The organism is Ruegeria sp. BB5, assembly GCF_056539405.1.
Map to the genome: position 1 here is coordinate 1 of NZ_JBQFUX010000005.1, position 55,759 is coordinate 55,759.

Below are 55,759 nucleotides of genomic sequence, written 5' to 3' on the forward strand. Positions count from 1 at the left end.
CGTCAGAAAATCTCAGAACAACCCGGTCACACTACAATTGATCCCCAAGATCAATCGCTTAACACACTCAACCCGTCAGAACCATAAAACAATGGGGTGAGAGCTAAAAATCCTGCTCCCTTAGCTCAGAAAAACCCCGCCGGAGCGGGGTAAATCAGGGAAAAAACACGCCAGAGCTTAATGCATGCAGCAGAAAGCGCCGTGCTTAACGTCTTTCATCATCGTGTCGAAATCCTTCCCGCGCATTTCAATCAAAGTTTGGTGGTCTCCAGCTTCGAACCAAACCCTGTCGAGGCCAGTGAGACTGTTGTCCACAACAGTCGGCAGATCATAGGCATCGCCCACAGGTGGTATCGCGCCAAGTGCGCAATCATCAAACAATTCGCGCATTTCGGATTCAGGAGCTAAACCAAGGCGCCGATCCATCATCGATTGCAGAGCAGTGAGGTCGACCTGATGGTTGCTGGGCAGCACTGCAAGTATGGGCCCCTCTTCCATGTGTATTAAGACGGATTTGGCAAGGTGGTCGCCGGGAACATGTGCCGCTTCTGCACATTCGCTTGCAGTAGCGGCATAGGGATGCGGGACAGTATCAAACGGAAGCCCCTGGGAGTCCAAATGGTGTTTCAGACGAGATGCAATAGTCATGGTGCCCTCCATTTCATAGAAGGCGTCCCGGACGCGAAGCGTGTCACGGTGCGCACCCAGGGCGCAATTTTGTGTATGAGCTCATATTGTGCGCCCAATCAGTCGATCCGGCAAGGGGGGTGCAGTCGCAATGATCAACCCTGATGTAGGCTGTTCAAGTATTAAAGAAGGTTGGGAGGGCTCTGCTTGCCTTGTTTGTTGCGGTGATGAGGTTGCCATGCATATCTAATACATGGCTCTTGGCGTCCTGATCGTATGAGACGACAATGCGTGTCAAAAAATTCTTGCAGCCTGCCCCTCGCTCTGCCCGACACGCCTTAATCGGGACGAGGAGCGGCGAGATTGTCGATTTACTTACAAACTTAGGGTCCGAAGCCTGATACTGAACCAGTCATGCCTGTTTAGATTTGACTAGTTTGAGCATTTATTTGGCTTCAAGCACCTTTCGCGCCACACGGAAGCATTCCAGAGCCTGGGGTACTCCGCAATAGATGCCGATCACGTGGATGATGGCCCTGATTTCCTCCTTCGAGACGCCATTGTTAATCGCGCCTTTGCAGTGGATTTCCCATTCGTGCATCTTCCCCAGCGCGCCGATCATCGACAGGTTCATCATCGATCGGGTCTTGGCGTCGATCACGCTGTCGCCCCAGCCAAAGCCCCAGCACCAGGCTGTCATGGCCTCCTGAAACGGGCGCGTAAAGTCATCCGCGGACGCCAGGTTCTTTTCTACATATTCGGCCCCGAGCGTGCCTTTGCGTTGTTCCAACCCTTTGAGGAACAGGTCTTCGTCGAAAATGTCTGCCATTTGGGGTCTCCGGTTCTTTAGCGCGTCAGACGATGTTTGTAGAGGTGATCATAATGCGGTTTCATCCGGCGATGCACCTGTTTGACCCGATCAGGCGCCTCTTCGATTGACACATATTTGCGAGGTTGCGGCGCCAATCCGGTCGAGTTCGCGAGATTGGCGTGAAACGACCCGCCATCCCACCAGCTATGTGCCGAAGGATCGCCACCGGCTTCCCAGGTCAAGGCGTCTTCGATAAAAGGAATGCCCACTGCGTCACAGTATTTCTCTGTCATTGCACGGGGGTCTTCCAGCAGATCATCGCTGTCAATCACAGGCGGAGGGGTGCCGGTCAGGGCGGTTAGCAAGTCGAATAAGGCGCGCTGTTCGGGGAAGCCAACCTCTCCTTCTGCGAAGTCTGGCCAGCGCTTGAACATCGAGGTGATCGTTTTGGCCGGGTCGCGGATCAGGAAGGAATGATTGAAGTGGGACAGGAACTCGGCATCCCACATATGGTTGATGTAGTGCGGAAAGTCCTTGATGAAGACCGGCGCATTTTCGGCTCGGGCTTTGATGCCCTGCCACACTTTCCCAAGCGTCAGGCCGGGCGTTGTGACATCCCCCGGTTTGAACCGGTGCCAAAGTGGGTCTTCTCCCTGATACCATGCCTCGCCGAAGGGTTCGTGCAGGCAATCCAGATCGCCGCGCTGGCGCATCATCCATTCAAAAGCCGTTGAAGTGGATCGGGGCACCGCCCAAAGCGCGAGTATTTTGTGCATGGGTTTCAGCCCTCTTTGATCTACAGGCTTTTCAGAAGCCGACCCAATGGTGTCGCGGGCCGCAAGTCAAGGGATCTGAAGATGCGCCAATAGAGCGCGATGTCGTGGCCGACTACAGGTTTACCCAAGGCGGCCTCCAGATCGTCTACCAAATGCAGGGGGCGTTGTGGCAGACCGTTCGGACCCGTGCGGAAATTGCACATGCCGTTGACAAGGATCGCATCGGCATTCGGGGCCTGCTCGGCAACGTATTCAAAGCTTTTGAGCGCCAGATCGCCTTCGAAGACCCAGCGATTGCTGTTCACATCATCTTGGCTGGCAAACCATCCCTGATCATGGAAATTGCCGGCATACAAAACATCGAACCCGGCTTCTTGAAGGAACCCGACTGTGCCTTGCCACCATTCCGGCCAATGGTAGGCAGCGTTCAACGCCACCTTCTCCACATTCATCTCTCGCAGCGCTTCGATCATGGCGTATCCTGCCATATGAAACTGCGTGCCGTATTTGTCGGACAGATCCGCGCAATGCTGTCGTACGCCTTCAACGCCCAGCCCGCAGGCATGCACCCAGTTTGACCCGACCTGACCGCACACATCGACGCCGTTTCGGGACATGCAGTGGACAAAATCCTCAAGCATCCCGAAATTCTGTTTTCGCTGATCCAGCCCATGCACATATTCTGGAACATGCAGCATCCAGCCATGTACCCCTACGGTGCCCGGGCTGATGCGCAGGAAATCGGATGGAGCCGCATCGAAGTCGAACGGAGGAGAGGTAAAGCCCACCTGATGCGGAAATAGCTTGTGCTCCGGTCGCCAGTCTTCGGGCATCAGCATGGGTGGATCACCTTGATCATCAGTCCACCGCCTCACGCATCCATTGTTGTAACCGGGCAATCGAGTGTTCCGACATCACACCGCATCTGGGGTCCAGCACCAGTGGACCAGGGCGATAGCCACGGGATTTCAGGCCCCGGTGAACGCTTTCGACCAGATGGATATCTTCTTCGACCGTGGTTTCGCGATCCTGCACGGCCAATTGACGGATCACCGCACTTTCCGACCCGCCTTCGGTATACCAGCCGCGCCAGACGGTGCAGTGATCGGCATCGACCGCGCGCCAGTGGTAAGTATTCAGCACATTGCCCGGGTAGCATTGGAATGAAAACATCGGCCACAGGAACCACGACTGATAATGACCTGCATGAGGCACCGACATGTCGATGGGATAGGTCATCTTGTCGAGGCTCTGGCATTCCGTCGTGTGGCGCAGCACGTAGCCGCCGCTTGGATCGGGTTGAATGTCATAGGTCTCGGGTTTGACCACGCCTTCGGCAAAGGTCGGGTGATTGGTTGGGCAGTGATAGCATTCCGAGTAATTCTCGATACTGACCTTCCAGTTGCAGTTCTCGGGTATCTCGACCCATTCCAGCGGTTCCAGATCGTCGATGTGAGGGACGAAGGCGCGGATTTCTTCGCGCACGCCGGGGTACCATTTATCCATTGGCGCGGCGTCATCGTCGAGATTGACGAAGATGAAGCCGTTGAACACTTCGGTCCGGACAGAGGTCAGGCAGATGGTGCTACGGTCAAAGCCGGGGACGGATTTGATGTTGGGCCCTGCGCGCAGCTGGCCGGACAATTCATATGTCCACGCGTGGTAGGGGCAGACGACGACGCGGGTGTTTCCGGCGCCGGTGACCATCTCGTGCGCTCGATGCTGACAAACGTTGTAAAAGGTGCGGATTTCTCCGTCGCGACCCCGAATGCAGAACAGGTTCTGCCCGGCAATCGTGAAGGCAAAGTAGTCCCCTGTTTCGCGGACTTGCGCCACGTGTCCGGCGAATTGCCAAGTTCGGGCCAGAAGGCCCTGCATCTCTTGCGTGAAAATCGCAGGGTCGGTGTAGTATCGCGCATCAAGCGAACGTGTCAGCGGGGCGTTCATTCGGGCTCCTCTGCGTAAAGGCCAAGCTGGTGCCTGCGTTGATGAAACCGTTCCACCCGCTCGACAATCTCATCGCTGGAAACCGCGATCACGAAGGACAGCAGCGTTTCCAACAAAGCGATGGTAGATACGGAGGACGGGAAGAATTGCGGCGTGTCAGCAGCGACGACAAAGCCATGCTGCGCGTTCAGGATTACTGGGCTGGCGGGGCTGTCGGACAGGCCGATGACAGTCAGGCCCTGCTGCCGCGCCAGTTTAATTGCGTCGATCACTTCGGTCCGGTAAGGGTGGCAGGTGATGGCGATCAGCACATCCTGTTCGTCGGCCCAGGCCAGATCGTCGACCGGGGTCGAGCCAGGGCGAGGGATGGCGTGAAATTGCTTCATGCCCGTAGAGGCCAGATAGGTAAAGTTGCGCGCGTTCGCGTTATTGACGCCAACGCCCAGCGTGAAGATTTGGCGACAATTCCAGATATCCTCGGCGGCGGCTTTCAGTCGGTCGGCGTCGATTCCGGCAAAGGTGTCTTCGATGTTGCGGATCGCGGCGCCGATCATATCGGCATAAAGGCCGCCCAGCTCACCCGACTTGCCAATGGTCTGCAACCAGCGCGCGCGATCGGGAAACGACACGGTGCCTTGGCGAATCGCGTCGCGAAATGGCGCGCGAAAATCCTCGTAACCTTCGAAGCCCACCTGCCGAGCCATCCGCACGAAGGTGTTGGGTTTCACATTGGCAGCCTCGGCAATCTCGCGCACGGTCGAAACCCCAACATCCGTGGGGTTTTCCAGCACGTAGCGCGCGGCTTTCTGTGCCTCGGGCGTCAGGGCGTCCCACTCTTCGGTGAGGCGGTCGAGAACGATTGATGATACATTTGTGTCATTCATGATTGACGATGGTACATTTGTGGAATTAGCCTGTCGAGCAGAAACGCGACTCGGGAAGAGGAAAAATCATGTCCGAGAAGAATCTGCCGTCACATGCCCGCGTGGTGATCGTGGGCGGAGGTGTCATGGGGGTCGGTCTGGCCTACCATCTGGCGCATGAAGGGTGGGGCGAGGATACTGTCCTGCTGGAAAAGGCTGAACTGACCAGCGGCAGCACCTGGCATGCGGCAGGGCAGATCACACATTCAACATCGAGCTTTGGGCTGGGCAAATGTGTGGACTACAACATCGGTTTGTATTCAGGTGCGCTTGAGGCAGAGACCGGCCAGCCGGTGACATGGCATGGCTGCGGATCGTTTCGACTGGCCTATACTGAGGATGAGATGGACTGGTTGCGCCACACCCTGTCCGTTGGTCGCTCGCTTGGGTTCAATATCGAATTAGTCGGCCCCGAAAAGGTGGCGGAGCTGCACCCGTTCTACAATCTCGACGGCGTGTTGGGCGCGCTGCATACGCCCGACGATGGCCATGTGGACCCGACAAACGTCACCATGGCGATGGCAACAGGCGCGCGTCTAAAGGGTGTGCGCATCTTCCGCAACTGCCGCGCCACCAACATTACGCAGGCTGGGAATGGGGAGTGGGTGATAGAGACCGAACAGGGCACCATAACTTGTGAGCATGTGGTGAACGCTGGCGGCACCTATGCCCGTCAGATGGGCGAATGGTCGGGGCTACAACTGCCCATGACTTCGATGACCCACCACTACTTCGTGACCGAACCGGTGCCGGAGTTCCAGAACCTGGACACCGAACTGCCGGTGATCCGCGACGATCGCAAAGTCTCGGGCTATATCCGGATGGAGCAGCAGCGCGGGCTGATCGGGATTTACGAAAAAGAGAACCCGAACTCGGTCTGGCATGATCATTGCCCCTGGGAATACGAAAACTGGTTGTTCGATGCGGACTACGACCGGGTGATGCCGTGGCTTGAAGAAAGCCTGAACCGGATGCCGATCTTTGCTGAACTGGGCATTCAACGCGACGTACATGGCGCGATTTCGCATCCCCCCGATGGCAACCCGTTGATCGGCCCTGCGCCGGGTGTTCGGAACTATTGGTGCTGTTGCGGAACGCAGATCGGCATCGGCTGGGGGCCAGGTCTGACCCGCGAGCTGGCGCGCTGGATGGTGCATGGGGCGGCCGATATCTCGATGCGCGAATTCGACCCGCGCCGGTTTGGGGCGTATGCCAACAAGGACTGGCAGGTGATCAAGGCTGAGGAAGATTACTGCCTGCGCCATGAAATCCCTTTCCCGCATTTCAATCGCCTGGAAGGTCGCCCGATCAAGCCGTCGCCGCTGTATGAACTGCTGAACTCCAAAGGCGCGGTGCATGAGGAGGTGTATGGTTTTGAGCGCCCCCGCTGGTTCGCACGGGACGGGGTCGAACAGCGCGATCACTATTCCTTCCGCCGCACACCGGCAGACGACATGGTCGCAGCTGAGGTCAAAGCGGTCCGCGAACGCGTCGGTATCATGGATGTCACCGCTTTCACCAAGGTCGAGGTCTCTGGCCCGGACGCCTATGCCCTGCTGGACCGGTTGACCGCCAACCGGATGCCGCAAAAGGTCGGTTCCATCACACTGACGCATATGCTGAACCGACGCGGGCGGATCGAATTGGAGACGACGATTGTCCGCATGGCCGAGGACCGCTTCTATCTGGTCTGTGCAGCTTTCTTTGAACAGCGCCTACTGGATCATCTGGCACACCAGTGCGCTGATGAGGATGTGCAGATCACCGCTCTGTCTGCCGACTGGTCGGCCTTGTCACTGAACGGTCCCCGGTCACGCGACGTACTGTCCCGCTGCACCGATGCCAATCTGACCAATGCTGGGTTCCCTTGGCTGTCGGCACAGGAGATCACCGTCGCAGGCCACAAGGTCTGGATCTTCCGCATGTCCTATGCCGGGGAACTCGGCTGGGAGCTGCACATGCCCAACGCCGCCTGCCTCGACGTCTATACCGCGCTCTGGACCGCTGGCGAACCTCATGGCATCGCCGACTATGGCAGCTTTGCCATGAACGTGATGCGGATGGAGAAGGGCTTCAAAGGTGCGAGTGAGTTGACCAACGAGGTCACTCTGGCCGAGGCTGATGTGCTGCGCTTTGCCCGTACGGACAAGGAGTATCTGGGCAAGGACAAGACCCTAAATTCTGATCTGCCCTGGATCTGCGCCTATCTTGAGATTGAACCCGACGGAGAGATCGACGGTCATGGCGGCGAAGCGGTCACGCTGGATGGCCGCGTCGTGGGCTCGACGGCTTCGGTGGCTTATGGCCATACGGTCAGTAAGATTCTGGCCTTTGCCTATATCAAGCCCGAAGCCGCAACCCCCGGCACCGCGTTGCAGGTCGTGATCCACGGCAAACCCCGCGTAGCCCGCGTGTTGGGTGAACCTGCCTATGACCCCGACAGCCTGCTGCCCCGTACCGACGCCATGCTGGAGACTGCACAATGAGCCTGCCCGATACAATGAAAGCTATGGTCACGATGGGCCATGGTGGCCTTGAACAAATGGTGTTGCATGAGGACTGGCCGCGCCCGGAACCCGCCGTGGGCGAGGTGCTGATCAAAGTTGCGGCCTGTGGTTTGAACAATACCGACGTGAACACACGCTCGGGTTGGTATTCCAAAACGGTGACGGATGCGACAACGGGTGGCGCGTTTGAAGAAGTGGGCGAAGATGACCCGACTTGGGGCGGCGCGCCAATCACGTTCCCGCGCATTCAGGGCGCCGATATCTGCGGTCAGATCGTGGCCGTCGGCGATGGTGTCGACAGCGCCCGAATTGGTGAACGCGTGATCACCGATGGCTGGCTGCGCGATCCGAACGATCCAGGCAACATGGACAAGACCGGATACTACGGGTCCGAGCGGGACGGCGGATTTGCCGAATACGCCACGACACTTGCGGTGAATGCGGTGCCGATCAAATCAGACCTCACGGATGCGGAGCTGGCGACGTTTTCCTGCTCGTATTCGACCGCCGAAGGCATGCTGACCCGCGCCAACGTGACCGACACCGACACCGTGTTGGTGCCCGGCGCCTCGGGTGGCGTTGGCGGGGCACTGGTGCAATTGGCCAAACGGCGCGGCGCGCGTGTGATCGCAATGGCGTCCGAGACCAAGCATGCAGACGTCGCCAAATTAGGCCCCGACGAGATTTTGCCCCGTGCGCCGGAAAACCTTCGCGTGGCTTTGGGTGCAGAAAAGATCACCGTAGTTGCCGATGTGGTCGGTGGCCCCTATTGGCCGAACCTGATCGACAGTCTGGAACGCGGCGGGCGCTATACGTGCTCGGGTGCGATCGCGGGGCCGATGGTCGAGTTTGATCTGCGAACATTCTACCTGCGGGATTTGACCTTCACAGGTTCGACCGTGATCGACCCTCAAGTCATGCAAAACCTCGTGAAATACATCGAGGCCGGAGAGCTCAAGCCTGCGTTGGCGGCTACCTTTCCACTGGAAGAATTGCGTGAGGCACAAGCGGCCTTTATCGCCAAACAACACACAGGCAACATCGTGGTGATCCCGTGACAATGGACGACGTTCTAGAGGCCGCCCGGCAGCTGCATCAATCCCACCCTGATCTTTCGGGTTTTGGTGCCTGGCCTGACGATCTTGTAGCGACAGGTTTGGAGCCAAACCAAATCCCGGCAGTAGAGTTGGTTCAGCAAACTGAATTCCCGACCGGCGACGCCACGCAATCCCTGTCCGATGCGATCAGGGCAACAGCACATCTGGCGCAATGGAAGCACACCTATACCGAAGAAGAGGTGGGGGCCGATTTCCTAAACCGCTTCGGCTATTATGAATTGTTCGGGCCAACCGGGCATTTCCACTCGACCCAATTGCGCGGCTACGTCGCCTATTGGGGGGCAGGTTTGAATTATGATTGGCACAGCCATCAGGCTGAGGAACTCTATTTGGTTGTCGGTGGCGGAGCAAGGTTTCGCATCGAAGGGAACGAAACCTATATCGGTCCCAACCAGACACGCCATCACCTCAGTTGGCAAAGCCATGCGATGACCACAATAGATGAGCCGATCCTGACCTTCGTTCTTTGGCGCGGCGAGGGAATGGGCGATTTGCCACGAATGGATGCCGCATGAAAATCACCCATGTGCGCGTGTTCCAGACCGGTCTGCCTTATGTGGGCGGTGCCTACGTTTGGGGGGCGGGCAACGCGATTGAAACCGCAACTGCGTCAGTCGTCGTCATCGACACAGATGCGGGTCTGCAGGGGTGCGGAGAATTCACACCTTGTGGTGAGAACTATATGGTTGCGCATTCCGAAGGCGTCGCCGCGCTGGCCCGGTTAGTTGCTCCGTCGCTGTTGGGCGAGGACCCGCGACAGGTGGGGCGCATCGAACAGCTTATGGATCATTTGATTCAGGGACATGGGTACGCAAAGGCTCCGTTTGATGCCGCGTGCTGGGACATTCTGGGGCAGGCTTGTGATCAACCGGTTTGGATGCTGCTGGGTGGTAAGCTGACCGACGGCGCGCCGATGTATCGCGTCGCGCCTCAGAAAGCGGTTGATGAGACGGTCGCCGAAATGAACCGGTACCGCGAGCAGGGGTACCGGCAGTTTCAGATTAAGGTCGGCAGCGACTGGGTCACGGATATTGACCGTATCCGGACGACACTGCCTTTGCTTCAACCTGGTGAAAAGGCGATGGCCGATGCCAATCAGGGCTGGCGCGTTGACAACGCGATCCGGGTGGCGCGCGCAACGCGCGATCTGGATTACATTCTGGAACAGCCCTGCCGCACCTATGAAGAATGCCAGCAGGTACGCCGCGTGGCCAAGCAACCTATGAAGCTGGATGAATGCCTGACTGGTATGCACATGGCGCAGCGCATCGTCGCGGATCGCGGGGCCGAGATCTGCTGTCTCAAAATCTCGAACCTTGGTGGGCTAAGCAAGGCGCGGCGGGTGCGGGACTATCTGGTCGAAAACCGCATTCCGGTGGTCAGCGAAGACACCTGGGGTGGGGAAATAGCCACCTCGGCTGTCGCCCATTTTGCTGCCTCGACCCCGTCCGACTACCTGCAAAACACAACCGACCTGATGAACTACAACACGCGTTCTACCGGAATCGGCGGACCAATGTCGCGGAATGGCAAGCTCTACGCCTCGGATGTACCAGGAATGGGTGTAGTGCCCGATTTCGAAAGCCTCGGTGCGCCTGTTGAGGAGTTTAGATTATGAGACCGCAAGCTGTTGCAACCCAGATGATCGATGACGCGCGTGTGCGGGTGACGCGCTTTGACTTTGCCCCCGACGCTGAAACTGGCTGGCACCGTCACGCGATGGATTACGTCATCATGGCTGTAACCGATTGCCAGATGCGGTTGGAGTTGCCCGATGGAACGGCCAACGAAGTGACGGTTCTCGCTGGAACCGCCTATCGCCGCGACGAAGGGGTGGAACATAACGTTATCAACGCTGGGGATACCCCCATGTCCTTTGTCGAGGTGGAGTTGAAATGAAAATCACCCGCCTTTCGGTCTATCACGTCGATTTGCCGTTAGAGCATCCCTATTGGCTGTCTGGTGGGCGGCTGAAATTCGACGTGCTGGATGCGACGCTGGTTAAGGTGGAAACTGATGCCGGACTGATCGGCTGGGGCGAGGGCACTCCTTGGGGTCACACCTATGTGCCTGCGCATGGGCCGGGCATTCGCGCGGGCATTCAAACCATGGCGCCGTTCATTCTGGGCCTTGATCCGCGACGAGTGCTGGATGTGGAACGGGCAATGGATACCGCGCTGCCCGGACATCTCTATGCCAAAAGCCCGATCGACATGGCGTGCTGGGACATCGCAGGTCAGGCGGCCGGCCTGCCGATTGCTGATCTGATGGGTGGGGGGTCGCGGACGCCGCGTCCTATTGCATCCTCGGTCGGGGCCAAGACTGTGGAAGAAACCCGTGAGGTCATGGAGCGGTATCGCAACCGCGGCTACGTTGCCCATTCGGTAAAGATCGGCGGTGACGTCGAACGTGACATTACTCGTGTGCGCGACGTGGAGAGCATTCGGCGACCGGGTGAGATCGTCCTATATGACGTCAACCGAGGCTGGACCCGGCAACAGGCCCTGCAAGTAATGAGTGCCTGCGAGGATCTGAACGTCATTTTTGAACAGCCCGGTGAGACGCTGGATGATATTGCCGCGATCTCGGGCCGTCATGCCTCACCCGTGTCGGTAGATGAAAGCCTGGTCACCTTGCAGGACGCCGCGCGGATTGCCCGTGACGGGCTGGCCGAGGTGTTCGGGATCAAACTGAATCGCGTCGGCGGTCTGACCAAAGCAGCTCGGATGCGAGATATCGCGCTGGCGCACGGGATCGACATGTTCGTGATGGCCACTGGCGGCTCGGTTCTGGCCGATACCGAGGCACTGCATCTTGCCTCTACCATCCCGGACGAAAATTGCCACGCGGTCTGGGCTTGTCAGGATATGATCACGGTTGATATCGCCGCCGGGCGCGGGCCGCGTAACATCGAAGGTCACCTGCACCTTCCGGAAACACCGGGACTTGGTGTTCATCCCGACGAAGAGGCGCTTGGCGATCCGGTTGGAGTTTATCAATGAGGATCACCAAGATAACGCTCTGGTCCGTCGATCTGACCAGTCACGAGACCTACCACATGGCCGAGGGTAAGACCTGTGCCACAGTTAAAACCCATGTTCTGTGTCTGGAAACGGATACCGGCCTGAAAGGTTGGGGCGAGGTCTGCCCGATCCCCCATTACCTGCCAGCCTTTGCCAGCGGTGTGCCGGGGGCGGTGGCAGAAATGGGACCGCAGATCATAGGGGTTTCCCCGTTTGGGGTCGACGCACCGATGCGTAAACTGGACGGGTTCTTGCAAGGGCATCTTTATGCCAAATCCATTGTCGACATTGCTCTGTGGGACCTGTTTGGTCAGGCCACGGGCCAACCGATCTATGCTTTGCTGGGCGGGCGGACGCGGAAGGACATGCCGCTCTATCATTCGATCACCTGTATCGCGCCAGACGACATGGCGCGGATCGCCAAAACCGCTTATCAAACCGGCATTCGCCAGTTTCAGGTCAAGCTGGGGGTTGAGGGCGACTGGCAGGCCGATGCGGAACGTCTGATCAAAGTGCGTGAGGCCGTGGGACCGGGCCCTCTGGTCTATGGCGACTGGAACTGTGGCGCGTCGCGGTTGCAAGCCACACGCACGGGGCGGGCCGTTGCGCATCTGGACGTGATGCTGGAGCAGCCGTGTAAAACGCTGGAAGACTGCGCTGCTGTGCGACAGGCCACCGGCTTGCCGATGAAGATTGACGAAAACGCATTTGATCTGGCCTCGCTGTTGCGGGCGCATGAACTGGGGTGCATGGATGCAGTGGCGTTGAAATTTTCCAAATTTGGCGGCTTGTCGGCCATGCGCCGCGCGCGGGATCTGACCGTTCATCTGGGGGCAGAAATTTGCGCCGAATGCACCTGGGGGTCGGATATTGTTACGGCCGCATCGTTGCACTTTGCGGCGTCGACGCCGCATGGATCATTGCTGAATACCTGTGACCTGTCGTCCTATGTGGCCCCTCGACTTTGCCAGGATGCACCAAATCGTGAAAACGGCCGGATTGCTCCGCCCGAAGGTTCAGGATTAGGTGTTTCACCTGACCCGGAAGTTCTTGGTTCCCTGATATTGGAGATCGTTTGAGATGCTGAAGATAGGCACACAATCCGAATGGATCGACCGCGCCAATGCAGTTCTACCCGCCGGAGGGTTTGGCAATTTTGATCCTGGCATCATCATTGCCCGCGGCGAAGGCAGCCACGTCTGGGATGAGGACGGCAATGAATATATCGACTATCTGATCGGGTCAGGCCCCATGTTGTTGGGTCATGGCCACCCCGAAGTGATGGAGGCCGTACTGGAGCAATTGCCCAAAGGCATGACCTTCTTTGCCAACAACGCCAAAGGCATTGAACTGGCCGAGGCGATCATCGATGCGGTGCCTTGTTGCGAACAGGTGCGGTTTGTCGCCTCGGGCGGTGAGGCGGACATGTATGCGATCCGTCTGGCCCGCGCCTATACGGGGAGCAGCAAGATTCTGAAATTCGAAGGTGGCTATCACGGCATGAGCGCCGAGGCACAGATGAGTCTTGCGCCCAGCCGGCAGGTCAACTTTCCGCAAGCCGTGCCAGACAGTGCCGGTATCCCTGACAGCGTGGCCGAACAGGTGTTGGTTGCCCCTTTTAATGACCTTGAGGCGGTGGCCGCCCTGTTGGACGAACACAATGACGTCGCTGCGATAATGGTTGAGCCGTTGCAACGGATCGTGCCGCCTGAACCCGGTTACCTGCAGGGCTTGCGCGATCTGTGCGACAAGCACCATGTTCTTCTGATATTTGACGAGATCGTCACCGGGTTCCGCCTGGCCTTTGGCGGCGCGCAGGAAAAATACGGCGTGACGCCCGATATCTGCACTTTGGGCAAAGCTACAGGCGGTGGCTTCCCTCTGGCCGCGCTGGGTGCCAGCGCCGAAATTATGAAGCATTTCAACAAGGCGCAGGTCGGCGAAGAAGGCTGGCTGATGCAGTTGGGCACCTTGTCTGGCAATCCGGTGGCTTCGGTTGCAGGTTTGAAAACCCTCGAGGTTTTGCGGCGCGACGGCGTTTATGACCAGCTGCGCGCAACTGGGTTGGCATTGCAGCAGATGCAGGTCGACGCGCTGACCAAGGCGGGTATTCCGCATCAGGTCGTCGGAGATGAAACGCTGTTCGATATCTATTTCACCGATAGGGCTTGTCGCGACTACCGCAGCGCCAGACATGACGATCCACAACGAAATACCCTCTACAACGATACGTTGCGCGCAAATGGGATCTTCAAATCTCCGGGCAAGCTGTATCCGTCATTGGCCGTGACCGAAGCCGATCTGGAACAGACCCGGGCGGCTGTTGAAAAAGCTGTACAGGCGATCAGTGCAGCCTGAACGATTGATCTGAAATGAAATGGGCCGCTGTCAAAATATGACAGCGGCCCTAACCGATTAGTGATTTGGTGCAGTCTCGCCCCCTCGAATACCACTTAAGCGAATATACTGAAAAAACTTTCGACTTTATCGAGATCGCCCCTTCACCACATCGGTATGACACCTTGATGCCAGATCGGAATGCAATCTACAGTGAAGTAATTCACATTACTCAAATTTTTCTCAACTTCTCCAATCGAAGAAGCCCGGACCTGCTTGTTTCAACAGTGTTTGTGCCATGACGCGGCCCATCTCGGGGCCGTCGGAAATCGTGCCAGTTTGGTCTTCGGCAATCGCCTCGGACCCATCGGGGCGCAGCACTTCGCCGCGCAGGCGCAGTTGTCCGCCTTGCACTTCGGCAAGACCCGCGATGGGGGTTTCGCAGGACCCGTCCAGGGCCGCCAGCAGGGCGCGTTCAGCGGCCAGGCGCTGACCCGTCTCGGTATGGTGGATTGCTTCGAGCATACCCGCTGCACGGGAATCGTCGCTACGACGCTCGATACCGATGGTGCCCTGTGCAATTGCGGGCAGCATGTCCTCGGGGGCGATGGCCGTGGCGGGAACCTCGGCCATGTTCAAGCGGCGGATGCCTGCCATGGCCAGAAAGGTGCAGTCCGCCACGCCGTCGGCCAGTTTTTTCAGGCGGGTCTGCACATTGCCGCGGAATTCCACAACGTTCAGGTCAGGTCGCCGGTTCAATAGCTGCGCCCGACGGCGCAGGGAGGAGGTGCCTACTACCGCGCCCTGCGGCAGATCGTGGATCGAGGTCAGGCTGGGCGAAATAAACGCGTCGCGCACATCTTCGCGCGGCAGGAATGTGTCCAGCACGAGGCCCTCGGGCTGCTCCACCGGCATGTCCTTGGTGGAATGCACCGCGATGTCGATATCGCCGCGCAGCATCGCCTCTTCAATTTCTTTGGTGAACAGGCCCTTGTTGCCGATCTCTTTCAGCGGGCGATCCGCGTCGATCATGGCGCGGTTGTCGCCGGTGGTCTTGATCACCACGATCTCGAACGCCTCGTCCGGCAAGTCAAATGCAGTGCCCAGCCGTTGCCGGGTTTCGTATGCTTGCGCCAGCGCCAGAGGCGAACCACGGGTGCCAATCTTCAGCGGTGAGTCGGGGGAAGGCATGGTCAGTGTCATGCGCCAAGCTTTAGTCGCGTCACATTGCCCTGACAATGGGGGCACACCTTGACAAATTGCCACTGAGGGCCGACCCGTTGCGACAAACCAGACGATTGGGGGCAAAGATGGCCGAGACAAAGAAACTGCTGCGGGCACTGGCGGGTGAGGTGCAGGATGTACCGCCGATCTGGATGATGCGTCAGGCCGGGCGGTATCTGCCCGAGTATCGCGCAACCCGCGCGCAGGCTGGGGATTTTCTGTCGCTATGCTATAACCCTGAACTGGCGGCCGAGGTGACGTTGCAGCCGATCCGCCGCTATGGGTTCGACGCAGCGATCCTGTTTGCCGATATCCTGCTGGTACCGCAAGCGCTGGGCGCGGATTTGTGGTTTGTCACCGGAGAAGGCCCGCGTCTGTCGACCATCACGCAAGCTTCGGAATTCGATGCGCTGAAACCGGTCGAGGATATCCATGACACCCTGTCGCCGGTTTATGAGACGGTGCGCATCCTGTCGCGCGAATTGCCGTCCGAGACCACTCTGATTGGTTTCGCGGGCGCGCCCTGGACCGTTGCGACATATATGATTGCCGGGCGCGGCACCCCGGATCAGGGGCCCGCGCATGCGCTGCGCGAGGAAAACACCGTCCTGTTCGAGGCATTGTTGGAGCGTATTACGCTGGCGACCATCGAATACCTCTCGGCGCAGATCGAGGCCGGGGCTGAAGTGGTCAAGATCTTTGACAGCTGGGCCGGGTCACTGAAAGGGGATGCGTTTCGGAAATATGCGCTTGAGCCTTGTCGGGTGATCACGCAGGCCATCAAGGAACGCCATCCCGATATCCCGGTGATTGGTTTCCCGCGAGAGGCCGGGGATGGCTATATCGGATTTGCCAAGGCAACGGGTGTAGACTGTGTCGCGTTGGACAATTCGGTTTCGCCTGAATGGGGGGCCAAGCATGTGCAGGTGGATGGCTGTGTTCAGGGCAATCTGGCCTCGTCCCATATGGTGTCCGGAGGGCAGGCTTTGGTGGATGAGACGCGCCGGATTGTCGAAGCGTTCTCAAAAGGACCACATATTTTCAATCTGGGTCACGGGATCACGCCGGATGCTGACCCTGCGAATGTGCAGCTGATGATCGATACAGTTCGCGGGCGGTAACCGGGAAGGGGCCAGCCCCCTTCTTGGACTGTGGCCAATTCATCCCCCGAGGTATTTTTAGCCAGATGAAGAGGCGGATCGGCGAAGAGTTTCGAGCTCCGCCCGAATTTCCACACTGTGTTCGCCACGGGCTGGGCTTGGTTTCGGGGCCCACGCATGGTTGGAAAATCTCGGGGCGGCGGCGGCCTGAAGGTCACCGTCGATACGCAGCCATGTGTTGCGGGTGGTATTCATCTCATGGGCCTGTGCTTCGGTCGGGCTGAGAACCGGGGCGACACAGGCATCTGTTCCTGCGAACAGATTTGCCCAGTGGTCGCGTGGCTTTGCGGCGAATATGGCGGCAAGACTGCAGGTTTGCGCGGGCCAGAGTGACGGGTCGAACTGGGGCTCGAAAATCTTGTCGTCGGACAGGCCCATCTTTTGCAGGAAAAGCGCATAGAATTTGGGTTCGAGGCATTGGACCGTCACGAACCCGCCGTCGGCACAGGCGTAGGTGCGGCTCCAATGGGGGCCGTCCAGCAGGCTTTGACCGCGTGCGTCAGACAGGTTGCCGGATTGGTTCAGACTCATAAGCAGGTTCATCATATGTGCCGAGCCATCATAAATGGCGGCGTCGACGATGGTGCCTTGGCCCGTGCTCTGCGCGTTCAGAAGCCCGGCCAGAAGGCCAGCGACCAGATACATCGCTCCTCCGCCGATATCACCGACCAGTGTGGCGGGGGTCTGCGGCGGTTGATCGGGGGGTGATCCGTACCAGAGCGCGCCGGACAAGGCGATATAGTTCAGGTCATGTCCGGCCGTGTCCGACAAGGGGCTGTCCTGACCCCAGCCTGTCATCCGGCCGTAGACCAGCTTGGGGTTCATTTCGTGACAGGGTTCGGGACCAAGGCCGAGTTTCTCCATAACTCCGGGGCGAAACCCTTCGATCAGCGCATCAGCCGAGGCGATCAGCCGTTTGGTAACTTCCAGATCGCTCTCGTCCTTCAGGTTCAGATCAATCGACCGTTTTCCGCGATCCAGAACCGAGCATTCTGGCATGCCAGGTGTTGCCGCCCGTACCTTGCGGTGGATGGTGATGACGTCCGCGCCCATATCCGCCAGCAGCATGGCGGCAAAGGGGGCAGGGCCCAGCCCCTCGATCTCGATAATCCGAATACCGTTCAGCATTGCGCCCCTCCGTTTTGGCGCAGGGTTTCGACTTGTCCGGTGAATTGCAAGGCCGGAGTTACGTGCAATGGCGCCTTTCCCAACCGCAAAAAAGCGCAGGGCGGTGTGCGGAATTGACCTGTTCTGTGTCGGGCGGGCGAGGTAGGGTCGCCGCCAGAACGAGGAACCTGCATGACAACCATTCTTTCGATCAAGGATCTGCGCAAATCCTACGCCGGAGGGTTTGAGGCGCTGAAGGGCGTCTCGCTGGATATTGAGCAGGGGGAGATCCTGGCGCTGCTGGGCCCGAACGGGGCGGGTAAGACGACGCTGATTTCGACCATTTGCGGCATCACCACACCGACCTCGGGTTCGGTTGCGGTAGGCGGCCACGATATCCTGACCGATTTTCGTGCCGCACGCCGGATGATCGGGTTGGTGCCGCAAGAGATCGCGTTGGAGCCGTTCGAGAAGGTCTGGAACACGGTCCGCCTGTCGCGTGGTCTGTTCGGGTTAGGCCGCAATGATGCGCGGATCGAAGAAATTTTGCGCAAGCTGTCCCTGTGGGACAAACGCAAGAACGCGATCAAAGAACTGTCCGGCGGTATGAAGCGTCGCGTGCTGATCGCCAAGGCACTGTCGCATGAGCCGCGGGTGCTGTTTCTGGATGAACCCACCGCCGGCGTTGATGTCGAACTGCGCAAGGATATGTGGGAGATCGTGGCCGAACTGAAACAGGCCGGCGTCACCATCATCCTGACCACGCATTACATCGAAGAGGCCGAGGCCATTGCTGACCGTATCGGCGTCATCGACAAAGGCGAGCTGTTACTTGTGCAGGACAAACACACGCTGATGGCGCAGATGGGCAAGAAGCAGATCGAGGTGATGCTGACTGAGCCGATCCAGACCATTCCCGACAGTCTGGCGGTGCATAACCTGACGATGAATGGTAACGGTGATGCGCTGATCTATACCTATGACACGCATGCTGATCGTACCGGGATCACCACGTTGTTGAATGATGTGGCGCAGGCGGGGCTGGTGTTGCGTGATGTGCAGACGCGGCAGTCGAGCCTTGAGGAAATCTTTGTCAATCTGGTGTCCGGAGAGCCCGCATGAACTGGTCTGCCATTGCCGCCATCTACCGGTTCGAAATGGCCCGGTTCTTCCGCACCCTGGCACAGAGCTTTCTGTCGCCGGTCCTATCAACCTCGCTGTATTTCGTGGTCTTTGGCACCGCCATCGGCAGCCGTATTCAAGAAATCGAAGGCGTGTCCTACGGTGCCTTCATCGTGCCGGGGCTGATCATGCTGTCGGTGGTGATGCTGGCGATATCCAATGCGTCTTTCGGCATCTATTTCCCCAAGTTTCTGGGCACGATATATGAACTTCTCTCGGCGCCGGTGAATTTTATCGAGATTGTGATCGGCTATGTCGGGGCAGCCGCGACCAAGGCACTTTTCGTTGGGTTGGTCATCCTGGTTACGGCCTCTTTCTTTGTGGATTTGCGCATCGAACACCCGGTTGCGATGGCTGCATTTCTGATCCTGACCTGCCTCAGCTTTTCCCTGTTGGGGTTCATCATCGGTATCTGGGCCAGTAATTTCGAGCAGATGTCGCTGGTGCCGCAGCTTGTCGTGACGCCGCTGATCTTTCTGGGTGGCACGTTCTATTCCATTTCGATGCTGCCGCCGCTTTGGCAGACGGTCACCTTGTTCAACCCGGTGGTCTATCTGATTTCGGGGTTTCGCTGGTCGTTTTATGGGCTGGCGGATGTTCCGATCGGGCTTAGCCTGTTGGCCATTCTGGCCTTTACCGGCCTGTGCCTTGGCATCATCTGGTGGATCTTTAAAACCGGTTGGCGCATTCGTAGCTAAGCCACAGAGAGGCGTTGCATTTTTGCCCTCTGGCTTCAGGAAATGTGTTCACGTCACGTCTATCGGTAAATCGGTCCCTTGTTTACCGGTTGGGGGCACTCTACATCGGCACCCATGAAACTCAGCCTGCCGTTTATTAAAAAGCAACCCTGCGTGGCCGTTGTGCGCCTGTCCGGTGCAATCGGAATGGCCGGTCGTGGATCGATGTCCGACACTGCGCTGGCACCCGTACTTGAGAAAGCCTTTCGCAAGGGCAAACCTGCCGCCGTCGCGCTTGAGGTCAACTCGCCCGGTGGATCGCCGGTCCAAAGCTCTCTGATCGGCGCGCGTATTCGACGGTTATCTGAGGAATTGAACGTTCCTGTCATTGCTTTTGTCGAAGACGTGGCAGCCTCGGGCGGATATTGGCTGGCGGCGGCTGCGGATGAGATTTACGCCGATGACAGTTCGGTTCTGGGGTCGATTGGGGTGATCTCTTCGGGTTTCGGCGCGCATGTCCTTTTGCGAAAACAGGGTATCGAGCGCCGCGTGCATACTGCCGGCAAATCGAAGTCTATGCTGGACCCGTTTGCACCCGAGAAAAAAGAAGACGTCGCTCGGCTGGAAGTGCTGTTGGCTGACATTCACGAAAATTTCATCACCCATGTCAAAACCCGGCGCGGCGGCAAGCTGGATGAAAGTCAGGACCTGTTCACAGGCGAGGTCTGGCTGGCCCGGCGCGCGCAGGAACTGGGGCTGATTGATGGCATCGCGCATCTGAAGCCCAAGTTGCAGGAACGCTTTGGCGAAAAGGTCAAGTTCCGCCGCTATCGGCTGCGCAAACCTCTCTGGTCGCGCTTTGGGGCTTCGCTGGCACAGGATGCCGTTGCCGGCCTTGAGGAGCGTGCAGCCTACGCGCGTTTCGGTTTGTGACGTGATTATCAAGATTGTCACCCTGTTTCTGATCGCCATGGGTGTGCTGGCGATGTTCGGAAAGCTGCGCTTTCCGGGGCAAAAGAGGCTGCAATCGTCAAGGTGTCCGCGTTGCGGGCGGTTCAGGATCGGCAAAGGCCCCTGCGCCTGCGAAAAAGGAGGCCGGACATGACGGCATGGCTGTTATCCGGCCTTGGATTGCTGATCTTGTTGCTGGCGGGTGATGCGCTGGTACGCGGTGCGGTAAACCTGAGCCTGCGCATGGGCGTGCCTGCATTGATCGTTAGCCTGACCATCGTAGCCTTTGGCACATCAGCGCCCGAGCTTTTGATTGCGATCAGCGCGATCAAGGAGAACGCGCCGGGGATTGCGCTGGGCAACGTGGTCGGGTCGAACACGGCGAATATCTTGCTGGTTCTGGGCCTGCCTGCTTTGCTGGCCACGTTGCACACCAGCGAATGCGACAGTCGCAAGAACTATGTTTTCATGCTGCTCGCTTCGGTTCTGTTCATCGGGCTGGCATTCTGTGGCGTGTTCAACATGTTCAGCGGGGCCATTCTGCTGGCTGCGCTGGCTCTTGTTCTGTGGAATGCGTTCCGCGAGGCCTATGCGCATCGCAAGGCCTGTGGTGAGGCTTGTGCCGACGATGATGAGTTGGAAGGTCTGGAAGAGGCTGATCCCAACATGGCCTATTGGAAGGTTTCGGTCTACCTGGTGTTGGGCCTGATCGGTCTGCCCATGGGCGCGCATCTTCTTGTCGACAACGCGACCGTCATTGCGCGCACCTATGGGGTCAGCGAAACGGTGATCGGCCTCACACTGGTTGCCGTGGGAACATCCCTGCCGGAATTGGCCACCACGGTGATGGCGGCGCTGCGGCGTCAGGCGGATGTGGCGCTGGGTAATGTGATCGGGTCAAACATGTTCAACCTGCTGGCCATTGTCGGGATTGCCACGTTGGTTGGCCCTATTCCTGTAGATCCGGAATTCCTTGAATTTGACTTGTGGGTCATGTTGGGCGCGTCGCTGTTGCTGATCCCGTTCGTGTTTTTCAAGCGGGACATCACGCGCGTCTGGGGCATTGTGTTGACTCTGCTCTACGCGGTCTATGTCATCGTTTTGTTGGCGTAACGTGACGAAGAGGGATCATTCATGACCCGAGTCTTAGTGACCGGTGCCGGAATTCGCCTTGGCCGGGCCATGGCGCTGTATCTGGCGAGTCGCGGCTATGATGTAGCTGTACACTATGCCACCTCTGAACAACCCGCGCTGGAGACCGTGGCTGAGGTTCAGACGCTGGGGCGCAAGGCGGTCGCCTTGCAGGCCGATCTGCTGGATGAGGCACAAGTCAGCGCCCTGCTGCCCCGCGCGGCTAAGGCGCTGGGCGGACCGATCACCTGTCTGGTCAACAATGCCTCTATCTTTGAATACGACAATATCCACACGGCCACGCGACAAAGCTGGGACCGTCACATGGACAGCAACCTGCGCGCGCCTTTTGTGTTGACGCAGGCGATGTCTGATCAGGGCCTGACGCCCGACATGGACGACGCCGGTGAACCCGTTGCCACCGGGCTGATCATCAACATGGTCGACATGCGCGTGCGCAAGCTGACCCCCGAGTTCATGTCCTACACCATTGCCAAGATGGGCCTGTGGGCACTGACCCGTACCGCCGCGCAGGCGCTGACCCCTGCGATCCGCGTCAACGCCATCGGGCCGGGCCCCACCATGCAGGGCCATCGCCAGAGCGAAGACCACTTCAAGGCACAGCGCGCCAACACAGTTCTCGAGCGGGGCGCGAACCCGTCGGATATCACCGCCGCGCTGGGCTATTTTTTGGACGCGCATGCGGTGACTGGACAGCTGTTATGCGTGGATGGCGGGCAACATCTGGGCTGGCAGACACCGGATGTTCTGGGCGTAGAATAAGTAATTCTGCCGTAAGTTTTGCACCGCTCGCGTTCCTGTTACCTGCACGTTACAAAAATGTCTTTTTTTTCATACACTTGTCATGTGTAGGAAATAGTTTCATTTAAAAACAACAAGTTAAAATGCTGCCTAATTTTTGTGCAGATCAAGGAATCCTTAATGAAACAAGGGAAATTCGCGATGCCCGGAAACTTATCTCCACAGTTATCCACAGAAACCGTGGATTTGTTTTCTCTTGATCTGAAAGGCACAAGATTGCAGCCATGGTCAGAGAATCATATCTCAGGCCCATGACCATCCAAGACGACCCAACATCGAACGCTCAGCCCACCGGCTATGCCATCATTCAGCGCTATGTAAAAACGCTGGACAGCTCACCCGGTGTGTATCGGATGCTGGATGGTGACAGCCGGGTTTTGTATGTCGGAAAGGCGCGAAACCTGAAGGCGCGGGTGTCGAATTATGCGCGCCCCGGCCATTCTGGACGGATCGAACGGATGATCGCGGCAACCGCCTCGATGATGTTCCTGACCACGCGGACCGAAACCGAGGCACTGCTGCTGGAACAGAACCTGATCAAGCAGCTCAAGCCCAAGTACAACGTGCTGCTGCGGGACGACAAAAGTTTCCCGAATATTCTGGTGGCCAAAGACCACTCCTTTCCGCAGATCAAGAAACATCGTGGGGCAAAGAAAGAAAAGGGCGCCTATTTCGGACCCTTTGCAAATGCAGGGGCGGTGAACCGGACACTGAACCAGCTGCAAAAGGCATTCCTGCTGCGCAATTGTTCGGATTCCATGTTCGATAGCCGCACAAGGCCCTGCCTGTTGTATCAGATCAAGCGATGTTCAGGGCCTTGTGTCGGGTTAATCTCCGAGGAGGATTACCGCGAAAGCGTAAAGGATGCGGAACGCTTCCTGTCGGGCCGGTCGACCAAGGTGCAAGAGGAATTGGCCGAGCAGATGATGGCCGCCTCCGAGGCGATGGAGTTCGAGCGTGCCGCCAGCCTGCGCGACCGCATCCGGGCGCTGACGCAGGTGCAGACGTCTCAAGGCATCAACCCACGCGGTGTGGCCGAGGCGGATGTGATCGGCCTTTATATGGACAGCGGTCAAGCCTGCGTTCAGGTGTTTTTCATCCGGGCCAACCAGAACTGGGGCAACAAGGATTTCTATCCTCGTGTAGGGCCGGACGTGTCCTCGGCCGAGGTGATGGAGGCGTTCCTTGGTCAGTTCTACGACAACAAGGAACCGCCCCGGCAAATGATCCTGTCGGATGCCATCGAAAACGCCGATCTGATGCAAGAGGCGCTGACCGAGAAGGCCGGGCGCAAGGTAGAGATTCTGGTGCCTCAGCGCGGCGAAAAGCAGGAACTGGTCGCCGGTGCCCTGCGCAACGCACGTGAATCGCTGGCGCGGCGAATGTCGGAAAGCGCCACACAGGCCAAGCTATTGCGTGGTGTGGCCGAGGCGTTCGATCTGGACACTCCACCCGACCGTATCGAGGTTTACGACAACAGCCACATACAGGGAACCAATGCTGTGGGCGGCATGATTGTGGCCGGCCCCGAAGGGTTCATGAAAAACGCCTATCGCAAGTTCAATATTCGCGGCGATGATCTGACCCCCGGTGACGATTTTGGCATGATGAAAGAGGTTCTGAATCGCCGCTTCACCCGCCTGCAAAAAGAGGACCCGGATCGCGAAAAGGGGCTGTGGCCCGATTTGTTGCTGATCGACGGCGGTGCGGGGCAAGTCAGTGCTGTGCATGAGATTATGCAAACCCACGGCGTCGAGGATATCCCGATGGTGGGTGTCGCCAAAGGTGTCGATCGGGATCACGGCAAGGAAGAATTCCATCGCATCGGCCAACGCCCCTTTGCCCTGAAACGCAACGATCCGGTGCTTTACTTCATTCAGCGCTTGCGGGACGAGGCACACAGGTTCGCCATTGGCACCCACCGGGCAAAGCGCGCCAAAGCCGTGGGGGCGACCCCGTTGGACGAAATCCCCGGCGTGGGCGCGGCGCGCAAACGCGCTTTGCTGGCCCATTTCGGCAGTGCCAAGGCGGTCAGCCGGGCCAACTTGGCCGATCTCAAGGCGGTGGACGGTATCTCAGCCGGGTTGGCGCAGAAGGTTTATGACTTCTTCCACGACAAGGGCTAGACCTGCCGTCCGCGCCACAGGATATAAAGCCCCGAGGCCACGATCAGCCCGCTACCGATCCACATGGTCTGATCCAGCCTTTCGCCAAACATAACTACGCCCAGGCCGACACCGAACAGCAGGCGGGAATAGCGGAACGGCGTGACGGCCGAAACCTCGCCCGTCCGCATGGCTTTCATCAGCGATGCGTAGGCGGCGGTTCCCATCAGGACGGCTCCGCCGACATGCAGGCTGGTGTGCAGGTCCACAGGTGCCATTGGTGCGCCTTCCCAGAACCGATAGGCCAGCCCCGCGACGATGATGCAGAGAAAGCCGTAAAACCCCAGCACCTCGGTTCCCAGTGTGGCCGGTGCTGCCCGGCTGGCCAGATCGCGCCCGGCAAAACCCAGCATCCCCAGCACGGCCAGAATGGATAGGGCCGTGAAACTGTCTCCGGTTGGTTGGATGATCACCACCACGCCGATCAGGCCGATCAGGATGGCGCTCCACCGTCGCCAGCCGACCGTTTCGCCAAAGAACAGCGCCGCACCTGCCACCACGACCAGAGGCGTGGCCTGCAAGATTACCGTGGCCGCCGACAGAGGAGTCAGTGTGATCGCCAGCACATAGAACAGCCGCCCGAAGATTTCGAATAGCACGCGCACTTTCATCGGTCGCGACAGCACATCGGGGTGAAACAATCGTGTTCCGCGCACGATCGCGACAATCGCAAAGACCACTGTTCCGCCCGCGCCGAACAACAACAGAATCTGCCATATGGGTAACGTGGCCGAGGCCCCCTTGAGCAGCGCGTCCTCTAACGCGAACAGCGCCATGGCCGAGATCATCCAGGCGCTGCCGATCAGATTTGATCGGGGATCGGTTTGAATATGTGTTGTCATTGCTCGGCCACTTAGAAACCGCGCCAATCTGACCGTAAAGGGATCGCGCGCCAAGGGGGTATCTAGCTGAGAGTTCCAGCTTGCGACCCTTTGACCAACCGTGCCGCAACTGCCTGTGATCGGGTCCGTTTTTTGCGGTGCCGTCTTTTATGTCTGCAACCAGCGATGTAATGTCCAAACCATGAAGTGGAACCTGCCCAATATCCTGACCGTGCTACGCCTTATTGCAGCCCCCGGTCTGGCCGTGATGTTTCTGTATTTTACCCGACCCTATGCGGACTGGTTCGCGCTGATCCTGTTTTTAACAGCGGCGATCACCGACTGGTTCGACGGCTATCTGGCCCGCGCGTGGAAACAAGAAACCAAGATCGGGGCCATGTTGGACCCGATTGCCGACAAGGCGATGGTGGTGATCGCGCTGATGATCCTTGTGGGCTATTCAGCCGAACATTGGACGCCGTGGCTGGTGCTGCCCGCCACCGTGATCTTGTTCCGCGAAGTGTTCGTGTCAGGCCTGCGCGAATATCTGGGCGACACGGCCGGAACGCTGAAGGTGACGAAGCTGGCGAAATGGAAAACCACGGCACAGATGGTGGCGATTGCGGTGCTGTTTTCGCAGGGTATCTTTGAGCATAATTTCGTGATGGGCTCTTTCGGGATGAACCCGGAATTGATTGATCAGGCTCTGACCGGGCAGATCGAGGATGTGAACCACCTGCGCTGGCATCTGGAAGGCATGTTCTGGTCGGGTCGCGTTGGGCTGTGGCTGTTGTGGATTGCCGCGACGCTGACATTGATCACCGGCTATGACTACCTACGTAAAGCCATGCCCCATCTGAAGGAGAGCTAAGCGATGGACGTGCTGTATTTCGCCTGGGTCCGCGAACGAATCGGTCTGCCGAAAGAGCGGGTCGAGACCGACGCCGCAACGGTTTCCGATCTGGTTGCCGAACTCAGCGCGCGCGAGGACCGCTATGCCGCGGCTTTTGCCGACCTGTCCGCGCTGCGGGTGGCGCTGGATCAGGAGTTGTCGGACTTTGACGCCTCGCTGGCTGGCGTGCGCGAGGTGGCGTTTTTCCCACCCATGACAGGCGGCTAAGATGCGCATCGCGGTTCAGGAAGAAGAGTTCGATCTGGGGGCTGAGGCCAATGCCTTTGCCGCTGGTGACGACTCCAACGGGGCGATTGTGACCTTCACCGGTGTTGTGCGCGATCTGGCCTCGGGCGATTTGGATGTGATGGAGATCGAGCATTACCCCGGCATGACCGAACGGGCCTTGACCAAGATTGCCGAAGAAGCGCAGCAGCGCTGGTCTTTAGGCGATGTGCTGGTGATCCACCGTCACGGACGGCTGGCACCGGGGGACCGGATCATGATGGTCGCCACGGCCGCGCGGCACCGTAAGGATGCGTTTGAGGCGGCGGAGTACCTGATGGATTACCTGAAGTCCCGCGCGCCCTTCTGGAAGAAGGAAATCACCAATTCCGGCGCGCAATGGGTTGATGCCAAAGACGAGGACGAAGACGCGCTGACCCGCTGGTGACATTGCCAGCCGTGCACAGAATGTGACCGTCCAATCTCAACTCAAAAGCCTGTTAAGTTCTTCGCCGGGGATCGCATCCGCCGAATAGCTGAAGGTGCCTTTCAATTTCACTTCGTCAGCCGCCCGCTTCAATGCGCCAAACGCAGCGCGCGCAAATGACCCGCCGACGCTGATCCGTCGAACGCCTGCGTCGGAAAGTTCGGATACGGAATAGACAGGTCCGCTGAGTCCCATCACCACATTCACCGGTTTGTCGACTTCGCGGCACACGGTTCTGATTGCGTCCAAATCCGGCAGACCGGGGGCGTACAACACGGCAGCGCCTGCTTCGGAAAACAGCTGCAAGCGTTTGATCGTGTCACCCAGGTCCGCGCGGCCCCAAAGGTAATTCTCTGCCCTTGCGGTCAACAGGAAAGGCAAGCCTGTCGCGACTTCTGCAGCAGCCTGAATGCGGTCAACCGATTGGTGCAGATCATAGATCGGGGCATCTGTATTGCCTGTCGCGTCTTCGATCGATCCGCCAACCAGACCGATTTCCGCCGCCATGCGAATGGTCTGGGCGCAGGCCTCAGGCTTATGCCCAAAGCCCGCCTCAAGGTCAGCAGAAACGGGCAGCGGAACCGCTTTGACGATGTCTGAGGCATTGTCCAGCAACTCATCCCTGCTTAGGTCAGCAAAAGAGTCGCGTTTGCCTTTTGTGAACGCATAGCCGGCACTGGTTGTTGCTAAGGCTTCAAAGCCCAAATTGGACAGCAACCGGGCCGAGCCCGCGTCCCAGGGGTTGGGCATGACAAAAGCCTTGGACCCAAAGTGCAGGTCTCTGAACTGTTCGAATTTGACTGTTTGATTTGACATGGATCGCCCTCACGTTTGGGACGACCCTACAGCAATGTAACCGGAATCAGAGCGAAAAATCCGGTTCCTCAATCTGCGTTGTTGATACGTCCACGCAGTTCTTCGGCCTCTTGTCGGGCGGCGCGCAGACCGTCCATGGCGGCGGCAAGTTCAGCCTCGGCCTGGGTCAGTTGATTGGTCAGTTCGGCCTCGCGCTGTTGCAGGTAGGTGATCGCCTGATCGCGGGTTTCTTCGGCCTCGTGCAGCTCTTGGCTCATGCGGTCCAGATCGGCCACGTCGCTTTGGCGCACGCGTGACAGGCGATGGGCCAGCCAGTTGGCGAACCAGCCCATGCAAAAGGCCGAGAACAGGATAATGGCGGTGGCGATGATGAATTCGATTCTGTTCAACTTACTGGTCCCCTGCATCCGCGTCTGAGGCGGTATTGTCCGTCTGTTCACCCTCGATCATTTCCGCCTCGATCGCGTCCAGCCCGGTTTCCGGGTTCTCAATCGGTTCGGGCCGGATCAGGCGGAACTCGATTCGGCGGTTTTCTTCGCGGCCTTCTTCGGTGTCGTTATCGGCAATGGGCTGCGTTTCCCCGTATCCCATGGCAGTGAAACTGGCGGTGGGCACCCGGCGCGCGCGCAGCTCGTTCAGGATCGATTGCGCCCTCGATTGGCTAAGCTGTTGGTTCATCTCTTCCCGGCCCTGACTGTCGGTGTGGCCCTGAATCTCAAGCCTGATGGGGCCGCATTCGCGCAAGATGTCAGCAATCTGGTTCACCGTATCGCGCGAGTCGGTGGCAACAGTGGCCGAGCCAGGTTCAAAGGCGATCTTGGTGCCCGCCTGAACCTCGGCGATGCGTTCCTCGCAAACTTCGGGATCAGGCAGTTTGTCGGCGGGTTCGGGGGGTTCTTGATGGGTGATCGACAGGGTGAATTCCTGTGCGTCGCCCAGCTTCTCGGACAACAGACCCGCGATCTGCGCCTTTGTGTCCGGGTCATGGCTGACACCGGACAACTCAAGATCACCCGGCGTCACCGTCAAAGCACCGTTATGCAGTTGGGCCAGCGCCTCAAGCCCGGTCAGAATGCGCACGGGCCAGCCCGTCGGCAACCCTTCGGGCGCAATGCGGGTTGCGGTGTGGACCTGTTCCGACCCAAAGGCAGCGCGGGCATAGCTGTCGACCATGTCGCGCTGGGTTTCGTCGCCCAGCCGTCCGCGTATCTGCACCAACCCCTCGGGGCTGCGTGTGGCGGTGAATTCGGGGGGGCCGGAAACGGCATCGGTTTCCGGGGGCGGTAGGATCGCGTGCAGGGCAAAGACCGGAGGCAGCGCATTTTCAAGCTCGCCCACCACGCGATCAAAGGTCCCGGCATCGGTGCCCTGCGCCGCTGCCAGCGTGATATCCGCATCCGACATCGTAACCGATCCGCTACCCAGATCCGCCAGCGCCTGAATGCTCAGCGTGGCGGCGTCAGACCAACGTGGCGAGGGTACGCCCAATCCGATGGTGCAGGAGTAGGTGGCGCTCAGACCGGCCTCTTTCGCTGCGGCAATGATGGCATCGCGGGCTTTTTCGTCTTGCGCCGAACAGGCGTCGAACTGGCCGCCATTTTCGTCGATCAAAAACCGCAACGTAAAAGGCGTGATCACTGGGCGCGGGGCCGAGATCGCCAGGCCGATCCGCAGGCTGGGCGGCGCGGCACGGGTAAGGCTTTGTTCCAGCCGTTCCTTTTCCTGCTGGCTGTCGGCAATTGCGGTGATCTTGACCAGACCCGGGCTGGCCGAGATCTTGGCGCGGGGTAGGCTGGTCAGCGACTCGACGGCATAGGTGATCGCGGCGTCCCAGCCTTTTGGCTTGGGGTAATCGGCGGTTTCCATCAGGTCTGACACTTGGCTGCCATCGCTCAGATCACGCAGCCGCTCCATCAGTGCCTCGCGGTCCTGACTGGTTGGGATCAGGCCGATCACAGAAATCCCGCTGTCGTTGCGCAAAATCTCAGCGGAAAACCGGGGGGCGGCCAGTTGCGAGGTCGGCGCCACATTCATCTCGTCGATCACACGCGAGGTATCGACCTCGGTCCCGGCTGCGGTCAGGGCGTTAAAGCGGGTGGCCTCATCCGTGGCAGTGCCCGTTAGCACAACGCGCAACCCGTCGGAATACACCTCGGCCCAATCGTGCCCCTTCAGGTCCAGCGCACGGCGCACGGCAAATTCAGAGGACTCTTCGACCTTGGTCACCGCAAAGCTGGCCGCCAACAGGCAAAGGCCAGCCGACACGAGGAAGATAAAGGCTACGGCAAAGATATAGGGCAAACGCATGTGCGGGTTAACGACTCCTCAGGCGAATGTGCGAACTCTTACCTAGCCCCGCGCCAAGGTGCAATCAGAGCAACAGTGCGACGCAGAGGAAGATCAGCGGAATAAGGCCGGTGTCCCGATTGGCGCGGAACAATTGCAGCAGCTTCGCGTTATCCTCAAGATCCAGCCCGCGCAATTGCCAAGCCATGTGCCAGCCCATCGCCCATGGCCCGGCCAAGGCCACGGCCAACGACATGATTGAGGCTTGTGCCAGCGCTCCGTCGATGATGGCCAGACCCATCAGGAAAACCGTCGCCACCAGAAAGTACTTCAGCCAGCGCCCTGTATCGGTGCCAAACAGCCGGGCGGTGGATTTGATGCCAATCAGCTCATCATCTTCTGCGTCCTGATGGGCATAGATCGTGTCATAGAACAGCGTCCAGGCGATACCTGCCAAGTACAATATGATTGCAGGCGCACTGACCGTGCCCGTATGCGCGGCCCAGGCCAACAGGATGCCCCAGTTGAAGGCAAGCCCCAGAAACACTTGCGGCCACCATGTGAACCGTTTGGCAAAGGGATAGATCGTCACTGGCAGCAAGGACAGCACACCCATGGCGATGGCGGCCTGGTTGAAGGTTAGCAGAATCCCCAGCGCCAGCAGGCATTGTAGGCCCATCCAGATCACCGCCTGCCGCACACTGACCTGACCGGATGGAATCGGGCGCGAGCGTGTGCGCTCCACCTGCCCGTCAAATTCGCGATCGGTGATGTCGTTCCACGTACAGCCTGCTCCGCGCATCAGGAATGCGCCAAGGGCGCAGCCGATAGCGATCCACAGATCCTCCCACCTGGGATTGCCGTCGCTAAGGATCGCCAGCGCCAGACCCCACCAGCACGGAATCAGCAGCAACCACGTACCGATGGGCCGGTCCGCACGGCTGAGGCGCAGATAGGGGCGGGTGAATTCAGGCGCGTGGGTGTCGACCCAGTTGCCGGATACGGCATCGGCGACCTGGCCGTCTGGTGTTGGGGCGTTGCCTTGCATATGTAAGGCCTCATGAGTGCAAAGATCAGACTGTATGTAGAGCACCCTCTGGGTCAGGGGCAATCCGTTGATTTGACGCGCGAGCAGGGCCATTACCTGTTCGGTGTCATGCGCCTGGCTGTGGGCGGCCACGTGGCCCTGTTCAATGGCCGGGACGGAGAGTGGTTGGCCGAGGTTGCCGAAGCGGGAAAGCGCGGTGGCGTTCTGACCTGTGTGGAACAGACCAAGCCGCTGCAAATGCCGCCCGATCTGTGGTTCCTGTTCGCGCCGATCAAAAAGGCGCGCACTGATTTCATCGTTGAAAAGGCGGCGGAAATGGGTGCAGCTCGGATCCTGCCCGTGCAGACCGAGTTCACCAATTCCGAACGTATCCGACAGGACCGCCTGCAAGCCCACGCGGTTGAGGCCGCCGAGCAATGCGGAGGCACCTTCGTGCCCGGGGTCGCCGATCTACAACGGCTTGACCGTGTTCTGGATGCATGGCCCGATGGCCGTCAGCTGATGTTTTGTAACGAGGCCGAAGTTGGGTCGGCTCTGCGCTTGGCGGCACAGGAGAAGGGGCAGCCCTGGGCCATACTGATTGGCCCCGAGGGCGGTTTTTCGGATCGTGAACGCGTGCGTCTTGTTGGCCTGCCCTTTGCCCATGTGGTCAGTCTGGGCCCTCGTATCCTGCGCGCCGATACGGCGGCCGTAGCGGCGCTGACCATGTGGCAGCAGGCGCTGGGGGATTGGTCGTGACATGGCAATTAGCGCAAGCCGCTGATGCGCCAAAGATCGACGCATTTCTTTCGCAGCATATTCAGACCTCGATGTTCCCGTTGGCCAATCTGCGGGATCATGGTTTGTGTGGGTCTCACCCGCGCGCCATGAACATGTGGGTTTTGGGCGACGAACCGCGGGCTGTGTTTGGCATCACCAACGAAGGCATGGTCCTGCCGCAATGTCCCGACTGTTCCGATCCAGAGCTTGCGGATGCGATTGCTCTGATCCGCGGCCGCAAGCTGTTCGGTCTGGCCGCCGAAGCGGGACAGGTCCGAAAGATCATGCGGCTAGCCGGGTGGGAAGGTCGCCCCGCGACGCTGAACAGTGATGAGCCGGGTTTCTCGCTGGATTTGAAACAGCTTGTGCTGCCCGATGCCGAGGACGCTGAGCTTGTGCCCTTGGGTGAAGTCGACAAGGCGGTCACTGAAGGGTGGCGTGAACGTTACCTGATCGAGGCAATGGATTTCGATCCAGAACGCGCGCAGAAACAGGCGGGCGAGGATTATCTGGCGTATACAGCCCGCGATTCTCACCGGGTTCTGCTGATCGACGGACAGCCGGTTGCCATGACCGGATTCAACGCCCGCCTGCCCGAGATTGTACAAATCGGCGGCGTCTATACACCGCCCAACCTGCGCGGCCATGGCTACGCCCGCTTAGCGGTTGCGCTGCATCTGCTTGAGGCGTGCCGAGCCGGAGTGACCCGTGCAGTTCTGTTCGCGGCTTCCGATTCCGCCGCGCGTGCCTATATCGGAATCGGATTTCAACCGGCGGGGCAGTATTCACTGATCCTGTTCACAAACCCCGAGGACACGGCATGAGTTTCATCCGACCCGAAGCCAAACTGACCCTGTGGCGCTGGCGCGAAGTGCTGGTGGCGGGGGCTGTCCTGCTGGTGGGGCTCAGCTGGATCAGCGGCCCCGGTGGGTTGCTGGGATGGCTCGGCTGGGTGCTGGTTCTGGTCTCAGTCGCGCTTGCGGTCATCGGCATTCAGCGTGCCCGCTTCCGCACCGGGGCCGGTGGACCGGGCGTAGTAACCATTGACGAAGGCCAGATCACCTATCTGGGCCCTTTGGACGGCGGCATGGTCGCCGCGCGTGAAATTGAGCGTCTGGCGCTGGACCCGACGTCGTCGCCTGCGCATTGGGTGCTGGAACAACCGGGTCAGCCGGTGCTTCACATTCCTGTGAATGCCGAAGGGGCCGAGGCACTGTTTGATGTCTTCTCGGCGCTGCCGGGGCTGAAAACCGAACAAATGCTGGCGGAACTGAACAGTGGCACGGCACATCAGGTGGTGATCTGGGAACGTACACCCTCGCGTCCGGCGCATCTCAGGCTGCATTGACACTGGCGCGGTTTCCGACCACGAAAGACCAAACGACAGACACATCAGGATCGGAGAACGGTTCATGTCCATCCCCCAGTCCGGCGGCGGACCGATCGAACGCCATGAGCAACTGGCCGAATATCTGGAATCGGGCTGCAAGCCCAAACAGGATTGGCGCATCGGGACCGAGCATGAAAAGTTCGGCTATTGCAAAGACACGCTGAAGCCGCTGCCCTATGAGGGCGAGCGCTCGATTCTGGCCGTTCTGAAAGGTCTGCGCGACCTGCACGATTGGGAGCCGCTGGAAGAAAACGGCAAGCTGATCGGCCTGCAAAAAGACGGCGCCAATGTCTCGCTCGAACCCGGTGGACAGTTGGAACTGTCGGGTGCGCCTTTGGAAACCATCCATGAGACCTGTGACGAGGTGAACGCGCATCTGCGCGACGTGAAGGATATTGCTGACAAGATCGGCGTCGGCTTCATCGGTCTTGGTGCCGCGCCAACGTGGTCGCATGACGATATGCCCCTGATGCCCAAGGGCCGCTACAAGCTGATGAATGACTACATGGAGAAAGTCGGCACCATGGGTCGGTCGATGATGCGCCGGACCTGTACGGTTCAGGTCAATATCGACTTTGGGTCCGAGGCCGACATGGTGCAGAAACTGCGGGTCGCGCTGGCCTTGCAACCGGTGGCAACGGCGCTGTTCGCCAACTCTCCGTTCTTCGATGGCAAACCCAACGGCCAGAAAAGCTGGCGCAGCTATATCTGGCAGCATCTCGACGATGCGCGTACCGGGATGCTGCCCTTTGTGTTCGAGGACGGGTTCGGGTTCGAACGCTGGGTCCAATACGCGTTGGATGTGCCGATGTATTTCGTCTATCGCGACGGTCAGTATATCGACGCGTTGGGACAGTCCTTCCGCGACTTCCTGCAGGGCAAACTGCCCGCGCTGCCGGGCGAGACGCCGACCCTGTCGGATTGGGCCGATCACTTAACCACGGCCTTCCCCGAGGCGCGGATCAAGAAGTTCATGGAGATGCGCGGCGCTGATGGGGGTCCCTGGCGACGCCTGTGTGCGCTGCCTGCGTTCTGGGTTGGCCTGACCTACGATCAGGGCGCGTTGGATGCGGCCTGGGATCTGGTCAAAAGCTGGGACGCGGAAACCCGCGAGGCATTGCGTGTCGAGGCCGCAAAGGACGGGCTGCAGGCGCAGGTGGGCAACATCAACATGCACGATCTGGCGCGCGAGGTGGTTGCGATCTCTGAGGCGGGCCTGAAATCCCGCGCCTTCCCCGGTGCAGGCGGTCTGGTCCCGGATGAGACGCATTTCCTCAACGCGCTGAAGGACAGCATCGAAACCGGCAAGGTTCCGGCGGATGAGTTGCTGGATCACTACAATGGCGACTGGAATGGCGATCTGACGCGGGTGTTCCCGGAATACAGCTATTGATCCGCGCGGTGCGGCTTGCATTCACCGGGATTGGCCGATAGCAGGTTCTGGACCAAATTCAGGGGCCAGTTCGGAAAGCGTGATGGACGATCTTAAGGCAAAATATCTGGGGCAGATCGCTGAGGCAGGCGACGAAAACGCGCTTGAGGCGATCCGCGTCGCCGCCGTGGGCAAAAAGGGCGAGGTCGCGCTGAAGATGCGCGAGCTGGGTAAAATGACGCCCGAGGAGCGGCAGGTCGCAGGCCCGGCGCTGAACGCCCTGAAGGACGAAATCAACTCGGCCCTGTCCGCCAAGAAATCCGCGCTGGCCGATGCCGCACTGGATGAGCGTCTGCGCACCGAATGGCTGGACGTCACCCTGCCGACCCGCGCGCGCCGTCAGGGCTCGATCCATCCGATCAGCCAAGCGACCGAGGAACTGACCGCGATCTTTGCCGAACTGGGCTTTTCGGTGGCCGAAGGGCCACGGATCGAAGACGACTGGTACAACTTTGACGCCCTGAACATCCCCGGCCACCACCCCGCGCGGGCCGAGATGGACACGTTCTATATGCACCGCGCCGAGGGCGATAATCGCCCGCCGCACGTGCTGCGCACCCATACCTCTCCGGTGCAGATCCGCTCGATGGAGAAGCAGGGCGCGCCGATCCGCGTCATCTGTCCGGGCGGCGTGTATCGCGCCGACTATGACCAGACCCACACGCCGATGTTCCATCAGGTCGAGGGGCTGGCCATCGACAAGGACATCTCGATGGCGAACCTGAAATGGGTTCTGGAAGAGTTCGTTAAGGCGTTCTTTGAGGTCGACGATGTCGAACTGCGCTTCCGCGCCTCGCACTTCCCCTTCACCGAACCGTCGGCCGAGGTCGATATCCGCTGTTCTTGGGATAACGGCCAGCTGAAGATCGGAGAGGGCGACGACTGGATGGAGATCCTGGGCTCGGGCATGGTCCACCCCAAGGTGATCGCCGCCGGTGGCATCGACCCCGAGGTCTATCAGGGCTTTGCCTTTGGCATCGGCATCGACCGTCTGGCGATGCTGAAATACGGTATTCCGGATTTGCGGGCGTTCTTTGATTCCGACTTGCGCTGGCTGCGCCACTACGGGTTTGCGGCGCTGGATATGCCAAACCTGCATGGTGGTTTGTCGCGTTGAGCCAAGTAGAAGTGATCACGGCATGCGAGAATGTCTGCCGTGATTTTCATTGGCTAGGATCATTTTCTGACTGGGGTCCAACTCTGTTGGCGTCTGCCACAGCGTTGATAATCGCGTTTAAAGCTTACCCATGGCAAAAAGATGAAGATCGAAAACTGCAAATCGGGCTGGAACAGCGCAAAGCCTACGAAGGGTTAGTTAAGCAGTTTACCGAAGTGAAGCAGGCGCTTGTTGACATTAAGTTTCAAGATATCACCGTCGCAAATGACCAGATGTCAAAAGCCGTCAAAGTTCGTCGCGAATTGCTGGTGCAAATAAACGCTGCAACTATTCTAATGCATGCCGAAATAGTACCGTTTGTGTTTGAGTGCTATCAGTCAACTTCAAAAGTTCTCATAGAAATTTCGGAAGAGCTTAATAGCATTCTCGAAGAAGCGGGCGTTGACGGGATAATAGACAAGAGAGATCTAAGTGACCGGTGTAAGGTTATTATCCGTCGCGCTGTCGTAAAAATTGATGAGGCACTAGAAAAGCTAGTGAACGAAATTCGGGTGAGAGCTTATAGTCTAGATGCGCTCAAGGTAGAGAGAAATACTTGACTTACATTTGTAGCGCGGAGCAAAGGCCGATAGGCCGCCGCGCCATCGCCAGACCGCCCGCACGGGCTGGCGATTTGTTTACGCAAGCACTCCGATTGAACGATACACGGACTTGGTAAGTATAAATCGCCCACCACAAACCGAGGATCGCCATCCCGCGGTCTGGCGACAACGCGGCTTGTTACATGCGCCCACGGGGTTGTGACGTGACAGCGGGCGCAGGCTCGCTAGGGTTCGACGGATGATTTACCGACTGCTTTGCCTCTTCCTGCTGACCGCCACCCAAGCCTCCGCTATTGAAACCTGTCATGGCGATACCGCCTGTCAGGTCGGTGACCGCTCGTACCATGTTCTGGAACCGGATGGGTGGGATGGTGAAACGCCTCTGCCGGTGCTGTTGCATTTCCACGGCTGGGCCCGGCAGGGGACCGTGGTGGTAAACCACGAACGGATCGCCGGAGCCACAAAGCTGCGTGGCGTCTTGCTGGTGGCACCGAACGGGCTGGGCAAAAGCTGGGATTTCTGGACCGCGAACACCGGCGACGTGCCTTTTGCTGATCGTGTGCTTGAGGATGTGGCCAAGCGTTATCCAATTGACCCGGACCGCATCTATGTCTCGGGCTATTCCTTTGGCGGCGCGATGGCGTGGCGCTATGCCTGCCAGTCGGGCAATGACACGGCGGCGCTGCTGGCCGTTGCGGGCAGCATCCGCCAGACTGAGGAGTGCCCGCAGGCCCCGCGCGAGGTGCGTCATGTGCATGGCCTTAGCGATACGGTGATGGATTTCCCCTATGGCGCGGATGGCGACACCACCTATCCGGTGGCGCTGTGGCGCGAGATGTACGGTTGCAGCACCGCCACCCCGCGCGGCGAGTGGAGCGTGGTGCCGATACTGACGCTCAGCCGGATGGAGTGGACCGATTGCGCGCAGGGGCAGGTGGTGCTGGACACGCATCCCGGCGGGCATTTCATCCCCCATGGCTGGATCGGGCGGCAGTTGGATGAATTGTTGGGCCGCACCCCGAGCTATCCCTGAACTGTTTGACATCGCCGTGCGTCCCCCTTCCAGTTAGGCGAAACGATCTGACACGGGATTCCTTGCCGCATGAAACTGCTTTTGCCCTTCGCCCTGATCCTTGCCGCCGCACCCGCCTTTGCGCGTGACATCTATCCGCCGGTTGACGTGCTGCTGCAGACCGAAACTTCGGTCATTGGTGAGGCGCTGGAGTATCCCGACGGCACCCCGCAGATCACCATGGCCATCGTCACCATGCAGCCCGGGCAGAAAACCGGCCTGCACCGTCATGACGCTCCGCTGGCGGCCTATATCCTCGAAGGTGAGATCACCGTTGATTACGGCGATGCGGGTAGCCGGACCTATAAGGAAGGTGATGCGCTGGTTGAGGCGTTCCGGTCGCCCCATGCCGGTGAGAATACCGGCGACGGGATCGCGCGGATTTTGGCGGTGTTTGCTGGATCGGACAGCGTTGCCAACACAGTGACCGCGGAGTAGGCGCGGCGGTTCTACGCGCCCTCTTTCCCCTCTGCGCATTATCCGGTAAACGCGGTCTGACCCGAGATTTACTGGCGGAAACCGACCGATGAAATTCACTCTTTCCTGGTTGAAAGACCACCTCGACACCAACGCTTCGGTGGATGAGATTGCTGAGGCGCTGACTGATCTGGGCCTTGAGGTCGAAGAGATCGTGAACCCGGCGGACCGGCTGAAGGACTTTACGCTGGGCTATGTGAAACACGCCGAGAAACACCCCGACGCCGACAAGCTGCGCGTCTGTAAGGTGGACACCGATGAGGGTGAATTGCAGATCATCTGCGGTGCCCCCAACGCGCGTGAAGGGATCACCGTCGTGGTTTGCAAACCGGGCATGTATATCCCCGGTCTGGACCTGACCATCAGTGTCGGCAAGATCCGCGGCGTCGAAAGCTTTGGCATGATGGCATCCGAGCGTGAGTTGGAGCTGTCGGATGAGCATGACGGCATCATCGAGCTGCCTTCGGGCAAGGTCGGTGACAAAATCATCGACTGGCTGGCTGAGAATGAGCCGTCGAAGGTTGATCCGATGATCGAGATCGCGATCACCCCGAACCGCCCCGATGCGCTGGGCGTCGAAGGGATTGCCCGCGATCTGGCCGCGCGTGGCATTGGTAAGTTGAAACAGCGTGACTACACTCCGGTGCCGGGTGATTTCGAAAGCCCAATCAAGGTGACGATTGATGAGGATACGCTGGACGGCGCGCCCCATTTCACCGGACGTCTGATCAAGGGCGTTAAGAACGGACCCAGCCCGCAATGGCTGCAGGATCAGTTGAAGGCCATCGGTCTGCGTCCGATTTCAGCTTTGGTGGACATCACCAACTATATGACCTTTGACCACAATCGCCCGCTGCACGTCTTCGATGCGGACAAGGTGCATGGCAATCTGCGGGTACATCGCGCCAAGGGTGGTGAGAAGCTGGTTGCGCTGGACGAGAAAGAATACACTCTGCAGCCTGGCATGATGGTGATTTCCGACGACAAAGGCCCGGAGTCCATTGCCGGTATCATGGGCGGTGAGGAAACCGGCTGTACCGAAGAAACAGTGAATGTCTTCCTGGAAAGCGCGTTCTGGGATCACGTTCAGATCGCCCTGACGGGGCGGGCTTTGAAAATCAATTCGGATGCGCGCTATCGGTTCGAACGTGGGGTAGACCCGGAATACACGCTGGAAGGGTTGGAGCAGGCAACGCAGATGATTTTGGATATCTGCGGTGGCGAAGTGTCCAAGGTCGTGGAAGCGGGCAAAGCGCCGGATCATTCGCGCGCCTTTAAACTGGATGCCGAGCGGGTGCAATCTCTGGTCGGAATGGAAATCCCCGAAAGCGAACAACGCCAGACCCTGACTCGTCTGGGTTTCCGCCTTGAGGGCGAGATGGCGCATGTTCCCAGCTGGCGCCCAGATATCATGGGTGAGGCCGATCTGGTGGAAGAGGTCGCGCGGATTGCATCCCTGACCAAGCTGCAGGGCAAACCGCTGCCGCGTATCACCGATGGCATCCCGAAACCGGTGATGACCCCGACACAACGCCGTCAATCGATGGCGCGCCGCACCTGCGCAGCGCTGGGGTACAATGAGTGTGTTTCCTACACTTTCATCGATCAGGCCTCGGCGGCCTTGTTTGGTGGCGGGGACGAAGCGACGCAGCTGGAAAACCCGATCTCGACCGAGATGAGCCACATGCGCCCCGATCTGCTGCCCAGTCTGCTGCAGGCCGCCGCCCGCAATCAGGCACGTGGCTACGCGGATGTGGCGTTGTTCGAGGTCGGTCCGGTGTTCCATGATGGCGAACCGGGAGATCAAAAAACGCAGATCACCGGTCTGCTGGTTGGTCGTAATGGTCCCAAGGACGTGCATGGCGCATCGCGCCCGGTCGACGTGTTCGACGCCAAAGCGGATGCCGAGGCAGTGCTGGCCGCCATTGGCGCACCCGCCAAGGTGCAGATCCTGCGTGACGGCGATGCTTGGTGGCATCCGGGGCGTCACGGCAAAATCTGTCTGGGCCCGAAAAAGGTGCTGGGCGTCTTCGGCGAGTTGCACCCTCGTGTGTTGCAAGCGCTGGATATCAAAGGCCCGGCGATGGCCTTTACGATCTGGCCGGACGAGGTGCCTCTGCCCCGTAAATCCGGCGCCACCCGTGCTGCGCTGGAATTGCGTGACCTGCAAGCGGTTGAACGCGACTTTGCCTTTGTTGTTGACGAAGGGGTCGAGGCGCTGACGCTGGTGAATGCCGCAGCCGGTGCCGACAAGGTGCTGATCGAGGATGTGCGTGTCTTTGATGAATTCATCGGTGGCAGTCTGGGCGAGGGTAAAAAATCGCTGGCAATCACCGTGCGCCTGCAGCCAACCGACGCGACGCTGAAGGAAAAAGACATCGAAGCGGTGGCCGAGAAGATCATCGCCAAGGTCTCCAAGGCGACGGGCGGTGTGTTGCGCGGATAGGGGCCCTGCCATAAGACTTCAAAAAAACGCGCTTCCGGGCGCGTTTTTCGTTTCACCTACGGGAATTAGGGCGTGTTTGGGATAAGTGTTTCTGGATTTTCTTGATTGGGCTTCCCGCAAATGCGCCTTAAGTAGGTTCCAAATCAATACCGGAGGTCGACATGGGCTTGAACGTATACCTATCAGGGGAAATTCACACCGATTGGCGTGAGCAAATTATCGACGGCGCACAGGGATTGGACATCACCTTCAACAGCCCCGTCACCGATCACGACGCCAGCGACGATTGCGGTGTGGCTATTTTGGGCGAAGAGCCGAACAAATACTGGCACGACCACAAGGGCGCGATGGTCAACGCGATCCGGACGCGCAAAGGGATCGCGGATGCAGATGTGGTGGTCGTCCGGTTTGGTGAGAAATACAAACAGTGGAACGCTGCCTTTGATGCAGGTTATGCGGCAGCGCTGGGCAAGTCGCTGATCGTCCTACACGGCCCCGATCATCAGCATGCGCTGAAAGAGGTGGACGCCGCAGCCCTAGCCGTGGCCGAACAACCCTCGCAAGTGGTTGAGGTTCTGCGCTATGTGCTGACCGGCACGCTGCCAGGCTGACTTAACCCTTGGAAATTGGGCTTGCGGCTTAATGTGGCCGCAAGCCCGATCACGTCCGAGGGACTGTGAGGTCAGTCCCGCGGTGGCGTTACAAGACCTTTCTGGACGGCAGGGCGTTCCAGAAAACGGTCCAAATAAGCTGTTACATTTGTGTGGTCGTCCCATCCGACCAGTTCTCTGGCACCATAGAAATCTAGTCCGCGCAGCCAGGGCGCGATGGCTATGTCGGCGATCGAATACTCTCCGACGACCCAATCCTGCCCTTCAAGCTGCTGGTTCAACACGTTCAGCAACCGTTTGGCCTCGTTCACATATCGTTCGCGGGGACGGGGGTCTTCGATCTCGCTGCCAGCGAATTTGTGGAAAAAGCCAAGCTGGCCGAACATTGGACCAATGCCGCCCATCTGGAACATCAGCCATTGAGTGACCTGATGCTTGTCTGCCTGGGTCTGACCAATAAACTTGCCCGATTTTTCGGCCAGATACAGCAGGATGGCACCGCTTTCGAACAAACCAATGGGCTTTCCGTCCGGGCCGTCCGGGTCGATGATTGCGGGGATCTTGTTGTTGGGGTTCAGCGACAGGAACTCGGGGCTTTTGACATCCGCGTCCGACAGGGTGACCTTGTGTGCCTCATACGGCAGGCCGGTTTCTTCCAGCATGATCGAGGCTTTGACCCCATTGGGCGTGGGGAAGGAGTACAGCTGAATCCGGTCCGGGAACTGTGCGGGCCAGCGATTCATGATCGGGTGTGGTTTGGTGTCCAGCATTGGGGGGCTCCTGAGTGGATACCCCCAGAACGTAGGGCGCGAGGGGCCATCTTGTAAGCCCCCAAAGCTGTGCGCGACCGGTCAGCGCGTGTTTGCTGGCGAACAACGGGGAAATCCGGTGGAACTAGCACCTAGACCAAAGCGTGTTTTTGCCTCAGACTTTGGCAATTCCCGCGCGAAAGCCGCGGGTTTCTTGTTGTTGAAAGGAGATGGCCGTGGATGAGGTCGTAACACAGGTGGGCGCGTTTGCGCCGCTGATCATGAACGCGGTCAAGGCGCTGATCGTTCTGATCCTTGGCTGGATCGTGGCTGGGGCCGTGGGCGGCCTGGTGCGCCGCCGGATCAACTCGACTCCGCAGATTGATCCGACGTTGGGCAACTTCTCAGCCAGCCTGGTGAAATGGGTCATCCTCGCGATGGTTCTGGTGGCCGTTCTGGGGATCTTCGGGATTGAAGCCACTAGTATCGTTGCCATTCTGGGTGCCGCGTCGCTGGCCATTGGTCTGGCGCTGCAAGGGACGCTCAGCGATCTGGCGGCCGGCGTCATGCTGGTGGTGTTCCGCCCCTACAAGCTGGGTCAATATGTGGATATTGGCGGCACGGCCGGGACAGTGAAAGACCTGAACCTGTTCACCACCGAACTGGTGACGCCGGACAATGTGCAGATCATTGTCCCCAACGGGCAATCCTGGGGGTCGATCATCACCAACTATTCGGCGCATGACACAAGGCGTGTCGATCTGGTGTTTGGTATCGACTATGGCGACAACGCGGACGAAGCGATGAAGATCATTCTGGATGTCGCCAAGGCGGACGAGCGTATTCACAGCGATCCCGAACCTTGGGTGCGTGTGACCAACCTGGGCGACAGCTCGGTCGATCTGACGGCCCGTCTGTGGTGCGCAGCGGCGGATTATTGGGACGTGAAGTTCGAAATTACCAAAGCGGTGAAAGAGGCTTTCGACGCAAAAGGCGTGTCGATCCCGTATCCGCATTCGGTAGAGATTCACAAACAGGCCTGAAGGCTCCCGCCCGTCGATCGGGCATTGAAATGCCCACCTCCGGTTGGGCCCGGCGCCGCGCTGGTCGCGCGGCGTTTTTCTATGTCGCGCGGGTCGATGAACTTTGCGTAACGAAAAAAGGCGCCCTTTGGAAAAGGGCGCCTTTCGATTTCTATGTGCCAGCCTTAGGCGTTGACGATGTCGCTGGGCGATACAACGTCCAGACCCAGTGCTACACCAACGGCCTCATAGGTGAGCTGACCAGCGTGAACATTCAGACCAGCCAACAGGTGCGCGTCATCCTGGCAAGCCTTTTTCCAGCCTTTGTCGGCCAGCGACAGCATGAACGGCATGGTCGCGTTGCCCAATGCGATGGTCGAGGTGCGCGCAACGGCACCCGGCATGTTGGCAACGCAATAGTGCATGATGCCGTCGACTTCGTAGATCGGGTCAGCATGGGTTGTTGCTTTGGAGGTTTCAAAGCAGCCACCCTGGTCGATCGCAACGTCAACCAGAACCGCGCCGGGCTTCATGGTCGAAAGCTGTTCGCGTGTCACCAGTTTAGGAGCAGCCGCGCCCGGGATCAGAACGGCACCGATAACCATGTCGGCATCCTGGATCAGTTCGGCGGTGGCACCAGCGGTCGAGTACTGGTTCTTGAAGGTTCCGCCATACACGTCATCGAGGTAACGCAGACGCGGAAGCGAGCGGTCCAGGATGGTAACATCTGCACCCATGCCAGCCGCAATCTTCGCGGCATGCGTACCAACAACGCCGCCACCGATCACAACGACCTTGGCCGGTCCAACGCCGGGAACGCCGCCCATCAGAACGCCACGACCGCCATTTGCCTTTTGCAGGGTCCACGAGCCAACCTGCGGCGCCAGACGACCGGCAACTTCGGACATCGGGGCCAGCAGCGGCAATCCACCGCCAGGTGCGGTGACGGTTTCGTATGCAATCGCGGTGCAGCCCGATGCCAGCAGGTCGTGGGTCTGATCTGGATCGGGTGCCAGGTGCAGGTAAGTGAACAGCAACTGGCCTTCACGCAGCATCTTGCGCTCGACCGCCTGGGGTTCCTTGACCTTGACGATCATGTCGGCAGTGGCGAACACCTCTTCTGCGGTGTCCAGGATCTGGGCGCCAGCAGCGATGTAGGATTCGTTGTCAAAGCCCGAACCGATCCCGGCACCGGTTTCGATTACAACTTCGTGGCCGCGCGCGACGGCTTCCTGTGCCGCGTTGGGCGTCATGCCGACGCGGAATTCCTGTGGTTTGATTTCCTTGGGGCAACCGATCTTCATTTTTCGCTCCTCCATTCATAAACTGCCTAAATAATGGGCGATCCAGAGCGCAATTTCTGTGAAACTCTGCCTGCAAAATTGCTTTTTTTCAGGAGAATCTTCGTTATATAGTCGAAAACTTGCAAAGGATTTGCGCAAATGAGCTTGGATGCGACGGATAAAAAGATTCTGGCAGCCCTTCAGCGGGATGGCCGTATGTCAAATGCGGAACTGTCCGAGCAGGTGAATCTGTCGCCTTCGGCCTGTCACCGGCGCGTTCAGCGGCTAGAGGCTGAAGGCTATATCCGCAAATACGTGGCGCTGCTGGATGCGCGCAAGATGAATGTGCCCACGACGGTGTTTGTCGAGATCACGCTGCAAGGGCAAGCCGAAGAGCTTCTGAATGCGTTCGAAAAATCCGTGGCGCGCATTCCTGATGTGCTTGAATGCCATCTCATGGCCGGTACGGCGGACTATATTTTGAAGGTTGTCGCCGAGAACACCGAGGATTTTGCCCGTATCCATCGCCAGTATTTGTCGCGACTGCCGGGGGTGGCGCAGATGCAAAGTTCCTTCGCGCTGCGTACGGTGTTTAAGACCACTGCGTTGCCGGTGTGACGTTCAGCCCGGGCCGGGATAGGTGAACAGGGCCAGGTGCAGGGCGTTAAAGCCAAAATGCATCAGAACCGGCACCCAAAGCCGCCCGGTTGCGTAATACCCCAATCCGCAGGCGGCCCCGAGGATCGAGGCGAAGACGACCAGTGCCGGGCCACCGCCCGCATGGGCCAGACCGAACAGCAGGCTGGCAGCTGCGATCCCGAGCGCCACGCCGATTTTCGACGTCAGGACCGATTGCAGATAGCCACGGAAAAAAGCCTCTTCAGTCAGGCAGGTTAGGAATAGGTTTGAAAACACAAAAATCAGCCACCATGCGGGCAGGCCTATCTCGGGCCGCACCGCACCCAAGGAAAGACCCAACGCAAACAGGGCGGGCAGTGCCGCCAACCCGATCAACAAAGGCCCGGTTCTGACCAGCCGCGCGCCATGGATCATGCCTGGCCAAGCCAGCAGAACGGCAAACAAGACCATTGGTTTGTCCAGGTTGAGATACATTGTGAACGCAGCGCTGCCCGGGCCTGCCTGTACCTGATCCAGAACCAATAGATTGTGAAACCCGGGGATCAGATGCGCCCCCAGAGCCAGACACCACAGGATCAACACCAGATGCCCGAAAACGGCGTGCACACCGGTCAGACGGCGCAACCCTACAGCACCCAGCAAGCCCGCTGCCGTGATTGCCAAGGCCAGCGGGGTTAGCAGGCCAAGCACTGTTGCTGAACCTAGGAACGCTGCCAACAGGGCCAGACCCAGCCCTTGTCGGCCTGATACCATGCCTATTTGTGCGGCAATCAGGATGAACCAGGGCCAGATCGCAGGCAGTAGGGAAATGAAATGCGTCACATTCACCTCAGGGGGGGTTGAAGGGTACTTGTGCCGACGGAATGATCCCTCTGGCAAGTAGGTTTGGGGCGGATTTATGCCAACCTGTTGGTAATGCGGCAAATCTGCCGCTTGTATCCCTGGGCGTGTAGGTTCAGATTTAGAAAAGGACCAAACCTCTTTTCGCATCGCCTTGACCTTGCTGCCATAAGCGGTTTCGCTTGGGGAAGGGCTTTATAAATTATTCTGATGACATCAGGCGGTTACACGCGCGTTGTATGGTCCGGACCCGATAGACGATAAGGATAAGACCTTGGCTTACGAACATAACGATGCCCCAAAAGATTGGCTGGAAGCCGAGTTGGAAGACACGCTGGACGAAGATTTCGAGATCGAGTTCAGCGAACCCATGCTCTCGATGGAAGTCCGCAAGATCTATAAGGACCAGCATCCCGACATGCTGGATCGCAAAGTCTATTTCCGCAATCTGCTGCGCTTGCAGGCCGAATTGATCAAGGTTCAGGACTGGGTGCAGCATACCGGGGCCAAAGTGTGCATCCTGTTCGAAGGGCGTGACAGCGCCGGCAAGGGCGGCGTGATCAAGCGGATCACCCAGCGGTTGAACCCGCGGGTCGCCCGCGTGGTCGCCTTGCCAGCGCCCAGCCGCCGGGAGCAAAGCCAATGGTATTTCCAGCGCTATGTACCGCATCTACCCGCGGCCGGCGAAATCGTGTTGTTCGACCGATCCTGGTACAACCGCGCTGGGGTGGAACGGGTGATGGGGTTTGCGTCCGAGGATCAGGTCGAACAGTTCTTTCAGGACGTTCCCGAATTCGAACGGATGCTGGTGCGGTCGGGGATCATTTTGCTGAAATACTGGTTCTCAATCACTGATGAAGAACAGCAGTTGCGGTTCCTCATGCGCATTCACGACCCGATGAAACAGTGGAAACTGTCGCCGATGGATCTGGAATCCCGCATCCGCTGGGAGGCCTATACCAAGGCCAAAGAAGACATGTTGTTCCGCACCAACATTCCCGAGGCGCCCTGGTATATCGTCGAAGGCAATGACAAGAAACGCGAGCGCCTGAACTGTATCGAGCATCTCCTGACCAAGATCCCCTATACGGATGTTCCACAGGAAAAGGTCGAATTACCGGATCGAAGATACAACCCGGAATATGAACGGCGCGTCCTGCCGGATGAGCTGCACGTTCCTAAAATCTATTGATCAAAAGAAAACGCCCCCAAAACCGGGGGCGTCATTAGTTTGGAAAACCTGGGGTCTCAGAACACGAAATGTTCGTTTGCCAGGTCTGCGACCTGAGTGTTTTGCAAAGTCAGAGTATTCCCTGCGTTGTCGTCGATGATCACATCATTGCCGGATTGCGAGATGTGGTTGTTCATCAGGTCGTTATACCCGGTGATCGCACCATTCAGGCTGAGGTCGATGAAGTCTTCAGAGGTGAAATCCGTGACGGTGTCCGGCCCGATGGTGAATACGAATGTGTCCGCCCCGTTGCCGCCGGTCATTGTGTCAATGCCGCGGGCACCGATCAGGGTATCGTCGTCGTCGCCTCCGATCAGGGTGTCGCGGCCACGGCCACCCCTAAGCACGTCGTTGCCAGAGCCGCCCTGCAACCTGTCGGCACCCATGCCCGATTGCAGCCAGTCATTGCCGGTCGCACCCATCAACAAATCGACGCCTTGGCCACCCAGAAGGACGTCATTGCCGCCATGACCGCTCAGCGTGTCATCGCCGGTGCCGCCGGTCAGCGTGTCGCGGCCGAAGCCGCCGTCAAGAATGTCATCTCCTTCGCCGCCGTTCAGCGCGCCGGCCTGACCGGCTTTCAGAATGAACCAATTGTCTGAGGCGTCGCCCACAGTGCCTGCGTCCACGGCCTGTTGGCCGGGTTGGGTAGGTGTGCCGCCGCCAGAGCCGCCACCCGACCCGCCGGTGTCCAACTGCACCGGCGCCGAGGTCGTGGCAAAGTTCTGGGTCACGATCACGGCATCCCAACCGTTGAAATTGCCTTCTTCAATCCCGATCCCGATATATTCGAAATCGGGGTTCAGTATGTTGGCCCGGTGACCGGGGCTGTTCATCAGGCTTTGGTGAAGCTGTACCACATCATCGCTGGCACCATTGGGCCCGCGTTCGGATTGCCAGGCGATGTTTTCACCCGATCTCCAGCTGCCGGTGAAATCGAAACCGGCATCTCTCATCCGCTGGGTCGCGCTCGAGCCGCCCTGACCGGTGTGGCTGAAGATATCTGTCTGCAGCATCCATTCGCTGTGATCTTCGGCCGAGTCGTTCAGCTGAAGCTCAAGCTTGAGGGGTTGCAGCCCCCGACTTGTGCGTTCGTCATTGATCAATGCAAGCATCTGCCGTTCTAGATTGCTGGCCGTTGACATGATTCTGCCTCCAATTGAATTGAGTTATTTTGGCGAGACATTAATGGCGAGAATTTGACGGGATACAGACACAATCTGGACACCCCGACCCGTTCGGCGATTTGCCACCGCCTGATTCGCGTTGTTTGTGCGAAAAACTGCGCAAGTGCGCTGTGAAAGCGGTGTAAGGCACCGTTTCAGTGCCTCACACGCTGCATCGGACCTTAGACAAAGTCCATCATGCATCCACTGTCGGCCGGTATCAGGATAAAGAAGTCATCCGGTGCGTCCGCCTCCATGACCGGGGCATCGTCATTCGCCGCCGGAGTGTCGTCGCACATATCCAGGGTCAGCATGAAATCGTCCTCGGTGGTGTCCGCATCGGTCACCATCGGGTCGTCATTCATTCTGAAATCGTCGACCAGCGCCAACAGGTCGTTCACGAAATCCTCGATTGCTGCCAGGAATTCTTCCACGTCGAAGCAAACGCCTGCAGTCGTATCGGTGACATCCGGTTCAGGTGTTTCCGGGTCTTCGGTCTCGGTGACGTCAGTGTCCGGTGTTTCCTCAACCGGGTCGTCGGTCTCGGTGACATCGGTGTCAGGCGTTTCTTCGACTGGGTCGTCGGTCTCGGTGACGTCGGTGTCAGGCGTTTCTTCGACTGGGTCGTCGGTCTCGGTGACGTCGGTGTCAGGCGTTTCCTCAACCGGTTCGTCGGTCTCGGTGACATCGGTGTCCGGTGTTTCCTCGCTCGGGTCCTCGGTTTCGGTGACGTCGGTGTCAGGCGTTTCTTCGACCGGGTCTTCGGTGACAGGGTCGTCCGGCATTGCCACGTCGTCCGTGGGCGGCGTTGGTGCCGCACCGTTGTCCAGCACCACTGCAGCGTCGGTAGTGGCAAAGTTCTGGGTCACCATGACGGCATCCCACCCATTGTAGTCGCCTTCTTCAATCCCAATTCCGATAAATTCGTAGTCAGGGTTCAGGATGTTGGCGCGGTGGCCAGGGCTGTTCATCAGGCTCTGGTGCAGTTGCTCGACATCGTCGCTGATGCCTGCGGCACCGCGTTCCGATTGCCAGGCGATGTTTTCACCTGACCGCCAGCTGCCGGTAAAGTCGAACCCGGCATCTTCCATGCGCTCGGTCGCGCTAGAGCCGCCCGATCCGGTGTGGCTGAATATATCGGCGTTCAGCATCCAGGTGCTGTGATCTTCGGCCGATGCGTTCAGGCGGGTTTCCAGTTGCAGCGGGGATAGCCCGCGGGATGTGCGCTCATCATTGATTAACGCCAGCATTTCTTGCTCGAATGTACTTGCAGTCGACATGGTAGCCTCCGTTTTGAATGGTCGTCTGAGTAGACGAGGCCAGTTACAGGGGGCGTCGAACGGACGGACAGAGCGGTTGAGATTTCAGGCGAATTTCAGCAGGGGCGTGCTACCGATACGGGATTCGCTGCGCTGCAAAATGCCGGGCAAAATGTTGCTTGGCCCGATTTAGCAGCTTGTCGCCTAAGGCTGAGGCGGACTCGGCGGAATGCAACCGGTGATAGAAACGACAAACCCCCGGGCGATGCCTCGGGGGTCGTCAAATAGTGTCATCCAAGCTGGACGAGCGAGGTGCTTAGAGCAAACCTTCGCGCTGTGCTTTCTTACGTGCCAGTTTACGGGCACGACGGATCGCTTCAGCCTTCTCGCGCGCTTTTTTCTCGGACGGTTTCTCGAAATGTTGCTTCAGCTTCATTTCACGGAACACGCCTTCGCGCTGCAGCTTTTTCTTCAGGGCACGAAGCGCCTGATCGACGTTATTGTCGCGAACACTAACCTGCATGTGGTTGTCACCACCTTTCTAGATAGAGTTGCAAGGAAATTGCAGGAGTTGGCCGTATAGCAAAGCCGGTCTATCTTGTCTAGTACTGGCCCCGAGAACCGGAGACCCGCCATGACCGTTACCTATGAAGATGCAAAACAACAGCTTTTGGATGCGATGCTGACCCACGTGCCCTTTGACGGTTGGTCTGAAACCAGCTTTCGCGCCGCGATCATTGATTGCGATCTGGATGACGGTTTGGCGCGCGCGATCTGCCCCCGAGGCGCGGTTGATCTGGCGCTGGCTTTTCATGCGCGCGGGGATGCGGTCATGGTAGAGCGTCTGAAATCCACCGACCTGAGCGAGCTGAAATTCCGCGAGCGCGTGGCCGCTGCCGTTCGGTTCCGGCTTGAGGCTGTGCCTGACAAGGAATTGGTGCGCCGTGGCATGACGCTGTTTTCGCTGCCGACCCATGCGGCGGATGGGGCCAAGGCGCTGTGGCAGACCTGCGATCTGATCTGGGACACGCTGGGCGATACCTCGGACGACGTGAACTGGTACACCAAGCGCGCGACCTTGTCTGGGGTCTATTCCTCGACCCTGTTGTTCTGGTTGGGGGATGATTCGCCGGACCACCAGAAAACGTGGGAGTTTCTGGACCGTCGCATCGACAATGTCATGCAATTCGAAAAGCTCAAGGCGCAGGTGAATGGCAATCCGCTGTTCAAACCTTTTCTGGCGGTGCCGAATTGGTTTGCCAGCCAGGTGAAACCGCCCGTGAAAATGCGGGTCGACCTGCCCGGGATGCTGAATCCGCGCAAGTAAGCATCTGGGCCTTCTAGAAATTGCCTGCTAGGCATTGGGCAAAGGAGATTTGCCCATGACCCAGACAATGCGCGCCGTTGAGATCACCAAACCCGGCGGACCGGAGGTTTTGCAACTGACCGACCGTCCCGTACCGGAACCCCAAGCCGGTCAGGTGATCCTCAAAGTGGCATATGCCGGGGTAAACCGCCCGGACGCGTTGCAGCGCGCTGGGGCTTATGATCCCCCGCCGGGTGCCAGCGATCTGCCAGGCCTGGAGGCGTCGGGCGAGGTCGTGGCGATCGGTGCGGGTGTCGATGGCCTGTCGGTTGGTGACAAGGTCTGTGCGTTGTTGCCCGGCGGTGGCTATGCCGAATATGTCGCCACGCCCGCTGCACATTGCCTACCGGTTCCCACAGGTATGGAAATGAAAGAGGCCGCCTGCCTGCCCGAGACCTTCTTTACCGTCTGGTCCAACGTATTCATGCGCGGTGGGTTGAAAGCGGGTGAGCGTTTTCTGGTCCATGGCGGGTCCAGCGGTATTGGCACGACGGCCATCCAACTGGCCAATGCGTTTGGCGCACGGGTCTTTGCAACCGCCGGGTCGGCCGATAAATGCGAGGCTTGCGTCAAACTGGGGGCCGAAAAGGCGATCAATTACCGCGATGAGGATTTCGTGGGTGTCCTGCGCGCCGAAGGTGGGGCGAACCTGATCCTCGACATGGTTGGGGGCGATTATATCCCGCGCAACGTCAAGACACTGGCTGAAGACGGGCGCCTGGTGCAGATCGCCTTTTTGCAGGGCCCGAAGGTCGAACTGAACTTCGCCCTGATGATGGTCAAACGGTTGACCCTGACCGGCAGCACCTTGCGCCCACAAAGTGACCTGGCCAAGGCAAAGATTGCGCAGGATCTGCGCGAGGCGGTCTGGCCATTGCTGGACGCCGGAAGGGTGGCGCCCGTGATGGACAGCGAATTTGCGCTGGCCGATGCCGCCGCTGCGCATGCGCGTATGGAAAGTTCAAATCACATCGGCAAGATCGTTTTGAACGTCGCCGGATAAGCTGACCAGCGCGCGGTTCAGGCCGCGCGCTTTAGGCGACGGCCCGGCGGTACAGGTGCCATGTGGCGTGGCCCAGCACGGGCATCACCACAATCAACCCCAGCAACATCGGGATTGCGCCAATCACCAGCAAGGCGGCGACTATGAAGCCCCATGTCAGGATCACTCCGGGGTTTTGCCGCAGCACCCGGACCGAGGTCACAACCGCCACTGGTAGACCCACTTTGCGGTCCAGCAATAACGGAAAGCTGACCACGCTGATGGCTAGTGCGACCAGAGCAAACAGGAATCCTACCGCGTTGCCAAAGATGATCATTGTCCAGCCCGCACCGGTGGTGAACACCTGCGTGACAAAGGCGCCTAAGGATGTGGGCAGATCAGGGCCCAGCGTGTGGACGTAGATGCTCTGCGCTACCATCAGCCAGACAAGCAACAGCATGACAAGATAGAAACCCAACATCAAAATGGCACCGAAAGATGGCGATCGGAACACACCGAACGCATCCAGCCAATGCACTTCTCCCCCTTGTTCGCGTTTGCGGCTGATCTCGTACAGACCCACTGCGGCTATTGGGCCGATCAGAGCAAACCCCATGATCAGCGGCGCCAGCAGCGGCACCATGTTGCGGTTCAGCCCGAACCCGAACATCAACAATCCTGCGATCGGGTAGATCAGCACGATGAATATGGCATCTGCTCTGGTTTCCAGAAAGTCATTGTACCCAGCCTGTAGACAAGCCCGCAGGTCTTGCATTGTTAAATTTTGCACCACCGGCAGATGCCGCGTATCCGCGCTGCCGATATGGTTGACGCTTTCAGCTATGTGATCACCGGTCGCACCGATATTCTGGGCGGCCCAGCTAATCGGATTTCCAATCGTTTTAGCCATTGATTTCCCCTCCCTTTGCGTATCGCGCAGCAGGGTGGATCCGGCATCGATTGCCTGAGGCCGGACCAGCCGGCAACGCCCAGATAGCAGTATAGCACATTTTTTCACGTTACGGTTGCGTGACGCGGAAATGTGCCGATTGCCCTGATTTTCAGGCGTGTTAGCTTGGTCGCAGGCAACAGGAGGTCAGCATGCAGCAAACGGCAAGAACCGTCGTCATTCACGAACACGGCGGCCCCGAAGTTCTGAGGATCGAAGACCGCCCCGTCGGGGACCCCGGCCCCGGCGAGGTGCGTATCCGCCATCATGCCTGCGGATTGAATTTTATCGACATCTACCAGCGGATCGGGCTGTACCCGATGGATCTGCCGCACGCTCTGGGGATGGAGGCCGCAGGCGTGATCGAAGCTGTTGGCGAAGGTGTGACCCATCTTGAGCCTGGCCAACGTGCAGCTTATGCGGCGGCACCGGCAGGCGCCTATTCTGAAGCCCGGGTGATGCCCGCAGCGCAGGTTTGTCCACTACCTGACGGGATTCCGTATGATGCGGCGGCGGCGATGATGCTAAAGGGATTGACGGTCGAATATTTGTTTCACCGAACGACGCCGTTGAAACGTGGCGATACTGTTTTGTTTCACGCGGCCGCTGGTGGCGTAGGGCTGATCGCGTGCCAATGGGCCAAATCCGAGGGGATTACTCTGATCGGAACCGCCGGGACCGACGAAAAATGTAGCCTTGCCCAATTCAACGGCGCTGCGCATTGCATCAATTACCGCACCGAAAACTTTGTCGAGCGCGTAGCCGAAATCACCGGTGGCAAGGGGGTGGATGTGGTGATGGATTCCATCGGGGCGGATACGTTCACCGGATCGCTGGACTGTCTCAAGCCGTTGGGGATGATGATTTCCTTCGGCAATGCGTCAGGGTCTGTGCCGCTGATAGATATTGGGATGCTGGCGAAGAAGGGCTCGCTCAAGATCACCCGCCCGACTTTGTTTACCCATATTGCCGATCACGCGGTCTGTCAGGCGATGGCCCGACGTCTGTTCGGCAAGGTTGAGGGCGGTGAGGTCAAGATCCATATCGACCAGCGCTTTCCGTTGGATCAGGTGGACGATGCGCATCGTGCGCTTGAGGCACGACAGACCACTGGCAGCACGGTGCTGGAATTGTAAAACTCATCAAGTCCTGGGCAAATGTCACAGGGCCTGTCGCCAGCGGGAACAAACAAAAACGGCGGCGAGTGACCTCGCCGCCGAAAGACTGTCAGATGTCAGCAAATTATTGCTGCAGCTCAGCCGGATCTTTGTCAGCAATGTTTTCCCAGTTCACACCGGCTTTTTCGATAAAGCCCGGAACGTCGCCTTCCCAGCGCTCCTGAATATCTTTCGACAGGTTCAGGTACAGTTTGTTGTCAACGATTTTCCAGTAGTTCGGGTCGCCGTCGAACTTGAAGCCCATCGCGGTGCCGAATGCGCAGTAACCGCCATATGCGGGCAGGTACGCTTCTGGGTTTTCTTCAAAGGCGGCTTTGTTTTCTTCCGAAGCAAAACGGTACAGCGCGTCGTTGTGCAGGGTCGAGATGCGGTAATCGCCTTTGGTCGGCTCGCCTACGGTGAAATATGCAACCGGGTCATAGCCCTGCATTGCCAGACCGGTCGAGCTTGCGTTGATCTCAACACCAGCGGCCAGCGCCGAGCTTGCGATTGCAACGGACAGCGCAACGCCGCCCAGAATGGATTTGAACTTGTTCATGGTTTCACCTTTCGTGAATAGGCTCGCTCTAGAGCACCTGAATTTTGCCCGGGCAAACCGGATTTTGTTTTTGCGACGCCGGTAATTGGCCGTCACAGAACCTCAATTGGGCAGCGCCCTGATCACGTTCAAGACAATCAATTGTGAAGGTCCGGTAACACAAGTTTTGGTGATGCAGATTACGTATCCGGGATCAGAGCGGTGACGAATGAAACGACCTTATCGGCAGGCATTTCACAGGGGCGCAGCAGGGCACCACTTTGTCGCGTCAAATACAAGTTCATGCTGATATAGTCCGGGCCGCCAAGCTGATGGGCCACCAGTTTGAGAGACCTTCCAGCGCCAAAAACCGAACGGCTGACCACATAGCGCCGCCCATTGGCATAACCGGTAAACGTACCCTCGGGCAACGCGAAAAAGGCGTTCAGAAAACCGGTTGGCGCAATCACGATTTGCCGATTTTCGGCTCGGTCCCCGCCTTGATCCGCGCCAGATTGGCGCTGTGGCGCCAGTAGACCAGCAGGGTTAGGATGATGCTCAGCGCAAAGGCTGAACTGTCCGTCAGCACAATCACCCAGACAACCGACATGGCCGCAGCCACCAGCGCGCCCAGTGATGAAATCCGCCAGATCGCTGCAGCCACCAGCCATGTCAGGCAGCAGGCCACACCTACGCGCCAATCCAGCGCCAGCCACAGGCCCAGAAAGGTGGCCACGCCCTTGCCGCCGTTAAAGCCCAGCCAGACAGGAAAGCAGTGGCCCAAAAATGCGGCCAGTGCCGCGATCTGGGCGGCGTCTTCCCCAGCCAGTGCCCGCGCCAACAGAACGGCCACCGCGCCCTTGGCGGCGTCAAAGATCAGCGTCAGCGCCGCGGCTGCCTTGTTGCCGGTGCGCAGCACATTGGTTGCCCCGATATTGCCTGACCCAATATTGCGCAGGTTGCCCAGCCCCATGACCTTGGCGACGATCATGCCAAAGGGAACAGACCCCATCAGATAACCAAGCACAGCCCAGAGGATCAGCTGGGTCATCGAACTGTCAAATGGCGGCATCAGGGTCTCCGGTAAACTTCTTTTCCAGCCACGTAAGTTGCGGTGACCTTACCTTGCATCCGCTGGTCGTCAAACGGTGTGTTTTGCGATTTTGATTTCAGCGAGAACCGGTCCAGCACAAAGGGCACATCCGGGTCAAACAGCACCAGATCGGCGGGCGCGCCCTCGGACAGGCGACCGCTGTCCAGCCCCAGCCGTTTTGCCGGGTTCAGCGCCATGGCCCGGAACAGCGTCGGCAGGTCCAACTGTTCCGAATGATACAGGCGCAGGGCTGCGGGCAGCAGCGTTTCCAGCGCAACAGCGCCCGAGGCGGCTTCTTCAAACGGCAGTCGTTTGCTTTCCTCGTCCTGTGGTGTGTGCATCGAGCTGATGATGTCGATCAAGCCGCTGTGCACGGCCTCGATAACCGCCTGACGGTCATCTTCGGACCGCAGCGGCGGCTTGACCTTGAAGAAGGTGCGATAGTCGGCCACGTCCAGCTCGTTCAGCGTCAGATGGTGGATCGAGGTGCCCGCAGTAATGTCCAGCCCATTGCGC

The 55,759-nt window shown here is 58.8% G+C and carries 58 protein-coding genes (1 of these 58 cut by a window edge); 34 read left to right on the top strand and 24 right to left on the bottom strand.

What is annotated here, in order from left to right; translation table 11 throughout:
- Positions 1-177: 177 nt before the first annotated feature.
- The 6 genes from ACR0DL_RS12840 to ACR0DL_RS12865 form a co-directional block, all read right to left on the bottom strand.
- The gene (locus tag ACR0DL_RS12840; protein WP_170361221.1) at positions 178-648 is read right to left on the bottom strand and encodes an aminoacyl-tRNA deacylase; all 471 of its coding nucleotides are present in this window, start codon (positions 646-648) and stop codon (positions 178-180) included.
- A gap of 424 nt (positions 649-1,072) precedes the next feature.
- Positions 1,073-1,456, bottom strand: a complete 384-nt coding sequence (locus ACR0DL_RS12845) for a carboxymuconolactone decarboxylase family protein (protein ID WP_170350759.1) — start codon at positions 1,454-1,456, stop codon at positions 1,073-1,075.
- 17 nt (positions 1,457-1,473) lie between these two features.
- Complete coding sequence (locus ACR0DL_RS12850; RefSeq protein WP_480689516.1) at positions 1,474-2,214, bottom strand: sulfotransferase-like domain-containing protein; 741 nt, start codon at positions 2,212-2,214, stop codon at positions 1,474-1,476.
- Between the two features lie 20 nt (positions 2,215-2,234).
- Complete coding sequence (locus tag ACR0DL_RS12855) at positions 2,235-3,053, bottom strand: hypothetical protein (protein ID WP_480689518.1); 819 nt, start codon at positions 3,051-3,053, stop codon at positions 2,235-2,237.
- 19 nt (positions 3,054-3,072) lie between these two features.
- A complete protein-coding gene (locus ACR0DL_RS12860) occupies positions 3,073-4,161 on the bottom strand; it encodes an aromatic ring-hydroxylating oxygenase subunit alpha (protein WP_480689520.1) in 1,089 nt (362 codons plus the stop codon).
- A complete protein-coding gene (locus ACR0DL_RS12865) occupies positions 4,158-5,045 on the bottom strand; it encodes a MurR/RpiR family transcriptional regulator (protein ID WP_170350755.1) in 888 nt (295 codons plus the stop codon). The genes ACR0DL_RS12860 and ACR0DL_RS12865 overlap by 4 nt, the downstream gene beginning before the upstream one ends.
- A 68-nt stretch (positions 5,046-5,113) precedes the next feature.
- Between ACR0DL_RS12865 and ACR0DL_RS12870 the strand changes: the two genes are divergently transcribed.
- The 8 genes from ACR0DL_RS12870 to ACR0DL_RS12905 are packed head-to-tail and all read left to right on the top strand — an operon-like array spanning position 5,114 to position 14,090.
- Positions 5,114-7,570 (top strand): FAD-dependent oxidoreductase, encoded by a 2,457-nt coding sequence (locus tag ACR0DL_RS12870; RefSeq protein ID WP_480689522.1) that lies wholly within the window; start codon positions 5,114-5,116, stop codon positions 7,568-7,570.
- Positions 7,567-8,649 (top strand): alcohol dehydrogenase family protein, encoded by a 1,083-nt coding sequence (locus tag ACR0DL_RS12875; protein ID WP_480648050.1) that lies wholly within the window; start codon positions 7,567-7,569, stop codon positions 8,647-8,649. The genes ACR0DL_RS12870 and ACR0DL_RS12875 overlap by 4 nt, the downstream gene beginning before the upstream one ends.
- A gap of 2 nt (positions 8,650-8,651) precedes the next feature.
- On the top strand, positions 8,652-9,224 hold the full coding sequence (locus tag ACR0DL_RS12880) for a dimethylsulfonioproprionate lyase family protein (RefSeq protein ID WP_425081743.1): 573 nt from the start codon (positions 8,652-8,654) through the stop codon (positions 9,222-9,224).
- Positions 9,221-10,327: a mandelate racemase/muconate lactonizing enzyme family protein gene (locus tag ACR0DL_RS12885; RefSeq protein ID WP_480689524.1), complete on the top strand. Its 1,107-nt coding sequence runs from the start codon at positions 9,221-9,223 to the stop codon at positions 10,325-10,327. The genes ACR0DL_RS12880 and ACR0DL_RS12885 overlap by 4 nt, the downstream gene beginning before the upstream one ends.
- Positions 10,324-10,608 (top strand): cupin domain-containing protein, encoded by a 285-nt coding sequence (locus ACR0DL_RS12890; RefSeq protein WP_254429568.1) that lies wholly within the window; start codon positions 10,324-10,326, stop codon positions 10,606-10,608. The genes ACR0DL_RS12885 and ACR0DL_RS12890 overlap by 4 nt, the downstream gene beginning before the upstream one ends.
- Positions 10,605-11,711, top strand: a complete 1,107-nt coding sequence (locus tag ACR0DL_RS12895) for a mandelate racemase/muconate lactonizing enzyme family protein (RefSeq protein ID WP_480689526.1) — start codon at positions 10,605-10,607, stop codon at positions 11,709-11,711. The genes ACR0DL_RS12890 and ACR0DL_RS12895 overlap by 4 nt, the downstream gene beginning before the upstream one ends.
- A complete protein-coding gene (locus tag ACR0DL_RS12900) occupies positions 11,708-12,811 on the top strand; it encodes a mandelate racemase/muconate lactonizing enzyme family protein (RefSeq protein ID WP_480689528.1) in 1,104 nt (367 codons plus the stop codon). Before ACR0DL_RS12895 ends, ACR0DL_RS12900 begins: the two co-directional genes overlap by 4 nt.
- Position 12,812: 1 nt before the next feature.
- Positions 12,813-14,090, top strand: coding sequence for an aspartate aminotransferase family protein (locus ACR0DL_RS12905; protein ID WP_480689530.1), 1,278 nt, complete (start codon positions 12,813-12,815; stop codon positions 14,088-14,090).
- 222 nt (positions 14,091-14,312) lie between these two features.
- Here the strand turns inward: ACR0DL_RS12905 and hemC are convergent, their stop codons facing one another.
- Positions 14,313-15,272 carry a hydroxymethylbilane synthase gene (gene hemC, locus ACR0DL_RS12910; RefSeq protein ID WP_170350748.1) on the bottom strand — a complete coding sequence of 320 codons (960 nt, stop codon included), beginning with the start codon at positions 15,270-15,272 and terminating at the stop codon, positions 14,313-14,315.
- Positions 15,273-15,379: 107 nt separating this feature from the next.
- Here hemC and hemE point away from each other — a divergent pair, with 107 nt between their 5' ends.
- Positions 15,380-16,414, top strand: a complete 1,035-nt coding sequence (gene hemE / locus ACR0DL_RS12915) for a uroporphyrinogen decarboxylase (protein ID WP_170350747.1) — start codon at positions 15,380-15,382, stop codon at positions 16,412-16,414.
- Between the two features lie 57 nt (positions 16,415-16,471).
- On the opposite strand, the gene ACR0DL_RS12920 is transcribed toward hemE, so the two are convergent.
- Positions 16,472-17,581 (bottom strand): CaiB/BaiF CoA transferase family protein, encoded by a 1,110-nt coding sequence (locus tag ACR0DL_RS12920; RefSeq protein WP_170350746.1) that lies wholly within the window; start codon positions 17,579-17,581, stop codon positions 16,472-16,474.
- A 171-nt stretch (positions 17,582-17,752) separates the two neighbouring features.
- Between ACR0DL_RS12920 and ACR0DL_RS12925 the strand changes: the two genes are divergently transcribed.
- From ACR0DL_RS12925 to uvrC, 6 genes are all read left to right on the top strand, one after another.
- Positions 17,753-18,682, top strand: a complete 930-nt coding sequence (locus ACR0DL_RS12925) for an ABC transporter ATP-binding protein (protein ID WP_170350745.1) — start codon at positions 17,753-17,755, stop codon at positions 18,680-18,682.
- On the top strand, positions 18,679-19,440 hold the full coding sequence (locus ACR0DL_RS12930; RefSeq protein WP_170350744.1) for an ABC transporter permease: 762 nt from the start codon (positions 18,679-18,681) through the stop codon (positions 19,438-19,440). The genes ACR0DL_RS12925 and ACR0DL_RS12930 overlap by 4 nt, the downstream gene beginning before the upstream one ends.
- Before the next feature lie 114 nt (positions 19,441-19,554).
- Entirely contained in the window at positions 19,555-20,352 is a 798-nt protein-coding gene (locus tag ACR0DL_RS12935; RefSeq protein ID WP_480689532.1) for a S49 family peptidase, read from the top strand.
- Between the two features lie 168 nt (positions 20,353-20,520).
- Positions 20,521-21,483 carry a calcium/sodium antiporter gene (locus ACR0DL_RS12940; RefSeq protein WP_480689534.1) on the top strand — a complete coding sequence of 321 codons (963 nt, stop codon included), beginning with the start codon at positions 20,521-20,523 and terminating at the stop codon, positions 21,481-21,483.
- A 21-nt stretch (positions 21,484-21,504) separates the two neighbouring features.
- Positions 21,505-22,284, top strand: coding sequence for an SDR family oxidoreductase (locus ACR0DL_RS12945; protein WP_170377864.1), 780 nt, complete (start codon positions 21,505-21,507; stop codon positions 22,282-22,284).
- A gap of 290 nt (positions 22,285-22,574) precedes the next feature.
- On the top strand, positions 22,575-24,449 hold the full coding sequence (gene uvrC, locus ACR0DL_RS12950; protein ID WP_480689536.1) for an excinuclease ABC subunit UvrC: 1,875 nt from the start codon (positions 22,575-22,577) through the stop codon (positions 24,447-24,449).
- Here the strand turns inward: uvrC and ACR0DL_RS12955 are convergent.
- On the bottom strand, positions 24,446-25,330 hold the full coding sequence (locus ACR0DL_RS12955; protein ID WP_170412566.1) for a DMT family transporter: 885 nt from the start codon (positions 25,328-25,330) through the stop codon (positions 24,446-24,448). The genes uvrC and ACR0DL_RS12955 overlap by 4 nt on opposite strands.
- A gap of 181 nt (positions 25,331-25,511) precedes the next feature.
- Between ACR0DL_RS12955 and pgsA the strand changes: the two genes are divergently transcribed.
- Genes pgsA through ACR0DL_RS12970 form a run of 3 tightly spaced genes read left to right on the top strand, consistent with a single transcriptional unit; the run spans position 25,512 to position 26,874 of the window.
- A complete protein-coding gene (gene pgsA, locus ACR0DL_RS12960; RefSeq protein WP_170350739.1) occupies positions 25,512-26,180 on the top strand; it encodes a CDP-diacylglycerol--glycerol-3-phosphate 3-phosphatidyltransferase in 669 nt (222 codons plus the stop codon).
- A gap of 3 nt (positions 26,181-26,183) precedes the next feature.
- Positions 26,184-26,429 (top strand): molybdopterin converting factor subunit 1, encoded by a 246-nt coding sequence (gene moaD, locus ACR0DL_RS12965; RefSeq protein WP_170516686.1) that lies wholly within the window; start codon positions 26,184-26,186, stop codon positions 26,427-26,429.
- Position 26,430: 1 nt separating this feature from the next.
- Positions 26,431-26,874: a molybdenum cofactor biosynthesis protein MoaE gene (locus ACR0DL_RS12970; protein ID WP_170551770.1), complete on the top strand. Its 444-nt coding sequence runs from the start codon at positions 26,431-26,433 to the stop codon at positions 26,872-26,874.
- Between the two features lie 36 nt (positions 26,875-26,910).
- Here the strand turns inward: ACR0DL_RS12970 and ACR0DL_RS12975 are convergent, their stop codons facing one another.
- The 4 genes from ACR0DL_RS12975 to ubiA form a co-directional block, all read right to left on the bottom strand.
- Positions 26,911-27,729, bottom strand: a complete 819-nt coding sequence (locus ACR0DL_RS12975; protein ID WP_480689538.1) for an isocitrate lyase/PEP mutase family protein — start codon at positions 27,727-27,729, stop codon at positions 26,911-26,913.
- A 68-nt stretch (positions 27,730-27,797) separates the two neighbouring features.
- Entirely contained in the window at positions 27,798-28,118 is a 321-nt protein-coding gene (locus tag ACR0DL_RS12980; protein ID WP_058281823.1) for a hypothetical protein, read from the bottom strand.
- A gap of 1 nt (position 28,119) precedes the next feature.
- Positions 28,120-30,036 (bottom strand): OmpA family protein, encoded by a 1,917-nt coding sequence (locus ACR0DL_RS12985; RefSeq protein WP_480689540.1) that lies wholly within the window; start codon positions 30,034-30,036, stop codon positions 28,120-28,122.
- A gap of 64 nt (positions 30,037-30,100) precedes the next feature.
- Complete coding sequence (gene ubiA / locus ACR0DL_RS12990; protein ID WP_170397064.1) at positions 30,101-31,063, bottom strand: 4-hydroxybenzoate octaprenyltransferase; 963 nt, start codon at positions 31,061-31,063, stop codon at positions 30,101-30,103.
- Positions 31,064-31,075: 12 nt separating this feature from the next.
- On the opposite strand from ubiA, the gene ACR0DL_RS12995 reads away from it, so the two are divergent.
- From ACR0DL_RS12995 to ACR0DL_RS13040, 10 genes are all read left to right on the top strand, one after another.
- Positions 31,076-31,801, top strand: a complete 726-nt coding sequence (locus ACR0DL_RS12995) for a 16S rRNA (uracil(1498)-N(3))-methyltransferase (RefSeq protein WP_480638676.1) — start codon at positions 31,076-31,078, stop codon at positions 31,799-31,801.
- A complete protein-coding gene (locus ACR0DL_RS13000; protein ID WP_480689542.1) occupies positions 31,798-32,646 on the top strand; it encodes a GNAT family N-acetyltransferase in 849 nt (282 codons plus the stop codon). The genes ACR0DL_RS12995 and ACR0DL_RS13000 overlap by 4 nt, the downstream gene beginning before the upstream one ends.
- Positions 32,643-33,170 carry a hypothetical protein gene (locus tag ACR0DL_RS13005; protein WP_170350731.1) on the top strand — a complete coding sequence of 176 codons (528 nt, stop codon included), beginning with the start codon at positions 32,643-32,645 and terminating at the stop codon, positions 33,168-33,170. Before ACR0DL_RS13000 ends, ACR0DL_RS13005 begins: the two co-directional genes overlap by 4 nt.
- Positions 33,171-33,234: 64 nt before the next feature.
- Positions 33,235-34,605 carry a glutamate--cysteine ligase gene (locus ACR0DL_RS13010; protein ID WP_170361273.1) on the top strand — a complete coding sequence of 457 codons (1,371 nt, stop codon included), beginning with the start codon at positions 33,235-33,237 and terminating at the stop codon, positions 34,603-34,605.
- 82 nt (positions 34,606-34,687) lie between these two features.
- The gene (pheS, locus tag ACR0DL_RS13015; protein ID WP_170327268.1) at positions 34,688-35,761 is read left to right on the top strand and encodes a phenylalanine--tRNA ligase subunit alpha; all 1,074 of its coding nucleotides are present in this window, start codon (positions 34,688-34,690) and stop codon (positions 35,759-35,761) included.
- Positions 35,758-36,360: a hypothetical protein gene (locus ACR0DL_RS13020; protein ID WP_480689544.1), complete on the top strand. Its 603-nt coding sequence runs from the start codon at positions 35,758-35,760 to the stop codon at positions 36,358-36,360. Before pheS ends, ACR0DL_RS13020 begins: the two co-directional genes overlap by 4 nt.
- 241 nt (positions 36,361-36,601) lie before the next feature.
- Positions 36,602-37,396 (top strand): CE1 family esterase, encoded by a 795-nt coding sequence (locus ACR0DL_RS13025; RefSeq protein WP_480689546.1) that lies wholly within the window; start codon positions 36,602-36,604, stop codon positions 37,394-37,396.
- A 69-nt stretch (positions 37,397-37,465) separates the two neighbouring features.
- On the top strand, positions 37,466-37,873 hold the full coding sequence (locus ACR0DL_RS13030; RefSeq protein WP_170412585.1) for a cupin domain-containing protein: 408 nt from the start codon (positions 37,466-37,468) through the stop codon (positions 37,871-37,873).
- Positions 37,874-37,961: 88 nt separating this feature from the next.
- On the top strand, positions 37,962-40,358 hold the full coding sequence (pheT, locus tag ACR0DL_RS13035) for a phenylalanine--tRNA ligase subunit beta (RefSeq protein WP_480689548.1): 2,397 nt from the start codon (positions 37,962-37,964) through the stop codon (positions 40,356-40,358).
- 161 nt (positions 40,359-40,519) lie between these two features.
- Positions 40,520-40,969, top strand: coding sequence for a YtoQ family protein (locus tag ACR0DL_RS13040; RefSeq protein ID WP_170397082.1), 450 nt, complete (start codon positions 40,520-40,522; stop codon positions 40,967-40,969).
- Between the two features lie 71 nt (positions 40,970-41,040).
- Here ACR0DL_RS13040 and ACR0DL_RS13045 read toward each other — a convergent pair whose 3' ends face one another.
- On the bottom strand, positions 41,041-41,739 hold the full coding sequence (locus ACR0DL_RS13045; RefSeq protein WP_425081718.1) for a glutathione S-transferase family protein: 699 nt from the start codon (positions 41,737-41,739) through the stop codon (positions 41,041-41,043).
- Between the two features lie 209 nt (positions 41,740-41,948).
- Here ACR0DL_RS13045 and ACR0DL_RS13050 point away from each other — a divergent pair, with 209 nt between their 5' ends.
- Complete coding sequence (locus ACR0DL_RS13050; RefSeq protein WP_264187366.1) at positions 41,949-42,761, top strand: mechanosensitive ion channel family protein; 813 nt, start codon at positions 41,949-41,951, stop codon at positions 42,759-42,761.
- Positions 42,762-42,925: 164 nt separating this feature from the next.
- Here ACR0DL_RS13050 and ald read toward each other — a convergent pair whose 3' ends face one another.
- A complete protein-coding gene (gene ald, locus ACR0DL_RS13055; protein WP_425081717.1) occupies positions 42,926-44,044 on the bottom strand; it encodes an alanine dehydrogenase in 1,119 nt (372 codons plus the stop codon).
- 138 nt (positions 44,045-44,182) lie between these two features.
- Here ald and ACR0DL_RS13060 point away from each other — a divergent pair, with 138 nt between their 5' ends.
- Positions 44,183-44,641, top strand: a complete 459-nt coding sequence (locus ACR0DL_RS13060) for an Lrp/AsnC family transcriptional regulator (RefSeq protein ID WP_170350721.1) — start codon at positions 44,183-44,185, stop codon at positions 44,639-44,641.
- Positions 44,642-44,644: 3 nt separating this feature from the next.
- Here ACR0DL_RS13060 and ACR0DL_RS13065 read toward each other — a convergent pair whose 3' ends face one another.
- Positions 44,645-45,484 (bottom strand): CPBP family intramembrane glutamic endopeptidase, encoded by an 840-nt coding sequence (locus ACR0DL_RS13065; RefSeq protein ID WP_480689551.1) that lies wholly within the window; start codon positions 45,482-45,484, stop codon positions 44,645-44,647.
- A gap of 292 nt (positions 45,485-45,776) precedes the next feature.
- Here ACR0DL_RS13065 and ppk2 point away from each other — a divergent pair, with 292 nt between their 5' ends.
- The gene (gene ppk2, locus ACR0DL_RS13070) at positions 45,777-46,694 is read left to right on the top strand and encodes a polyphosphate kinase 2 (protein WP_170350719.1); all 918 of its coding nucleotides are present in this window, start codon (positions 45,777-45,779) and stop codon (positions 46,692-46,694) included.
- Positions 46,695-46,750: 56 nt separating this feature from the next.
- Here ppk2 and ACR0DL_RS13075 read toward each other — a convergent pair whose 3' ends face one another.
- From ACR0DL_RS13075 to rpsU, 3 genes are all read right to left on the bottom strand, one after another.
- On the bottom strand, positions 46,751-47,878 hold the full coding sequence (locus ACR0DL_RS13075; protein ID WP_480689553.1) for a CAP domain-containing protein: 1,128 nt from the start codon (positions 47,876-47,878) through the stop codon (positions 46,751-46,753).
- A 203-nt stretch (positions 47,879-48,081) separates the two neighbouring features.
- Positions 48,082-49,179, bottom strand: coding sequence for a CAP domain-containing protein (locus tag ACR0DL_RS13080; protein WP_480689555.1), 1,098 nt, complete (start codon positions 49,177-49,179; stop codon positions 48,082-48,084).
- A 295-nt stretch (positions 49,180-49,474) separates the two neighbouring features.
- Positions 49,475-49,681, bottom strand: coding sequence for a 30S ribosomal protein S21 (gene rpsU, locus ACR0DL_RS13085; protein ID WP_005614280.1), 207 nt, complete (start codon positions 49,679-49,681; stop codon positions 49,475-49,477).
- Between the two features lie 111 nt (positions 49,682-49,792).
- Between rpsU and ACR0DL_RS13090 the strand changes: the two genes are divergently transcribed.
- Both ACR0DL_RS13090 and ACR0DL_RS13095 read left to right on the top strand, forming a co-directional pair.
- The gene (locus tag ACR0DL_RS13090; RefSeq protein ID WP_170350715.1) at positions 49,793-50,485 is read left to right on the top strand and encodes a COQ9 family protein; all 693 of its coding nucleotides are present in this window, start codon (positions 49,793-49,795) and stop codon (positions 50,483-50,485) included.
- A gap of 55 nt (positions 50,486-50,540) precedes the next feature.
- Complete coding sequence (locus ACR0DL_RS13095) at positions 50,541-51,527, top strand: NAD(P)H-quinone oxidoreductase (RefSeq protein ID WP_480689557.1); 987 nt, start codon at positions 50,541-50,543, stop codon at positions 51,525-51,527.
- A 31-nt stretch (positions 51,528-51,558) separates the two neighbouring features.
- Here ACR0DL_RS13095 and ACR0DL_RS13100 read toward each other — a convergent pair whose 3' ends face one another.
- Positions 51,559-52,416, bottom strand: coding sequence for a DUF2189 domain-containing protein (locus ACR0DL_RS13100; RefSeq protein WP_170350712.1), 858 nt, complete (start codon positions 52,414-52,416; stop codon positions 51,559-51,561).
- Positions 52,417-52,607: 191 nt separating this feature from the next.
- Here ACR0DL_RS13100 and ACR0DL_RS13105 point away from each other — a divergent pair, with 191 nt between their 5' ends.
- Positions 52,608-53,591 carry a quinone oxidoreductase family protein gene (locus tag ACR0DL_RS13105; protein WP_170412613.1) on the top strand — a complete coding sequence of 328 codons (984 nt, stop codon included), beginning with the start codon at positions 52,608-52,610 and terminating at the stop codon, positions 53,589-53,591.
- 106 nt (positions 53,592-53,697) lie between these two features.
- On the opposite strand, the gene ACR0DL_RS13110 is transcribed toward ACR0DL_RS13105, so the two are convergent.
- The 4 genes from ACR0DL_RS13110 to pyrC form a co-directional block, all read right to left on the bottom strand.
- Positions 53,698-54,171 (bottom strand): YHS domain-containing (seleno)protein, encoded by a 474-nt coding sequence (locus ACR0DL_RS13110; RefSeq protein WP_170350710.1) that lies wholly within the window; start codon positions 54,169-54,171, stop codon positions 53,698-53,700.
- A 179-nt stretch (positions 54,172-54,350) separates the two neighbouring features.
- On the bottom strand, positions 54,351-54,620 hold the full coding sequence (locus ACR0DL_RS13115) for a hypothetical protein (protein WP_170350709.1): 270 nt from the start codon (positions 54,618-54,620) through the stop codon (positions 54,351-54,353).
- Positions 54,617-55,222 (bottom strand): glycerol-3-phosphate 1-O-acyltransferase PlsY, encoded by a 606-nt coding sequence (gene plsY / locus ACR0DL_RS13120; RefSeq protein ID WP_170350708.1) that lies wholly within the window; start codon positions 55,220-55,222, stop codon positions 54,617-54,619. The genes ACR0DL_RS13115 and plsY overlap by 4 nt, the downstream gene beginning before the upstream one ends.
- A protein-coding gene (pyrC, locus tag ACR0DL_RS13125) for a dihydroorotase (protein WP_480689559.1) crosses the window boundary here: on the bottom strand, positions 55,222-55,759 show its 3' end. It continues 743 nt past the right edge of the window; the window shows 538 of its 1,281 coding nt (coding positions 744-1,281); its start codon lies off the right edge, out of view; the stop codon is at positions 55,222-55,224. Before pyrC ends, plsY begins: the two co-directional genes overlap by 1 nt.

Bases quoted from the DNA above. Each gene is read 5' to 3' on its own strand.
- ACR0DL_RS12905 (WP_480689530.1), top strand. From the start codon at position 12,813: ATGCTGAAGATAGGCACACAATCCGAATGGATCGACCGCGCCAATGCA.
- ACR0DL_RS12885 (WP_480689524.1), top strand. From the start codon at position 9,221: ATGAAAATCACCCATGTGCGCGTGTTCCAGACCGGTCTGCCTTATGTG.
- ACR0DL_RS13090 (WP_170350715.1), top strand. From the start codon at position 49,793: ATGACCGTTACCTATGAAGATGCAAAACAACAGCTTTTGGATGCGATG.
- ACR0DL_RS12900 (WP_480689528.1), top strand. From the start codon at position 11,708: ATGAGGATCACCAAGATAACGCTCTGGTCCGTCGATCTGACCAGTCAC.
- ACR0DL_RS12975 (WP_480689538.1), bottom strand. From the start codon at position 27,729: ATGTCAAATCAAACAGTCAAATTCGAACAGTTCAGAGACCTGCACTTT.
- ACR0DL_RS13010 (WP_170361273.1), top strand. From the start codon at position 33,235: ATGTCCATCCCCCAGTCCGGCGGCGGACCGATCGAACGCCATGAGCAA.
- ACR0DL_RS12865 (WP_170350755.1), bottom strand. From the start codon at position 5,045: ATGAATGACACAAATGTATCATCAATCGTTCTCGACCGCCTCACCGAA.
- ACR0DL_RS12845 (WP_170350759.1), bottom strand. From the start codon at position 1,456: ATGGCAGACATTTTCGACGAAGACCTGTTCCTCAAAGGGTTGGAACAA.
- ACR0DL_RS12870 (WP_480689522.1), top strand. From the start codon at position 5,114: ATGTCCGAGAAGAATCTGCCGTCACATGCCCGCGTGGTGATCGTGGGC.
- ACR0DL_RS12920 (WP_170350746.1), bottom strand. From the start codon at position 17,581: ATGCTGAACGGTATTCGGATTATCGAGATCGAGGGGCTGGGCCCTGCC.
- ACR0DL_RS13005 (WP_170350731.1), top strand. From the start codon at position 32,643: ATGAGTTTCATCCGACCCGAAGCCAAACTGACCCTGTGGCGCTGGCGC.
- ACR0DL_RS13050 (WP_264187366.1), top strand. From the start codon at position 41,949: ATGGCCGTGGATGAGGTCGTAACACAGGTGGGCGCGTTTGCGCCGCTG.
- pgsA (WP_170350739.1), top strand. From the start codon at position 25,512: ATGAAGTGGAACCTGCCCAATATCCTGACCGTGCTACGCCTTATTGCA.
- ACR0DL_RS13060 (WP_170350721.1), top strand. From the start codon at position 44,183: ATGAGCTTGGATGCGACGGATAAAAAGATTCTGGCAGCCCTTCAGCGG.
- ACR0DL_RS12955 (WP_170412566.1), bottom strand. From the start codon at position 25,330: ATGACAACACATATTCAAACCGATCCCCGATCAAATCTGATCGGCAGC.
- rpsU (WP_005614280.1), bottom strand. From the start codon at position 49,681: ATGCAGGTTAGTGTTCGCGACAATAACGTCGATCAGGCGCTTCGTGCC.
- ACR0DL_RS12970 (WP_170551770.1), top strand. From the start codon at position 26,431: ATGCGCATCGCGGTTCAGGAAGAAGAGTTCGATCTGGGGGCTGAGGCC.
- ubiA (WP_170397064.1), bottom strand. From the start codon at position 31,063: ATGCAAGGCAACGCCCCAACACCAGACGGCCAGGTCGCCGATGCCGTA.
- ACR0DL_RS12840 (WP_170361221.1), bottom strand. From the start codon at position 648: ATGACTATTGCATCTCGTCTGAAACACCATTTGGACTCCCAGGGGCTT.
- ACR0DL_RS12985 (WP_480689540.1), bottom strand. From the start codon at position 30,036: ATGCGTTTGCCCTATATCTTTGCCGTAGCCTTTATCTTCCTCGTGTCG.
- ACR0DL_RS13025 (WP_480689546.1), top strand. From the start codon at position 36,602: ATGATTTACCGACTGCTTTGCCTCTTCCTGCTGACCGCCACCCAAGCC.
- hemE (WP_170350747.1), top strand. From the start codon at position 15,380: ATGGCCGAGACAAAGAAACTGCTGCGGGCACTGGCGGGTGAGGTGCAG.
- uvrC (WP_480689536.1), top strand. From the start codon at position 22,575: ATGACCATCCAAGACGACCCAACATCGAACGCTCAGCCCACCGGCTAT.
- ACR0DL_RS13105 (WP_170412613.1), top strand. From the start codon at position 52,608: ATGCAGCAAACGGCAAGAACCGTCGTCATTCACGAACACGGCGGCCCC.
- ACR0DL_RS12995 (WP_480638676.1), top strand. From the start codon at position 31,076: ATGAGTGCAAAGATCAGACTGTATGTAGAGCACCCTCTGGGTCAGGGG.
- ACR0DL_RS12930 (WP_170350744.1), top strand. From the start codon at position 18,679: ATGAACTGGTCTGCCATTGCCGCCATCTACCGGTTCGAAATGGCCCGG.
- ACR0DL_RS12940 (WP_480689534.1), top strand. From the start codon at position 20,521: ATGACGGCATGGCTGTTATCCGGCCTTGGATTGCTGATCTTGTTGCTG.
- ACR0DL_RS12935 (WP_480689532.1), top strand. From the start codon at position 19,555: ATGAAACTCAGCCTGCCGTTTATTAAAAAGCAACCCTGCGTGGCCGTT.
- pheS (WP_170327268.1), top strand. From the start codon at position 34,688: ATGGACGATCTTAAGGCAAAATATCTGGGGCAGATCGCTGAGGCAGGC.
- ACR0DL_RS12880 (WP_425081743.1), top strand. From the start codon at position 8,652: ATGGACGACGTTCTAGAGGCCGCCCGGCAGCTGCATCAATCCCACCCT.
- ACR0DL_RS12860 (WP_480689520.1), bottom strand. From the start codon at position 4,161: ATGAACGCCCCGCTGACACGTTCGCTTGATGCGCGATACTACACCGAC.
- pheT (WP_480689548.1), top strand. From the start codon at position 37,962: ATGAAATTCACTCTTTCCTGGTTGAAAGACCACCTCGACACCAACGCT.
- ACR0DL_RS12850 (WP_480689516.1), bottom strand. From the start codon at position 2,214: ATGCACAAAATACTCGCGCTTTGGGCGGTGCCCCGATCCACTTCAACG.
- ACR0DL_RS12945 (WP_170377864.1), top strand. From the start codon at position 21,505: ATGACCCGAGTCTTAGTGACCGGTGCCGGAATTCGCCTTGGCCGGGCC.
- ACR0DL_RS13100 (WP_170350712.1), bottom strand. From the start codon at position 52,416: ATGGCTAAAACGATTGGAAATCCGATTAGCTGGGCCGCCCAGAATATC.
- ACR0DL_RS12890 (WP_254429568.1), top strand. From the start codon at position 10,324: ATGAGACCGCAAGCTGTTGCAACCCAGATGATCGATGACGCGCGTGTG.
- ACR0DL_RS13080 (WP_480689555.1), bottom strand. From the start codon at position 49,179: ATGTCGACTGCAAGTACATTCGAGCAAGAAATGCTGGCGTTAATCAAT.
- plsY (WP_170350708.1), bottom strand. From the start codon at position 55,222: ATGCCGCCATTTGACAGTTCGATGACCCAGCTGATCCTCTGGGCTGTG.
- hemC (WP_170350748.1), bottom strand. From the start codon at position 15,272: ATGACACTGACCATGCCTTCCCCCGACTCACCGCTGAAGATTGGCACC.
- ACR0DL_RS13110 (WP_170350710.1), bottom strand. From the start codon at position 54,171: ATGAACAAGTTCAAATCCATTCTGGGCGGCGTTGCGCTGTCCGTTGCA.
- ACR0DL_RS12855 (WP_480689518.1), bottom strand. From the start codon at position 3,053: ATGCTGATGCCCGAAGACTGGCGACCGGAGCACAAGCTATTTCCGCAT.
- ACR0DL_RS13030 (WP_170412585.1), top strand. From the start codon at position 37,466: ATGAAACTGCTTTTGCCCTTCGCCCTGATCCTTGCCGCCGCACCCGCC.
- ACR0DL_RS13040 (WP_170397082.1), top strand. From the start codon at position 40,520: ATGGGCTTGAACGTATACCTATCAGGGGAAATTCACACCGATTGGCGT.
- moaD (WP_170516686.1), top strand. From the start codon at position 26,184: ATGGACGTGCTGTATTTCGCCTGGGTCCGCGAACGAATCGGTCTGCCG.
- ACR0DL_RS12895 (WP_480689526.1), top strand. From the start codon at position 10,605: ATGAAAATCACCCGCCTTTCGGTCTATCACGTCGATTTGCCGTTAGAG.
- ACR0DL_RS13075 (WP_480689553.1), bottom strand. From the start codon at position 47,878: ATGTCAACGGCCAGCAATCTAGAACGGCAGATGCTTGCATTGATCAAT.
- ACR0DL_RS13095 (WP_480689557.1), top strand. From the start codon at position 50,541: ATGACCCAGACAATGCGCGCCGTTGAGATCACCAAACCCGGCGGACCG.
- ACR0DL_RS12875 (WP_480648050.1), top strand. From the start codon at position 7,567: ATGAGCCTGCCCGATACAATGAAAGCTATGGTCACGATGGGCCATGGT.
- ald (WP_425081717.1), bottom strand. From the start codon at position 44,044: ATGAAGATCGGTTGCCCCAAGGAAATCAAACCACAGGAATTCCGCGTC.
- ACR0DL_RS12925 (WP_170350745.1), top strand. From the start codon at position 17,753: ATGACAACCATTCTTTCGATCAAGGATCTGCGCAAATCCTACGCCGGA.
- ACR0DL_RS13045 (WP_425081718.1), bottom strand. From the start codon at position 41,739: ATGCTGGACACCAAACCACACCCGATCATGAATCGCTGGCCCGCACAG.